The organism is Leucobacter chromiiresistens (assembly GCF_900102345.1).
GTDB classification, from domain to species: Bacteria; Actinomycetota; Actinomycetes; order Actinomycetales; family Microbacteriaceae; genus Leucobacter; species Leucobacter chromiiresistens.
This window is the reverse complement of sequence record NZ_FNKB01000001.1, coordinates 1,299,282-1,356,518: the sequence shown is the minus strand read 5'-3', so window position 1 is coordinate 1,356,518 and position 57,237 is coordinate 1,299,282. Positions and strand designations below refer to the sequence as shown.

The following is a 57,237-nucleotide window of genomic DNA, read 5'->3' as shown; positions in this document are numbered from 1 at the left end:
TCGGGTGCACCTGCAACGACAGCGGCGCGCCGATCGCGAGCACCTTCAGCAGGAACGGGAGCGGGCCGCCATCGACGCCGTAGCGCTCGGGATCGCTCTCGACGAGGTCGATGAGCGTGTGCTGCACCGGGGTCGCCTTCGCCACCTGGGCCGGGCTGCCCGGATGCGTGCCGAGCCAGAGCTCCGCCTGCGGCTCGCCCGTCGGGGCCGTGCCGAGCATGTCGGGGAGCGCCTCGGTCGACCCCCAGGCGTACGCGCGCGGGGTGTTCTCGATGAAGATCAGCACGTCACTCCTCCGCCTCCGCCTCTCGGCCGCCGCACATCGACCGACTCGGGGCCGCCTGCGCGCACCGACCGTCGCGGGGCATGAACTACCATACCGACTATGTCGGAGAGCAAGACCAGACTCGGTGTGAGCGCGTTCGCGATCTGCGTCTTCATCCTGGCGCTGGGCAGCAACGGTGTGCGCAATCTCGTCGGATGGGCCGGTTTCCTGGGCCTCGCCGCCGCGCTCGTCGTGTGGGGGATCGTCATCTTCGTGCGCGAGCGACCGGAGCGGTTCCGCTGGTATCGCCTGCCCGCGCCGCTCTACTGGTTCCTCGGCCTCGCGATCCTCTCGATCCTCTGGTCGCAGTACCGCTTCGAGAGCGTGCTCGGCGTGCTCGGGCAGCTCGCCACCACGCTGCTCGCCGTCGTCATCGCCTTCGTGCTGTCGTGGCACGAGGTGCTGCGCACGCTCGGCACCGCGCTGCGGTACCTCATCGGGCTCTCGCTCGTCTTCGAGCTGATCGTCGCGGTCTTCGTGCAGCGCCCCGTCTTCCAGAACTTCATCGACGGCTTCGTCGACGTGCCCGAATCGGGGAAGGTGCCGAAGCTCCTCTACTGGAGCCGCGACCTGCTCTTCGCCGGCGGCCCCATCCAGGGCCTCGTCGCGAGCTCGGTGCTGCTCGGGTTCATCGCCCTGCTCGGGCTCATCATCTTCGGCATCCAGCTGCGCGCCGGTCTCGTGCGCCCCGTACGGGGATGGTTCTGGGTGGTCGTCTCCTTCGGCACGATCCTGCTCACCCGCGGGGCGACCGTCTGGGTCGCGCTCGCCGCGGTGGTGGTCGGGCTGGTCCTCGCCCTGTGGGCCCGCAGGCTCGGGCCCGAGCGCCGCGTGCCGCTCTACGCCACCGGCGGGGCCGTGCTGGTCGCCGCCATCGGGCTCGTGCTGTTCGCGCGCGACTTCGTCTTCGGGCTGCTCGGCAAGAGCGGAGACCTCACCGGCCGCGTCGAGACCTGGCAGAAGGTCATCGACCTGGCGGAGCAGCGCCCCTGGTTCGGCTGGGGCTGGGTGAGCTACTGGGCGCCGTGGGCCGAGCCGTTCGCCTCGCTCGACGAGAAGGCCGGCATCCAGGTGATGAGCGCCCACAACGCGTGGCTCGACGTCTGGTTCCAGCTCGGCATCGTGGGGCTGCTCGCGTTCGCCCCGCTGGTCGTGCTCACCACGTGGCGCGTCTGGTTCCGCGCCGTCGACCCGCCGCGGCGCGGCTACGGGCCGCCGCTGACCTACGCGACCAGTGCGCTCTGGCCGTTCCTCGTGATGATCGCCCTGCTCGTGCAGTCGCTCACGGAGAGCCGCCTCATCATCGAGGGGAACTGGCTGCTCCTCGTGCTGCTGGCCGTGAAATCGCGCTTCGACTTCCAGCTGCCCTCGCTCGAGGCCGAACCCACGCAGCTGCCCTGGCGGCGCGTGCCCATCACGTCGGAGACCGGCGCCGTCGGGGTGCAGCGATGACCGCGCTGCACCTCACCACCGAGCGGCTCGTGCAGCTGCGCTCCGATGCGCGCCTCGAACGCGAGACCATCTTGGAGCACCTCGTGCGCGACGGCGAAGACCCCGCCACCGCATACGCCGAGACTCCGGAGGTCGACGATTTCGTGGTGCGCGCCCTCCGCGACGAGATGCTCGAAGACCGCGGGCTGCTCGCCGAATTCGGGCTCGCGCGCCTCGCCGCACGGGCGGGCGGCACCGACGCCGCGGTGCACCGGCGCAACGCGGATCGCGTGGAGTTCGAACTGCTGCGCGAGATCGCGGCGAGCGCGCCGCCGCTCACCGTCGCCGTGTGGCGCGCCGGTCAGGAGCTGCAGGTCCACGACGACTGAGGCCGCCGGCATTCGGGCGCCGCGCTCGGGCAGCGCTCAGGCCGCCGCGCTCTGCTCGTGCTGCGAGACCTCCGCGCCGCCACCGGCGTCTGCGACGGGGCCGAACATCACCCGGGATGGCGGCCGCTCCCGTTTTCGGCGCCCCAGCGGCGTCGCCCAGTCGATCGAACCGTCGGGGTGCTGCGTCATCTCGATGCCCGCGTGGTGCTTCATCGTGTGGTGGCGTCGGCACAGCACCGCCAGATTGACGACTGAGGTCGCTCCTCCCCGGGCCGCGTCGTGCGTGTGGTCGACGTCTGCGCGGAACGGCACGATCTGGCAACCCGGGAACCGGCAGTGCTGATCCCGCGCACGGAGGTAGCGGAGCAGCTCCTCGGAGGGCCGGTAGCGATCCACGGCGAGCACCTCGCCCGTCGCGTGGTCGACGGCGACTCGGTCCCAGCTCCGGGAGAGACCCGCGAGCAGCCGCGCGCGGTCCGCGCCGATCGCACCGTACCCGCTGAGCATCGCCGGCGCCGGGAGGCCGGTATGCGTGGCGGGGGCGCCCACCGCGGGGGCATCCTCGGTCAGAGCGCTCACCGGCACGATCACCTGCACCCGCGCATCGATCCGCTCGCCACTCACCCCGCCGTGCGCGCGCCACGCCTGCGACGGGTCGCCGTTCAGCAGCAGCTCCGTGCAGAGGTCGGCCCGCGCCTGATCGAGCGTGCGCGGCACGACCCCGCCGACGTCACGCTCACCGCTCTCGCCTGTAGCAGCCGCCGCCGCATCGGCGTCTACCTGCACCCGCGCGATCCGCGTCAGACGGTCGTGCAGGGCCGCGGCGAGCGCCGCGTCGACGACCGCGTGCAGCTCCGCCATCCCGTCGTCGAGCGGCGTCACCCACACCCGTCGCGCTTCGGCGGCACGCGCGCATCGTTCGTCGAGCGTTCGCTCGGCGAACCGCTCCGCGAGCACCTTCGCGGCCCGACGCGCCCGGTTCGGCGTCTCGGCCTCCGCGACCTCCACGGCTGCCCGCGTGTACGCCTCACGAGCGACCGGGCGCGCGATGATCAGCCCGGCGTCGGCGATGGCGGAGGCGTGCGCGACCGAGATGCGCCCTGACGCGAGTGCGGCGTGGGCCCCCGCGAACCGCGTGCACAGATCGTGCGACCGCTCGATCAGGGCCTCCGCGCTGCGATCGGCGATGCCGAGCGCGAACCCCACCTCGGCCGAGGCCGCGCGGTGCACCAGTTCGGCGGCTCGCCCGGTGCGGCCCTCAGCTGCGCACACCGCATCGGAGACCTGCCGCACCCGCGCGAGCAGCGCCCGCTTGCGACCCTCGAGACCGCGGATCTCCCGTTCGACCGCGGCGATCGCCGTCACGACCGCATCGAGCTCGGCGCCCTGCGGGTCGGGAAAGAACGGTTCGGCCTCCATGGAACAAGCCTGGTCGGCACCACCGACACTCACGAGGTCGAGACCGCGGGTTCGATTCCAAGATTTCGGGGCATCCGTTGTTGAGCACCCGACAACGCTCAAGCGGGCAGGCGCCCGGCCGACGACACTCGAGCGATCAGGCGCCCGCCTCCGCACGCCGGGCGGAAGCACACCCCGCTCAGTACCCGGACGAACCCGTTCCGCCCGAGAGCACGGCCCGGCTCGACGAGAGGCCGAGCCGGCTCGCACCGGCGCGCAGCATCGCCTCCGCGTCCTCGCGGCTGCGGATGCCGCCCGACGCCTTGATGGCGAGGCGATCCCCCACGGCCCGCCGCATCACCTCCACAGCGTGCACCGTGGCTCCTCCCGCGGGGTGGAAGCCGGTCGACGTCTTCACGAAGTCGGCCCCCGCGGCCTCGGCCGCGCCGCACACCGCGACGATCGTGTAGTCGTCGAGCGCGGCCGATTCGATGATCACCTTCAGCACGGTGGGCGCGGGCACCGCGGCGCGCACGGCCCGGATGTCGGCCTCGACCGCCTCGATGCGCCCGTCGAGCGCGGCCCCGACGTCGATCACCATGTCGATCTCGTCGGCGCCCTGCGCCACGGCGAACGCCGCCTCCGCGGCCTTGACGGCGGAGCGGTGCTTGCCGCTCGGAAACCCGCACACGGCCGTGACCTGGAGCGCGCTCCCCGCGGGCAGCTCCAGCGGCAGCTCGCTGGGCGACACGCAGACGCTGTACACGCCGAGCTCCTCGGCCTCGGCGACGGCGCGCTCCACGTCCGCCCGCCGCCCCTCGGGCTTCAAGAAGGTGTGATCGATGGCGCGGGCGAGATCAGCGCGAGCGAGATCGGCGCTGGCGAGATCGGCGCGGGCGAGATCGGCGCCGCGCCCGGCGTCGGCGGCGTGTTCGGGTGCGACCACGGGGGCTCCTGTTCGAGACGGGGATCGGCGGCACGGGATCGGACCGCTCCGCTCCAGCCTAAGCGGCGCCCCCGCTCGGCCCGCACCCCCGCTCGACCCCCAGCCTCCGGGCGCAACCGCGCCGCTAGACTGAATCGGTACTCTGCCCGCCGCACGCCCAGAGAGGCTCGCTCCGATGCCGACCATCCTGCAGAACGTCGTGTTCCCCGTCGCCAAAGACCCGGACATGCTGCCGCTCTACGCGGACGCCGAGACCTGGACCACGGTGCGCAACCGGCCCGTGCGCCTCAGCGAGAACGCGCACATCGACCACGTGCTCTCCCGCGACAGCATGCGCGTGCGCTCGGGGCACCGCGTCTCGTTCGCGAGCTACTTCAACGCGTTCCCGGCGGCGTACTGGCAGCACTGGACGGTCGTCGACCGGGTGCGGCTCGAGCTGACCACGCAGGGCCCCGGCACGATCATCGTGTACCGCTCGAACGCGTCGGGCGTGCAGCAGCGCGTCGACTCGTGCGCGGTGACCGGGGAGGCGACCTCCACGTTCGATCTCCCCCTGCGCTCCTTCAGCGACGGCGGCTGGTACTGGTTCGATCTCATCGCGAGCACCGAGGATCTCGAGCTGCAGGGCGGCCGCTGGTCGACCGACGCTCAGCCGGTGGAGACGGGCAAGCTCAGCCTGGGCATGACCACGTACAACAAGCCCGACTACTGCGTCGGCACGCTCCGCAACGTCGCCGAGAACCCCGGGCTGCTCGACGGGATCGATCGCATCTTCCTGGTCGATCAGGGCACGCAGAAGGTGCGCGACGAGGCCGGGTTCGACGAGGTGGCGGCGGCGCTCGGCGAGAAGCTGCAGGTCATCGAGCAGGGCAACCTGGGCGGCTCGGGCGGGTTCGCGCGCTCGATGGCCGAGACGCTGGAGCGGGAGGACAGCGACTTCCTGCTCCTGCTCGACGACGATGTGGAGTTCGAGGCGGAGAGCGCGCTCCGCGCCCTGCAGTTCGGCCGTTTCAGCCGCACGCCGGTGATCGTGGGCGGCCACATGTTCGATCTGCTCGACAAGCCCGTGCTGCACGCCTGGGCCGAGGTGGTACGGCCAGGCCCCTTCCTCTGGGGTCCCTCGTTCGAGGAGCAGCACCGCCACGACTTCCGCAAGCGCAATCTGCGGCAGACCCCGTGGATGCACGCGCGTCTCGACGCCGACTACAACGGCTGGTGGATGTGCATGATCCCGAAGAAGATCATCGCCGAGATCGGCCTGTCGCTGCCGGTGTTCATCAAGTGGGACGACGCGGAGTACGGCCTGCGCGCCCGCTCCGCCGGCTACCGCACGGTGTCGATGCCCGGCGTGGCCCTCTGGCACGTCTCCTGGATCGACAAGGACGACTCGCAGGACTGGCAGGCGTTCTTCCACACCCGCAACCGCATCATCGCCGGCCTGCTGCACTCCGACCAGCCGGGCAGCGGCAAGCTGCTGCAGAACAGCGGCCGGCAAGACATCAAGAAGCTGCTGAACATGCAGTACTACGCGACGCAGCTCGCGGTCGACGGCATGCGCTCGGTGCTGCGGGGCCCGAGCGGTCTCCATGAGGATCTGCCGAAGGACATGCCCGCGGCCCGGGCCCGGGCGGCCGATTTCCCCGAGACGCACGTGTACCGCTCCGGCGATCCCGATACGCCGTACGCGCGCGGCGGTCGCGCGCTCCCGCTGCTCAAGAAGCCGAAGGACTATCCGACGGGTCTCCGTCTCGGCGCGTTCACCGCGCGCATGATCCCGGTCCACTGGCGGCGCACCGTGAGCGAGCACGACGCGCAGGCGCCCGAGCTGGAGTACGCGAAGGTGGACGCGCTGTGGTGGCGCATTCCGCGCCACTCGAGCGTGCTCATCGGGGCCGCCGACGGCAGCGGCAAGATGTGGTACCGCCACGATCGGGCGAAGTTCCGCCGCCTGCTGAAGGAGTCGCGCGACCTGGTGCGCGAGATCGAGAAGAACTGGGATCGCCTCGCCGCCGAGTATCGCGCGGCACTGCCGCAGATCACCTCGGCCGAGGAGTGGAGGCGCACCTTCGAGGGCCGCTGATCGCGGGCCCCTCGTTTGCTACGCTGGATCCGATGACTTCGCACGGGTTCCCCCAGACCTTCACTCCGGTGGAGTGGATGCTGTCGCACCCGGGCACCAACGGATACGTCTCCTCCTGGGGCGCCATGCTCTCGGGCACCACCCCCACGTTCGCCGCAGCCTAGAACGGCGCCTGCACCGTGGTCTGCTCTGCAGCCACGCCGATGCGCGCTGCCGTTCACGAACTGTTCAGACTGCGAGTGAACCCTGGGAGACGCTGTGGCATCCACGCCCCGAACACCTGATCAGACCGTTCCGCGTTACGGAACCTTCTCGGAAGCGCGCAGGATCAGCACGATCCTGCGCACAGAAGCCGTCGGCGGCATCCTGCTCGTCTGCGCGGCCCTCGTCGCGATCGTCTGGGCGAACTCGCCGGGCGCCGACACGTACTTCGCCCTGCGCGACTGGGAGTTCGGGTACGAGCCCTGGCACCTGCGCCTCAGCCTGGGCGCCTGGGCCGCCGACGGCCTGCTCGCGATCTTCTTCTTCCTCGTCGGCCTGGAGCTGAAGCGCGAATTCGTCGCGGGCGACCTCAAGCACGTGCGCACCGCGATGCTGCCGATCGCGGCCGCGGTCGGCGGCGTGCTCGTGCCGGCCGGCATCTACGCCGCGGTGGTCTGGTCGCATCCCGAACTGCGCGCCGGATGGGCCATCCCCACGGCCACCGATATCGCGTTCGCGGTCGCCGTGCTCGCGATCATCGGCTCGAAGCTGCCCGCCGCGCTCCGCATCTTCCTGCTCACGCTCGCCGTCGTCGACGACCTGCTCGCGATCAGCATCATCGCGATCTTCTACACCGACAGCATCGCGGTGCTCCCGCTCCTGCTCGCGCTCCTCTCCATCGCGGTCTACGGAGCGATCGCCCAGGCCTTCCGCCGGTTCTTCAGCACGCGGCCGCTCGCCGCCTGGATCGTGCTGCTGCCGATCGGCGTCACCGCCTGGGCGTTCATGCACGCATCCGGCATCCACGCGACGATCGCGGGCGTGCTGCTCGGCTTCACCATTCCGGTGCTGCACGCCCGGCGCGACGAGCAGCGCACCGCTCCAGGCCTCGCCGAGGGGTTCGAGCACCGGTTCCGCCCCATCTCGGCGGGCTTCGCCGTGCCGATCTTCGCCTTCTTCGCCGCGGGAGTCTCGGTGGGCGGCTGGGAGGGCCTGCGCGCGGCCGCCGCGAACCCCGTCACGTTCGGAATCGTGGCCGCGCTCGTGCTGGGCAAGCCGGTCGGCATCGTGCTCACGACCTGGCTGGTCACGAAGGCGACGCGCGCACGGCTCGATCCGGCGCTGCGCTGGATCGACATCGTCGGCGTCGGTCTGCTCGCGGGGATCGGATTCACGGTGTCGCTGCTGGTCGCCGAGCTCAGCTTCGCCGCGGGCACCCCGGCGCACGACACCGCGAAGGCGGCGATTCTCGCGGCATCGGTGATCGCCGCCGCACTCGCCGCGATCCTGCTCGGCGTGCGCAACCGCCAGTTCGGGCGCGTGCAGCGCCGAGACCGGGTGGACGCCGACGGCGACGGAGTGCCCGACGTGTATCAGGGCGCTCCGCCGCAGGCGTGAGTCGGGCCGGGCCCGTCTAGAGCAGGTCGGCGAGCTTGTTGTTGTACATCGACAGCGCGGAGCCGATGGCCATGTGCATGTCGAGGTACTGGTAGGTGCCGAGGCGCCCGCCGAACAGCACGCCGTTCTCGCCCTCCGTGAGCTGCCGGTACTTGAGCAGGCGGTCGCGGTCCTCAGGGGTGTTGACCGGGTAGTACGGCTCGTCGTCGCGGGTCGCGAAGCGGGAGAACTCGCGCATGATGACGGTCTTATCGGCCGGGTACTCGCGCTCGGGGTGGAAGTGGCGGAACTCGTGGATGCGGGTGTACGGCACGTCGGCACCGGCGTAGTTCATCACGCTCGTGCCCTGGAAGTCGCCCACGGGCAGCACCTCCTGCTCGAAGTCGAGCGTGCGCCAGCCGAGCTCGCCCTCCGCGTAGTCGAAGTAGCGGTCGACGGGGCCGGTGTAGACGATCGGCACCGTGCCGACGACGGCGCGCTTGTTGAGCGGCTGGCTCTCGTCGAAGAAGTCGGTGTCGAGGCGCACCTCGATGTTCGGGTGGTCGGCCATCCGCTCGAGCCACGCCGTGTACCCGTCGGTGGGCAGCCCCTCGTGCGTGTCGTTGAAGTAGCGGTTGTCGTACGTGTAGCGCACCGGGAGGCGGCTGATGATCTCGGCGGGCAGATCTGTGGTCGGCGTCTGCCACTGCTTCGCGGTGTAGTCGCGGATGAAGGCCTCGTAGAGCGGGCGCCCGATGAGCGAGATGCCCTTCTCCTCCAGGTTCTGCGCCGACTTCGTGTCGAACTCCTCCGCCTGCTCCGCGATGAGCTCTCGCGCCTGCTGCGGGCCGTACGCGGCGCGGAAGAACTGGTTGATCGTGCCGAGGTTGATCGGCAGCGGGTACACCTCGTCCTTGAAGTTCGAGTAGACCTTGTGCACGTAGTTCGTGAAGGTGGTGAAGCGGTTGACGTACTCCCACACGGTCTCGTTGGAGGTGTGGAAGAGGTGGGCGCCGTAGCGGTGCACCTCGATGCCGGTCTCCGGCTCCGCTTCCGAGTAGGCGTTGCCGCCGATGTGCGAGCGGCGATCGATCACCACGACTCGCTTGCCCGCGCTGGCAGCGCGTTCGGCGATGGTGAGTCCGAAGAAACCTGATCCGACGACGAGAAGATCCATGGCATCGAGCATACCGGCGGGGCGCGCCGCCTCCCTGCGCCGTGCCGCGCTCGCGAGCGACCGGCCCGCGGAGCGCGTAAACTTTCAGGGAGCGTCTGATGAACGGCGCAGAAACGAGCAGCTCCTCCGCCCATGCCCTTCATCGCGACTCCGCAGGGTCTCACCCTCCCCGACCTCACCGAGGACGTTCGGTCGGTCGACGTGCACTTCGGCGAGCAACGGGTGTGGTCCATCGACCTGTTGGATCGCGAGGAGGCTCCGACGCAGGCGCTGCCCTGGCCGCCCGCACTGCACCCGCACCTCACGGGATCGGCCGACGTGGTGCTGCGCCGCTCGGGCGACGGCGAGGAGCTCGGCCGATCGCGCGTCGCCTTCACCGACGAGCCGCACCCCACCCGCGTGGTGGACGCCGAGGGCATCCCGCTCGCCATCAACAAGTGGGGGCGGCTCGGGAAGACGCTGGGAGCGGGGAACGCGGGCGTGCAGGAGCGCATCCTCGACCGCACCGAGGAGATCATCGGGCACCTCGTCGGCATGGGGCTGCGGCCGTTCGTCGTCGGCGGCACCCTGCTCGGCGGCGTGCGCGAGGGCGCGCTGCTGCCGCACGACGACGACGCCGATGTGGCGTACCTGTCGGAGCTGCGCAACCCGGCCGACGTGGCGCGCGAGGGCTTCGCCGTGGGGCATCGCCTGCAGCAGCTCGGGTACGAGCTCGTGCGGCACAGCGCGACGCACATGCAGCTCTACTTCCGCACCCCGGCCGGGTCGGTGGACCACTACGTCGACGTCTTCACCGCCTTCTTCACCGACGACGGCATGATCAATCAGCCGTTCCACGTGCGGGGGCCGCTGCGCGCGGACCAGATGCTGCCGTTCGGCTCGGTGCAGATCGCGGGGCGCGCGTTCCCGGCGCCGGCGGATCCCGAGGCCTGGCTCGTCATCAACTACGACGAGAACTGGCGCACGCCCATCCCCGGCTACCATCTCGGCACGCCCCGCAGCACCTCGCGGCGGTTCCAGAGCTGGTTCGGCTCCTACCACTTCAAGCGGGACTTCTGGAACGAGTTCTACGCGACGGGCGGCGACCCGGATCCCGATGCCCAGTGGGCCTCGGGCGCGGAGTGGATTCTGGGCGAGCGCGACGCGCTGCGCGCGCCCGTGCTGCTCGAGCTCGGCGCCGGGAGCGGCGCTCTCGCGGCGCGGTTGAGCAGCGATCCGGGCCCCCACCGCCATCGCACCCGAGTCATCGCCTCCGACTACTCCTCCAGCGCGCTCTCCGCGGCGCGCGCTCGCGCGAACGCGAACGCGCGCACGCCTGCCGAAGGCGGGGCGGGCGCGGGCCCCGGCTTCGAGGTCGACCACCTCAATCTGTACCGCACGCTCTCCCTCGACGTCTTCCGTCGCCTCGGCGTCTCGGGCCCCGTCGACATCGTCGCCAACCATCTGCTCGAGCAGGTCGGTCACATCGCCCGCGCGAACGCGCTGCGCCTGATCCGCATGGCGCTGCGCTCGGGCGGCACCGCCCGAGCGACGGCGTACCGGGAGCACGCCGCAGACGTGTCGTTCGGCGACCCGACGACGTGGCATCTGAGTACGATCGACTTGGCGCGAGAAGCACGAGCGTACGGCCTCGACATCGACGTCGAGCCGATCGACCCGCAGCCCCACGAGCGCGAACGACGACCCTACGGGGTCAGGTTCACCCTCGGCGCCGCCCCGCCCATTCGCAAGGAGATCTCGATGAAGCAACGCCTGAAGCGACTCGTCATGCGCGCTCGCCCCACCGGCGCCCGCGCGCAGATCGAAGCGCTCACGGAGCGCGTCAGCGAGCTCGAGAACGAGCTCGACGAGTACCGCCGCGACAGCCTGCGCGTGGCCGAGCTGCTCGATCTCGCCGAGCAGCGCCTCACCCCGGCGTCGGACGACGGCGGAGCGGGCGACGGATCCGGCGACCCCGGCACCGGCACCGGCGCAGCCCGCCCCGCAGCGACTCCCGAACACCCCCACAGCGAGACCCCGAGAGCGGAAGCATGACCGAATCCGAATCCGAATTCCATCCCGGCACGCACCCCGTGCCCATCGTCGGCGCTGCGCTCTCCGCAGACAGCGACCGCGCCCGCGTCGCCGCCGTCATCGTGACGTTCAACCGTCTGGCGAAACTGCCGCAGACCCTCGCGACCGTGAGTGCGCAGACCCACGAGTGCGACTGGATCGTCGTCGTGAACAACGCGTCGACGGACGGCACGAAGGAGTACCTCGACGGTCTCGACGACCCGCGGCTCGTGGTGCTGCACCTCGACGAGAACCTCGGCGGCGCGGGCGGGTTCGAGCACGGCATGGCGCACGGCGTGAATCTCGGCGCCGACTTCGTCTGGATCATGGACGACGACTGCTACCCCGATCCCGACGCCCTCGCGACGCTGCTCGAACAGCGCGACGCCTCGTCGCGCGCGCTCGGCCGCGAGGTGCCGTTCGCGTGCTCGATGGTGAAGTACATCGACGGATCGCTGTGCGAGATGAACAACCCGATCACCACGTGGGATTGGCCCCGCGCCTACCTCGCGGGCGTCAAGTCGCTGCTCGTGGTCGAGTGCACCTTCGTCTCGGTGCTCGTGCCGCGCTGGGCGATCGAGGAGCAGGGGCTGCCGCTCGGCGAGTACTTCATCTGGTTCGACGACAAGGAGTACACGAAGCGGCTCACCCACGCCTACGGCCCGGGCATCATCGCGCTCGACAGCGAGGTCGTGCACGACATGGGCGTGAACGCCGGCGTGAACTACCGCTTCATCGACGAGAGCAACGTCTGGAAGTTCGAGAAGGGCGCCCGCAATCAGGCCTCCTACCGGCTGCGCCGCGAGGGCCGCGTCTCCTACCTCATGTACTACCGGCGCCTGTTCCTCGAGATGCGCGAGGGCGGGGTGGCGAAGCCGGTGCGCAAGCGCATGTTCCGCGCGCTCAAAGCGGCGCGCTCGTTCGACCCGCAGCCGCGGTTCCCGAACGATCCGCGCTACCGGCGCTGAGCGCCCGACAGACGACGAACGCCGCCGCGAACCGATGGTCGCGGCGGCGTTCGTCGTTCCGTGCGGCTCAGGCGCCGATGACGATGCGCGGCACCCCGGTCCACTTCGCCGGATCGGTGGCGTTGCGCCCATCGGCGAACAGCTTGATCTCGGGGAAGTCGGCGGGCCCGAGCGCCAGGTAGTCGGCGTGGTCGGCCTGCAGGATCGCGACGTCCACCGGGTCGCCGATCGTGTGGGCCGTGAATCCGTACCCCGCCAGCTCCTCGTCGGAGAACAGCGGGTCGTGCACGGTGACCGCGGCGCCCCGCTCGACGAGCGCCTCGACCGTCGGGAACACACCGGAGACCGCGGTCTCCTTGACGCCGCCGCGGTAGGCCGCGCCGAGCACGACGACGCGCTGGCCCGAAAGGTCGCCGATGGTCTGCTGCACGCGATCCACCACGTACTCGGGCATCGTCGCGTTGTAGTTGCGGGCGGTGCGCACGATGTCGGCGTCGGGGTCGGTCGACAGGTAGAGACGCGGGTAGACCGGGATGCAGTGGCCGCCGACGGCGATGCCGGGGCGGTGGATGTGGCTGAACGGCTGCGAGTTGCAGGCCTCGATCACCTTGTACACGTCGATGCCCGCGGTGTCGGCGAAGCGCGCGAACTGGTTCGCGAGGCCGATGTTCACGTCGCGGTACGTCGTCTCGGCCAGCTTCGCCATCTCGGCCGCTTCGGCGGTGCCCATGTCCCAGACGCCGTTGGGCCGGGGCAGATCGGTGCGCTCGTCGAAGGTGAGCACCGACTCGTAGAAGTCGATCGCCTTGCGGGTGCCGGCCTCGTTCAGACCGCCCACGAGCTTCGGGTACTTCTTCAGGTCGGCGTACACACGGCCGGTGAGCACGCGCTCGGGCGAGAACACGAGGTGGAAGTCGGTGCCCTCGGCGAGCCCGGAGACCTCCTCGATGAGCGGCTTCCAGCGGCCGCGCGTCGTGCCGACCGGCAGGGTGGTCTCGTAGGAGACGAGGGTGCCGGGGGTCAGGTGCTCGGCGAGCGAGCGCGTCGCCGCATCCATCCACTTGAAGTCGGGCTCCCAGGTCTCCTCGTCGACGAGGAGCGGCACGACGAGCACGACCGCGTCGGCCCCGGGAATGGCGTCGGCGTAATCGCTCGTCGCGCGCAGCCTGCCCGCGGGCACCTGCTCGGCGAGCTTCTCGGCGAGACCCGCCTCGCCCGGGAAGGGCTCTTCGCCGCGGTTGATGCAGTCGACCAGAGCCTGGTTGACGTCGACCCCCACGACTTCGTGCCCCATCGAGGCGTACTGCGTGGCGAGCGGGAGCCCGATCTTTCCGGTGGCGACGACTGCAATTTTCACGGGATCAGTCTAGCGCCACGGCGCGCCGCCCGGCTGATCCCTCAGCGAACACCCGAATCCGCGGCGGCGCCCGCCTGCTCGCGGGCCTCCGCATACACCGCCGCGTACGCCTCGGATCGCCGCTCCGGGGAGAAGCGCTCACGGGCCTGCGCGGCCGTCGCCGCGCGCTGCTCGACGCTGTCGGCGCGGAGCAGCTCCTGAACCGCGTCCGCGAGATCCGGAGCCGCGCGCTTCGCGAGCCGCGCGGCGGCGAACTCCTCGAGCAGCCCCGTGTGCCCGCCGGTGCCCGAGGCCACGACGGGGAGGCCGCACGCGAGCGCCTCCGCGAGCGCGATCCCGAACGTCTCCCCCGCCGTCGGCAGCACGAAGACGTGCGCTGCGAGCAGCTCCGCCTCCAGATCCGCGCGCTCCAGCTGGCCGAGCAGGTGCACCCGCGACTGGAGCCCCGCCTCGGCGACGGCGGCGTCCACGGCGCCGCGCTCCGGCCCCTGGCCCACCCAGCGCAGCTCCGCGTCGACTCCGCGCCGCACCAGCTCCGCGAGGGTGTCGACGGCGATCCCGGGCCCCTTGTGCGGGGTCAGGCCGCCGACCGCGATCAATCGCACCGCTGCGCCCACCGCGGCGGGCGTGGAGTGGCGGCCGAGCGGCGGCATCGGCACAGCGTTCTCGATCACCCGCGGCTCGGCCCGGCACCACCGGCGGATCGATCGCGCGAGCGACGCGCTCACCGCCACCACCCGGTCGGGGCGGCGCAGCCGGCGGAACACGAGGCGCTTGATCCCACCCTTGACGCCGGTGACGGGCTTCGCGAGCCCCGACCAGTGCTCGCTGTGCACCCACGGCAGACGCACGCGCAGGCCCCAGAACGGGAGCAGTGCGGGGAACGCCATCGTGTGCAGCACGTCGGCTCGCGCGAGCTCGCCGCGAATCGCAGACCGCGCCCCTCGCCAGGTGCGCGGGCGCGTCGCCGAGAAGGGCACTCGGCGCACGCTCAGGTCGGTGCCCGCCTCCTCCGCCTCGAGATACCAGTCGGGGCGGATGAGGTGCAGCACGCGCACGTCGCGCCCGGCTGCGATCATCTCGGCGTCCCTGAGGTTGAACACGCCCGATCCCGTGTGCATGCGGGAGGGGAACCAGGGGGTGACGACCAGAACGCGCATACGCCTACACTACGACCTGCCGCCCGGCCGAAACCGACGCACGAGGCTCGCCGAGCCCACGGGGCCCGCGGGGCTCAGCGAGCGCACGGGGCTCGCCGCACTCACCCCGCGAGGTCGGCGACCACCTGCCGGGCCCGGGACTGCCACGTGTGATCGTGCCGCACCTTGCGCACCCACTCCGTCACCGCCTCCAGCTCCTCCGGCCGTTCGACCAAGCGGTCGAGCGTCTCCGCGAACTCTGCGCTCCCGTAGTCGACCGTCCATCCGACGCTCTGGTCGCGCACGAAGCGCCCCGAGTAGCTGCCCGACGAGGCGAGCACCGGCTTGCCGTTGCCGAGGTATTCGAAGAGCTTCACCGGAACGGCGAACGTCCAGTAGACGATCGGCTCGACCGCGAGCAGGCACGCGTTCGCCTCGTCGTAGAGCTCGCGCAGCTCATCGCCGCTGCGGTGCACGACGCGGATGTTCGGGGCCATCATCTCCCGGTACTCGGGTTCGCGGAGCTTCCACTCCGCCTCGCGCGTGCAGATGGTGAGCGTGACGCCCGGCCGCCCGGCGATGGCGCGCACGCTCTCGTGCATGCGGTAGTTGTCGCTCAGCCCGCCCACGTAGAGCAGGCGCAGCGGCGCGCGCTCGCCCTCCGGTGCGGGGGCGCCGTCGCGGATCTCGCACCCAGGCGGCAGCTCCCGGAACCGGGCGCGGTCGATGGTGGGCACCCACTGGCTCATCTCCATCGACGGGAGGTAGATGTCGATCCCCGCCCGGCGGTAGCCCCGCAGGTCGCGCCGGTGCAGCGCGCGCAGAACCATCGAAAACGGCCACTTCACTATCTTGCGATAGATCGGAAAATTCCAGTAGATGTCGCGATAAAAGAGCCCGACCGGAATGCCGAACCGTTTGCAGAAATGCAGGAAGCGGACGTCCCGACTGAAACTCGTGTGGAGCGTGAGCGGTTCGCCGAGACCTGTTGGAGCCGTTGCCGACTCCGAATACACGAAATCAACACGGAGCCCGCTGCGGATCTCCTTGCGAACTCTCTTCAGACGACCTCGCCTTTCAGAGTGACGACCAGAAATCTCGATAACCCGATACCCGAGGTCCTCGAAAGCGCGGCGCATCTTCAAAGGCCGAATGCCGCTGGCGCTGGTCGCCTCCGGATCGAGCCGGTACGCGACGTGGAAGATCATCACCGGCTGTTCAGACAATACGGTCCCTTCGTTCTGCTCATGACGTGTCAGTACCGGCCGCACCGATAGAACGCTGAGCCACTTAGTCACTGCTGATCGAGCAACCCCGAGGCGAGTCCGATAGCCCGATCGCAAGAGTATCGCACTGTGTTCGTCGCGACGCCGAACTCGAGTGCATTGGCAGTCCAATGCTCAACGCGGCTGACGTCATCCCCGACTGCTGCGGCGCGCCACTCGTACCGGGGGCCGCCGGTGCTCAAACCATACAATGGTTGGGTGAAGATCATGAGTGTTGTCGGAGCCCGACCCCAGTTCGTCAAGCTTGCGCCCATCGCGAATGTCCTGCGCGAGGTTGGTCACGAGCACATCATCGTGCACACGGGCCAGCACTATGACCCTATGCTCTCTGATGTGTTCTTCCGGGATCTCGGGATTCCGGAGCCCGATGCTCATCTTGGTGTCGGGTCCGGCTCCCACGGTGCGCAGACGGGGGCGATGCTCGCCCAGATGGATCAAGTTCTACAGCAGCACGAGCCAGATTGCGTACTCGTTTACGGTGACACGAACTCGACACTAGCTGCTGCGGTCAGCGCCGTTAAGCTTCATTATCCGGTCGCTCATTTGGAAGCTGGCCTTCGTTCCTTCAACCGGTCAATGCCCGAAGAGCACAACAGAGTATTGACCGATCATGCTGCGGATCTATGTCTTGCTCCGACCAAAGTTGCGATGCATCATCTCGAAAGTGAAGGTCTTGCGGCGCGGTCCGAGCTCGTCGGAGACGTCATGACGGATGTCCTCTTGCAGGTACGAGACTCAGTCCTTTCAACGAAGGCAGAAAACCCACTCGCAGACATCGACGCCCCTCTCGGGTACTATGTGGCGACGATTCACCGAGCTGAGAATACGGACGACCCGGAGCGACTGCGCGAAATAGTGGATGCCCTCGCCGCTGCAGACCGACCTGTCGTTCTGCTTGCTCATCCGCGAGTGCGAGCGAAGGCAGCTGATCACGGCATAGTGCTTGAGAAGGGAGCGCTGGCTGTTCATGATCCACTTGCTTACCCTGAACTCATCGCGGCCGTAGTCAATAGCGCGGGAGTGGTCACTGATTCCGGCGGATTGCAGAAGGAAGCATTCTTGCTCCGAGTGCCGTGCACGACTGTTCGGCGAGAAACAGAATGGGTGGAGACCATCGAACTTGGCTGGAACGTTCTCGCGAATACCTCTGCGGAGATCACAAAGGCTCTGACGCGCACAGCACCTCCCGCGACCGATGCCACTCCGTACGGCGATGGACATGCCGCTCAACGAGCGATCGCCGCAATCGAGGCACTCTACGCAAAGCGATAGGAACAAGCGCATCCGGCGTGAGAGCTGGGCTACGTTCTCATGCCGGTGAGCAAAATGCGCGCCGCTTGCACGGCGCGTGCCTCCCAGGTGTGCTCAAGTCGCGCAGCTCTTACGCGCTCGCGAACCTCCTCGAGTTCTTCCGGTCGCGCGGTCAGGCGATTCAGGAGCGTACGCAAAGCGTCCGCTGAGTACGGAATCGCCCAGCCAAGGCCGTTCGCCGTCACGAACTCACCCACAAGGCTGCCTTCGGTGGCAATAATCGGCTTTCCATGCCCGAGATATTCGTAAAGCTTCATGGGCGCAGCAAATTCACGGTAGGTACTCGGCTCCATTAGGAGTGAGCAGATGTCCGATGCCGCGTACAATTCCCGAAGCTCGTCACCAGAGCGGTGCACGACAGTCGTATTCGGACTGAGAACGCTTCGGTACTCGCTTTTGACAACCTCCCAATCGCTTTCACGCGTGCAAATTGTCAACGTCACGTCTGAGCATCCCGCAACAGCTCGCATGGTTTCTTGCATGCGATACTCGCTACCGAGTCCTCCGATGTAAAGCAGATTCATCGCGCGATTTGATTCTGCCTGTACTGGACGCTCAAGATCGATGGCGTCGCTCCCTGGAGGGAGCTCATAAAAACGATCCTGCGGCACTATAGGCACCCATTCAGCCATGCGCATCGACGGTAGAAACAGCCGAAGCCGCGCACGCCGGTACCCGCGCAGGTCCATTCGATAGAAGCGTCTCATGAGCGTTGCCATCGGTCTTCCGACAAGCGCATCGTACAGGGGGAAGCGCCAATAGATGTCTCTGTAGAACAACCCGACCGGAATGTCAGCACGCTGGCAGAAGCGCAAGAACGCTATGTCACGCAGGTAACTCGTCGCTCTCGTCACCGGTTCCCCGAATCCCGTCGGCTGCGTAGAAGATTCCGAATAGACAAAATCAACACTCAGGCCGGCAGAGATACGACCCTTCACGTCGCGAATCAGTGCACGCCGTTCTGCATGGCTTCCCGTGACTTCAATGACCTCGTAACCGATATTGGAAAAGGCTTCGCGCATGCGAACGGGTCGAATTCCGCTCGCACTCTTCGCGTTTGGATTCAATCGATACGCGGCGTGGAAAATCATTATGGGGCGGCGCGTCATTGTTCGTCCTCCCCGTTGTGAACGATAGTGTCGACTGCCGCTGCCCATCCCTCGTTCTGCCGCTCCGAAGAAAGCTGTTCGGCCGCATCGTGCGACCGACCTTTGAAGTTGCGGACCTTCTCGACGTCCAGGGCATTCACGGATCTCGAAATGTCTTCGGCCTCGAAGCCATCAGTAACAATGCCGAGCCCGAACTCGTTCAGCAAATCCACCATCGAGTCTGTCGGACCGATAAGTAGCGCTAGGCGCGCCTGCACGTAATCGAAGAATTTGTTGGGTAACGCGAGCGAATTATTGGTGTTGGTGGGCGGCAAAACATGGATTCCGACGTCGTAAGTATTCAAAGTACCGAGCAACTGCGAGTGAGGCACTGGAGGATGCAACGTAACACGTGGGCCTAGTTCTTCCGCCAACTGCTGCAAACTAACGTGGTAAGGAGTGCCCTCGCCTACAAGGTAAAGATCGAGGGTTGCTCCGTTGCTCGCGGCAGCTACACCTCGCATGATGTTCTCTACGCGCCGATTGGACAGGCTCGCGCCCGAATGAACGATGCGTAGCGGATCCGAAACCGTCCTGGGAGAAAGATGCCGAAGAGGACTCGCGTTCGTCACCACACCTGCCGAGATACCGAATTCATCTGCATACCGAGCCGCGATCGTCGAGCTGACGGTCGTCACCGAGCGAGCTCGCGTCGCTTTCCGGCGAAGCTGCCAGAGATAGTAGGGCAGCCGAACCTTCACCCACGCCGGATTCTGATCTTCACGTCCGGGCCAGTACTCATGCAGATCAACGTGCACGCGGTTCTGCGGTGCAACCGTGAGTGCTACGCCGACAGTGTCGAGGTCGTTTGCAAGAACGACATCGAAGTCGCGCTTTCGAAGACCCCGCTTCGCCTGTCGCACCGCCGGCGTAATCCAGTAGGCGAGGGCGAAGAGATGGAGCCTTATGAACGCCGCCCGGAGGAGTACGACGAGACGTGGCTCGGCGGAATCCACCTCGATGTGCGCGACCGTACCCTCGGGCCGAGCGCCGTAACCGCACGTCGTGATCGCGAAGTCGTCGGCGAATAGTCGGATCTGCTTCAGGATCCGCGCATCCGACTCGATTCTCGAGAACGACAGGATCAACATGTTCGGTCTCACAGTCATAGCAACCCCGCCAATTCTGCCTGAAGTCGAAACTCGGGCACCTGATCAACGACGTCCTCGAACGAGCCGCGTCCGAGGATTCTGCCCTTATCCAGGTAGCAGACCTGGTCATAGTCGCGAATAGTCGAGAGGCGGTGCGCAACCGTGACGAATGTGACTTCGCCCTTCAGATCCCGCATCGACTCGGTGACTCTGTTTTCCGTGGCTGTATCCAGCGAGCTCGTGGCCTCATCCATCACCATCACCCGTGGGTTCGAGTACAAGGCTCGAGCGATGCCCAGTCTCTGCTGCTGACCACCCGATATCGATGTGCCGCGCTCACCGATATGCTCCTCGATGCCGCGACCCCTGAGCGCCAACTCGCCGAGATGCGCGCGCTCGAGCGCTGAACGCACCTTGTCGGGGTCGTAATCGTCGCGCCAAGTCAGAGCCACATTTTGAGCGATAGACGCGTCGAACAGCGCCACCCGCTGCGGCACGTAACCAACTTGCGTGCGCCACTGCTTCATCACGTGCGCGATCGGCACCCCGTCCACGAGGAGTTCACCCGCCGTGGGCAAGCTCAGTCCAAGCAATATGTCGATCAGAGTGGATTTTCCGGCACCCGAGGGCCCCACGACTGCGAGGCTGCTGCCGAATGGCACAGTTAATGTCAGACCATCGAGAACATTCTTCTCGGCACCCGGATAACGGAAACCAACGTCGCGCAGCTCGACAGCCTTCGCAACCGGGGGCAAGATGGCACGATCCTCGGCCTGCGAACTCACCACGTCCTCACGCGTTGAGGCTGCGAGTTCACGGATCACGTCACGTGCATAGACTTCATTGGCACCAGCTGTCGTGAACGCCGACTGCACCGTGGTCATCGCGGGAATCATCCGGAAACCAGTCGCCGCGAAGAGGGCGACCGCAGTCATCGCTGCGGCCATTCCGCCCATCAGGTAGGCACTGCCCCCGATCACCACGAAACCGCCGATAAGCGCGCTTTCGAACGCGTATTTGGGAACGATCCCGAGAAAGGAAATGTTGGCTCGGGCGCGCGTCGCTATGCGACGGTTGTCGGACACGACCTGACCGATGTCATCGAGCTTGCCGCGCAGCACCACTTCCTTAAGCGCTTCCACCATCTCCGTCATGATCGTCGCAACTCGATAGGCGTACTTTCTGTTGTTCTGCCCAGCCTTGCGAGCGCGCCGAGAGATTACCAGGAGCATGAGCGCGGAGAACGCGAGAAGATAGATCAACGCGATGATCGCAGTACTCGGCTGCGCGATGACAAGTACCGTCAGCACAGAAACGAAAGTCAGCACGTTGCCGGGAACCTGCGAAAGCGGGAGGATGAAGCCCATATTCGCGTTCGCCATTGAGCTGTCGACGATACGCGTGACTTCGGCCGTGCTGATTTGAGACCGCTTTTCCCAGCTCGAATGGGTGTACGCCCGAAATAGTGCGTTCCCAACCTCCAGTTCGTATTTGGCGAACCGTCGCGTTGCGAACCAGTGCAAGACAATCGCGAGGACCCCCTTGAGCAGAAAGAGCGCACAGATCACCAAAACGATCCAGACGGTCGCCTCTGTGGGAATCTCACCAATAAGCGGCAGCGTGATCGGCGCGCCGCTCGCTACCGGAGTCACTACGGCGACGATGAGAGCAAGGGCCAGCGTATCGAGGATCGCGAGCGCTCCCGTGAGGATCGAGTACGCAATGTAGAAGGGCTTCGCACCCTTCGGCAACACGTCAAACAGCTCGACCAGCGTGCGCCATAACTGCTTCATCGTTCCGTCTCCTTCATCGTCGAGCTGCTCCGCGAGCCGTCCGCGGCGTCGCCCCCGCCCGTCTGCGTCGAGTACCGGCGGGTCACCGGCGGACCGCTTCGGTGAGCACGCCGACCGCGCGGCCGGCGACCGCCTCCAGGCCGACGTGCTGCGTCGCCCAACGCGATACCGCGCCGCGCCGCTCCCAATTCGCCTGGGGCTCGTCGGCCTCGAGGGCGCGGGCGGCCGACACCATCGCCGCCGCCACCTCCGTCGCGTCGTGCGTCACCGATGCTCCCAGCGGCGCGCCGTCGACGCGGGTGCGCACGAACTCCTCCGCGGGTCCGGCTCCGGCGTAGATCAGGGGCGCGCCGCACACGGCCGCGCTGTAGAGCTTGGTGGGGAACGCGAAATCGTATCCCGCTCCCGGGCGCACGCTCGCGATCGCCGCGGTCGCCGAGGCCAGCACGGGAGCGATGCGCTCCGCGTTCATCACGGGCTCGAACGAGACCGCGCCCGCCACGCCGAGCTCCTCCGCGCGGCGCTGCAGGTGCTCCAGCTCCGCGCCGCCGCCGATGAATCGGAGGCGCGCTCGCGGCACGTCGCGCAGCACCGCGGGCAGGGCGTCCACGAAGACGTCGGCGCCGTGCCATTCGGAGGCGGTGCCCGCGTAGACGTACTCGGCGTCGCGGCCGCGCAGATCCTCCGCGCCCCTCCGCGCGGCGGCTAGCGCCCCCGAGAAGCGCGAGGCGTCGACGCCGTTGCCGACGGTCGCCACGGTGTCGATCGCGAACTCCGACAACCGACTCGTGACGCCGGAGGAGACGGAGAGCACGCTGCGAGCGCCGCGGAGCGAGAACGCCTCGAGCGCGCGCACGACGCGCAGCATCCATGCGGGCGCGCCGGTCTGCGAGGCCGCGTCGGACCAGATGTCTGCGGCGTAGTACGCGTACGGCGTGCGCCGCAGCCGGGTCGCGAGGCGCACGAAGAACCCCGTCGTCGGCGGCGGTTCGGAGACGACGAGGTCGCGCTTGCGCCCGAGCAGCAGCCTGAAGAACAGCGGCACGTCGAAGCTCAGGTACGGCAGGTACCCGCGCACGTACCCCGTCGCATCGCGGAGCACGGGGAACCGCTTGACGCGGCAGCCGCGGATCATCTCGCCCGTGCCGCGCAACCGCGACGGAGCCCGCACCGTCAGCACCTCGACCTCGTGCCCGGCCTCGACGAGGGCGCGGGCGAGCGCGGCCAGCCGGAACGACGCCGCACTCGGCTCGGGCTCGAAGATGCGGCTTGCGATTGCGATCCTCAAGCTGACGCGGCCTCCGCGATCACGCGCCCGCCCCGGCGACGGCGGTCACCGCGGCGATGATGCGGTCGAGATCGGCCTCGCTCAGCGACGGGTGCACCGGCAGCGACAGCACCTCGGCGGCGGCGCGCTCTGTCTCGGGCAGGTCGAGCCCCGGCGCGTACTTCTCGAGCGACGGCAGGCGATGGTTCGGGATCGGGTAGTAGACGCCCGATCCGACGTTGTGCTCCTGCTTCAGCGCTTCGCGGATGCGGTCGCGCTCGCCCGCATCGAGGCGCACCGTGTACTGGTGGTAGACGTGCACCGCGCTGTCGTGCACCTTCGGGGTCTGCACGCCCGCGACTCCCGCGAGCCCGGCGTCGAGCGCCGCGGCGTTGCGCTGGCGCTGCGCCGTCCACGCGTCCACCTTCGTGAGCTGCACGCGGCCGATCGCCGCGTGCACGTCGGTCATGCGGGCGTTGAACCCGATGACCTCGTTGGCGTACTGCGTCTCCATGCCCTGGTTGCGGAGCAGTCGCACGTTGCGGGCGATCGTCTCGGAGGCGCAGGTGACCATGCCGCCCTCGCCCGACGTCATGTTCTTCGTCGGGTAGAGGCTGAACATGGCGAAGTCGCCGATGGTGCCGACCTGCCGGCCGTTCCAGCTCGCGCCGTGCGCCTGAGCGGCGTCCTCGTAGATGGCGACGCCGTGCTCGCGCGCGATCGCCTCGATCTGGTCGACGAGGAACGGGTGGCCGTACAGGTGCACCGGCATGATGCCCTTGGTGCGGGGCGTGATCGCCGCGCGCACGGCCTCGGGATCGAGCGTGAAGTACTCGGGCTCGATGTCGACGAAGACGGGGGTCGCACCGGTCAGCGCGACGGAGTTGCCGGTCGCGGCGAAGGTGAAGGAGGGCACGATGACCTCGTCGCCGGGGCCGACGCCGGCGGCGAGCAGGCCGAGATGCTGCCCGCTCGTTCCCGAGTTGACGGCGACGGTCTCGCGGCCATCGGCGAAGTGCGCGCCGAACTCCTGCTCGAAGGCGGCCACCTCGGGCCCCTGGGCGATCATGCCGGAGCGGAGCACCCGGTCGACGGCCTCCCGCTCCTCCTGGCCGATGATCGGCTTGGCCGGAGGAATAAATTCGATTGCCATATGATCTCGGCCTCTCAATTTAAATTCGCCCTGTTGCCGGAGCGAGTATGGTCCAAGGTTAGCCGAAGCGCTCATGCGCCCGCGCGATCGAGGTCCTGGTTCGACCGAGAATGTTACGGCAGAAGCCTTAAGAGGGTAGACGGGAATCAAGCCACTGCGAAAGCACGTGGCCGCTCTCTCGCCCATCGTGCCAGTGCGAAATAAAACCTGGCCCTTGGTTTGCCCTCTTCAATGCATCGCCCGGATCGGCGACAATGGAGGCGACCACGTCCTCAAGCTCCGCAGCTGTCGACTGGACGATGGGGAGCTCTAGACCGGAAAGTTCATGGGTGAGTTTTCGAACATGAACTGGAACATGGGACACGACGATTCGACCGGCAGCAAGCGCCTCACAAGCCGCAACGCCATAGGGTCCCCCACGGAACTGATCGAGGACGATGTCCGCACTGCGATAGACGTCAAGCATTTCACGATGGCGCATTCCGGCTAGTCTGCGGTACTCAATGAGACCCAGTCTGTGCAGGCGGTGCATGGTCTTATCAATGAGGTCCGTCCCCTTGATGTGGGAACTCGATGGCGCATGCACCACACAAGGACGTCGGCTCGTCTGGAAGGGAAGGTCCGTTGTCGCCCAAACTTTTGGATCGACAACAATCGGCAGCAGCTTAGCCCCCTCAACCTCACGCAGAAGATCCGGAGTCGATACAAGAACTGGCAGCCCTGATTCCTCGATCAGCGCCCTGCTGCGACGAGTCTTCTGCCGCATCGATTCTGTGAAGTTTGAATCGACAGAGAAATATGAGTCCGGTTCGGTTGCCAAGTGCATATCGGGATCTCTCAGATCGCTCCCGTGGAACAAGAGTCCGAGTTGAACGTTCCGGCGTTGCAGTGCATCTATCTGGGCAAGGACATCCCCACGATAAGCGCCTCCCAGGACAGGGGAAGCGGACTCGATGAGCACCGCTCGATAACCTTCGAGCGCGGATGTCTGATTCCTCTGCCACTTACGCGAGTAGGCGGAGTATCCGCTGTTCACAGTTAAGTCAGCGGGATAATTGAACTTGTCTGACCCGGAAGACACCTTGAGATTGATCGGCAGAAGATCTGGTCTCGCTCGTTCTAAAGCTCGCGCCCAGAGATAGCCTTGTCCTGCGCTATTCACTGGTCCGATAAGCACACGTTCAGCGGCATGATCCGCCGGACAGGAATCAGGGAATGGCACACCGTCCCTTCTGAGGCGGCGGAGCGCTAGTATTCCCCAAATTTGGGCTCGAATCGAGTTAACCCATCGGAATGGCCGAGTTCTACGCTGCATCAGTACACATTCGCATCTCAGAGTGCGCAATTCCTGGCTCGCGTCACCTCGTCAGTCAATACTCCGGTTCCGCCGAGGATCATGATCTTATCGCGAGCGACCCAGGCCGTAGCTTCGTAGACGCTAACGGGAACACAGCTCGCCCTCGACAGCAAGAGAGGTGCCCCCAGCGAACCCGCAATCGCATTGCCCGCAAGAGCATCAGCGAAGTCCAGGCCGTTCGCCCAGTAGGGGTTGCTTCCGTTCTCTTGAAAGAAGGCTTTCGCAATAAGAGCGGATGTATCGAAGCGGTCTCTGCCCGCAAAACGCTGCACGGTTCGTCCGGACGCGATTGAGGCCTCTGCGCCCGCAGAAACTGCTCCGACGCCGCCAGCAATTGTGACTTGTTTCACCCCGAGTCGCGAGAGTTCCGACTTCACCGCGCCCGGCATTTCGTTAGCGTTTCCGGGAACGAGCAGAACTGGCGCACCTCTACTACCTGCTGCGGCTCCGGCGGAAAGCGCGTCGGCAAAGTCTGTACCAGTTGCGAGAAACACCTCAGCAGAGGCTCCTGTCGGCCATCCAGCTTGTGAGATGGCAAGTGAAGTCTGATAGCGATCTGATCCATAGATACGGTCGACTCGAGGAGCCAACTTCTTCAATTGTGCCAAGGCGTTGTCGCTGACGGCCCCCGGTCCTCCAGCAACGACGATCCGTTCAGGCTTCAGCCGTACTATCTCGGAGCGCGTAACCTCCGGCACGCCCAACTGACTCGTCAGCAGCAAAGGCGCCTTCCACTTCGCCCCCAGCGCTCCCGCACTCAGCGCATCCGGGTAGTCGGCGCCACTCGCGATAATCACAGTAGACGCAGCGTTCGGGTATCCACTCTTCGCGATCTGCGCAGCAGTGGAATAGCGGTCGGCTCCACTCAGTCGTTCCTTCGGAAAATCCTGAAGGTTCCGAGAGAATGTCAGGGTGCCATCGCCCTTTGCGATCGCAATACCGTTCACGAAAGACATGACGCATTTCGAGCCGTCTGCATCGCAAGACATGTCGCTTGACGGCCACCCCCACTTGCCAGTCGGTCCCCCCGCCGATTGATAAGCGTTTCTCAAAGTCCCATCCGGGAGCGCAAACGTGCCGAGCTTCGACTGATAGATGTCGCCGCTCGCGAAACGATGAACCGTTCCCGCGTTTGAACCGGTCCCTACCGCCTTCGCGGTCGTCTTTGGATAACCAAGTTCAGACGCGTGCTTCCCCCAGCTCTCATAGGCTTCAGGAGAGAGCTTCACGATCCCAGTTGCGCCACTCCACAGGCCAACCCCGCGCTGGAATGACATGGCACATCCGCCGTCAAGCAGACCGCATTCAGCAGGCGAAGCAGGCCACCCGAAGGCCCCAGTGTGCCCTCCTGACGCACGGTACGCGTCTCCGAATGGTCCCGTCCCGATTGCGTAAACTCCAGCAGGGCTCTTGTACATCGTCCCTCGAAGCATCGCGTAGGTCTTCCCGCCGCCGTTAGCCGCGCTTGTGGTCGGGGTTCCGATCGGCACGCCAACGGAGCCACCTCCCGGCCCTAGTGCGCGCCAAGCGGGGAGAAACTCGGGATCGACTTTCAGCGCGCCGCCGCTCGGGCTGTACACAAGTTCCCCGGACTTGAAGGTCTGAGAGACGATGTCCCCTGGTTTGACAAGCGCCTCCGCTACAGGGAAACCGAGCTTTCCAGCAAATCCACCTTCTTTTTCCCAAAGCGTTTGTATCTTTGCCGGAACAAGGTACACGCCGTACCCCTTGGCTTCCGCGGCTATGCCTCCCTGAAAGCGCATGCTGTTGTTCCCCGAGGAGCCTTGATTGGTCGCGGGCGCCACAGGCCAACCCCAGGAGCCGGCAATACCCCCGGCACGTGAGTAAGCCACATAGATCGGGCTCGTCCTTTGCATACCCGACACCTGGCCAGCCTTAGGCTCAAAGACTATTCCTCCGGAGAACTGCTGAGTACGACCACCGCCGTTCGCTCCATTGGAAACCGCCGCAGCCTTCGGATTGCCGAGCCACGCGCGATTACTCTGCCAATAGTTCAGAATCGCGCCGTCTACAGGGAACGCCAGATGTGGGTTGCCGAACCACGACTTGTAGAAGTTGTAGAAGTTGCGGTTGCCGTAGCTCGAGCAGGCGTCGCCGGTGCCCCAGCCCGCGTTCAGCGCGGCCTGGTTCGGGCGGTACGGCGTGTAGATGTAGAGCGCTGCGGTCGCCCAGTTCGAGATGTAGACGGTCGACGCCCCGCAGCCCGCGTTCGGGTGCCACTGGATGCGGTTGTTCTGGAACGGCTTGTAGTTGTAGCTGTTCGGGTTGGCGCGATACACCTCGAGCTGCCACGCGGCGCGGTAGACCTGTTGGAAGAACCCCGTCTGCGTGGGGTCGCAGTTCGCGCTGTTGCCCGGGCCGGAGTCGGGGCACGCGTACCCCATCGCGACGTCGAACTGCCGAACTGTGGGCCAGGTATCGGTGACGAGGCTCTGCTCCTTCTCGAGCATGATGAGCAGCACGCGCTGGCTGATGCCGCAGGCCTGGCCCACTTTGGCGATGATCTGCGCGGCGCTCTCACCGCTTCGTCCCCGGTACGCGGCGCAGTACGCATTGGAAGCGCGGCTCTGCGAATTCATCGAGAAGTTGCGCAAGCACTTCGAAGCGATTTTGGTCTCGCCCCACTTCATGCCGGCAGTGCGACCCGGATCTCCAATGGTGCACCGGGGGACGCGCTGATTGAGAAACGTCTGAATCTCATTCACACCCATCGCTCGGCCGTCGTAGAAGTTCGCGTCGGAGACGATATTCCCCGGGTTGAACCCGTCGGTGATGTTCGCGGCCTGGGCCGGGCTCGCGCCCAGGCCCGGCACGAGCATCGACACCGTCATGACGACGGCGGCGAACGCCCCCACCAGGGCGGCTCGGGCGCCGCCGCTCCTGCTGCTGCTCGAGCGCACTCAGACTCCCCCGTTGTGAAGCCTGAGCTTCGACGTATCTCTTGATGGTAAAGAATAAGCGCATCTGCGCTCGTCTGCCAGAATAGAGGTCATGGACTCTGCCCCCGTCGCCTCGAAGCGTCACGATCTCGACGTATGGGTGGTGATCCCCCTCTACAACGAGGCATCGGTGATCGGCGGCGTACTCGCGGACCTGCTGCGCGTGTTCCCCCAGGTCGTGTGCATCGACGACGGATCGCGAGACGGCTCGGGGGCGATCGCCCGCGCCGCGGGCGCGCGCGTGGTCAACCACCCCATCAACCTCGGGCAGGGCGCCGCGCTGCAGACCGGCTTCGCGTACGCGCTCGAGCGGGGGGCGAAGTACGTCGTCACGTTCGACGCCGACGGCCAGCACCGCGTCGTCGATGCGCAGGCGATGCTGCAGCGCGCACGCGACGAGAACCTCGCGATCGTGTTCGGATCCCGCTTCCTCGACGACCGCACGCAGGCCGGCTTCATGAAGAAGGTCGTGCTGAAGACCGCCGTCCTCGTGACGAACTGGACGACGCGCACGCGACTCACCGACGCCCACAACGGCCTCCGGGTCATTCGCGCAGACGCGGTGCGGGGCATCCACCTGCGGCAGGATCGCATGGCGCACGGCACCGAGATCGTCGTGCAGCTCGGCCGCACGGGCCTCCCGTACGCCGAAGAGCCCGTCGAGGTGATCTACAGCGAGTACTCGAAGGCGAAGGGCCAGTCGCTGCTCAACTCGGTCAACATCCTCATCGACCTCATCATCAGGTAGGCCACCATGTCGATCTTCCAGCTCCTGCTCATCCTCGGGATGGTCGCGCTCGCCGCGCTCGCCGTGCGCTTCCTGCCCGGCGAGCGCTCGCTGGCGCTGAAGCGCATCTTCGCCATCCTCTTCGTCATCGCCGCCGCGCTCGCGATCCTGTTCCCGAACGCCCTCACCGCCGTCGCGAACCTGCTCGGCATCGGGCGCGGCACCGACCTGCTGCTCTACGTCTTCATCGTCGCCGTGCTCGCGTTCGCCGTGGCCGTAATCCGCGCCAAGGCCCGCAGCGATGCGCGGGTGACGCAGCTCGCGCGGGCCGTCGCGCTGATGGAGGCGCGCATCTCCGAGCGGCTGGACGACTCGGGCCCGGGCGAAGGCACCGCCTCATGACGGCCTGGCTGCCGCTCGCCCTCCCGGCGCTGATCGCCCTCGGGGTCGTCGCCCTCCTCGGGCTGCCGAGCGCCTACGCGCTGCGCCTGCGCGGCGCGGCGGCGGCCGTCGTCGCCGTGCCCGCCGCCTTCGCCGTGCTGGCGCTCGCGCCGATCTTCTCGGGCGCGCTCGGCATCCGCTGGACGCTCCTCTCGCCGTTCGTCGTCGCGATCCTGCTCGCCCTCGTGCTGCTCGTGCTCCGCAGGTGGCTCGGCGCCCCCCGCGAGGCCGCCGCCCGCCGGATCGCACCGTCGCAGCGGTTCTGGGTGCTCGTCGGCGCGGCCGCGATCGGCGGGGTCGCGACCGCGACGATCCTCATGCTCAGCATGAAGTCGGCCGATGCGATCTCGCAGACCTACGACGCGATCTTCCACCTCAACGCCACCCGCCTGATCCTCGACAGCGGCAACGCCTCGCCGTTCGCGATGGATCTCGCCTCCCCCGGCGACCCGGCGTTCTACCCGACCCTGTGGCACGGGTTCGTCGCGCTCGTCGCCCAGCTGAGCGGCGCCTCGATCCCGCTCGCCACCAACGCCGTGCTCTTCGTCGTCTGCTGCGTGGTCTGGCCGATCGGCGCCGTCGCGCTGGGGCGCGCCCTCGCCGGCCCGTCGACGCGCGTCACGGTCGTCTCGGGCGTCGTCGCCGCCGCGTTCCCCAACTTCCCGCTGTCGCTCGCCGGGTTCGGCGTACTGTACCCGAACCTCCTCTCCCTGGCGCTGCTGCCCTACGTGCTCGTGGCCGCCCTCCAGCTGCTCGGCCTCGGCTGGGCGCGCCGATCGCTGCCGCTGCCGATCGGCACGAGCTGGACCCTGTTCATCGGCTCGCTCGGCGCGGCGGTGCTCGCGCACCCCAACGCCGTCCACGTGCTCATCCTGTGGCTCGCCGTGCCCATCATCGCCGCGGCCGTGCGGGCGTTCCGGGGCGGCCGGATCGCCGCCGCCGACGGCTCGCTGGTGCAGCCCTCGCGGAGCCGGGCGCTGCGCGCCTCGCTCGCCGCGGTCGGGCTGGCCGCCTTCGCCGCCCTCACCGTGCTGGCCTGGTACTTCGGCCGCACCACCACCAACCCGTGGGAGGGCGGCCACCCCTCGCCGTTCGGCGCGATCCTCGACGCCGTCGGCGCGACGCCGAAGATGGAGGGCCACAACTGGCCGGTCACGCTGCTGGTGCTGCTCGGCGCCGCACTGCTCCTCCGGCGCCGCCGCCTGCGGTGGGTGCTCGGCCTCTCGCTCGTGCTGATCGCGTTCTACGTGATCGCCGACGGCTTCCCCACCTCCGACTGGCGCACGTTCTTCCTCTCCCCCTGGTACAACGACCCGTGGCGGCTCGCCGCGCTGGTGCCGCTGGGCGCACTGCCGCTCGCCGTGCACGGCGCCTCCGCCGCCGCGGCGGTGGCCAGCACGGCGATGCGGCGCACGGCCCGCATGTTCCCCGCGGGCGGCGAGCGGTCGCGCCACGCGTTCTGGGTGGCGTTCGCCACGCTCTTCCTGCTCGCCGCGACGCAGGGTGCGGGCGCCTTCGCCGCCGTCAACTACGTCAGCTCGAAGTACGAGTTCGACCGGTGGTCGCCGCTGCTGAGCCCCGACGAGCGCGCCATCATCGAGCGCCTCCCCCAGCACGTGCCCGACGACGCGGTCATCATCGACAACCCCTGGAACGGCGGCGCGCTCGCCTACGCCCTGACCGGGCTCGAAGTGCTCGTGCCGCACACGAGCGGCACGTACGACCCCGACGTCGCCGACCTCACCTCCGGCATCGACCGCGGCACACCGGAGGCCTGCGCCGCCGCAGCCGACCTGGGCGCCGAGTTCGTGCTCGACTTCGGGCGCGAGTACGTGTTCCCCGGCACCCCGCGCGCGATCCCGTACCTCGGCATCTCCGGCGTCGAGGAATCCGCTACGCTCACCGAGGTGGATCGCGAGGGCGGAGCGGTGCTCTACCGCATCACCGGGTGCGACCTGAACTAGATATGCTCGCCGCCGACACGGCATGCGAACCGATAGGAGAGAACGTGACGATCAAGTACGGCCTGATCGGCCTCGGAATGATGGGCCGACACCACGCGCGCGTGATCCGCGAAGTCGACGGCATCGATCTCATCGCCGTCGCGGACGCGATGGGCGACCCCCACGGCGTCGCCGGCAAGACCCCCATGCACGACTCCGTGCAGGGGCTCATCGACGCCGGTGTCGAGGCGGCCGTCGTCGCCGTGCCGACGAAGTTCCACGAGGAGGTCGGGCTCGCCCTCGCCGAGGCCGGCATCCACGCGCTCATCGAGAAGCCCGTCGCGCACGCCCTCCCCGCCGCCGAGCGCCTCGTCGAGGCGTTCGAGGCCGCCGGCAGGATCGCGGCCGTCGGGCACGTCGAGCGCTTCAACCCGGCGCTCATCAGCCTGCGCGAGCGCATCGCGAACGGCGACCTCGGCGACGTCTACCAGATCCAGACGCGCCGCCAGGGGCCGTTCCCCGCGCGCATCGCCGACGTGGGGGTCGTGAAGGATCTCGGCAGCCACGACATCGACCTCACCTCCTGGCTCGCGCAGTCGCCCTACGCGACGCTGGCCGCGCAGACCACGCACCGCTCGGGCCGCGCGCACGAGGACATGGTCTCGATCACGGGCAAGCTCGAGAACGGCATCATGATCAATCACCTCGTGAACTGGCTCACGCCGTTCAAGGAGCGGCTCACCGTCGTCACCGGCGAGCACGGGGCGTTCGTCGCCGACACCATCACGGCCGATCTGACGTTCTTCGAGAACGGCACGCACGCGGGGTCGTGGGACACCGTGGCGGCGTTCCGGGGGGTGAGCGAGGGGACCGTCACCCGGTTCTCCCTCGAGAAGCGCGAACCCCTGCGCAGCGAGCACGAGGCCTTCCGCGACGCCATTCTCGGCACCCGCGCCGACGCCGTCACCCTGCGCGAGGGCACGGAGACGCTGCGCGTGGCCGAGGCGGCCATCGAGTCGGCGCGCACCGGCGCCGTCGTGAGCCTGAGGGCGGGCGCGTGAGCCGTACCGATTCGCCGGTCAGCGCCACCGCGTTCATCGGCGACGGCGTCGAGATCGGCGAGGGCGTCGCGATCGGCCCGGGCGCCGTGATCCTCGGCCCCGCGGTGATCGAGGACGGGGTCTGGATCGGGGCCGGGGCGCTCATCGGCGCTCCCCCCGAGATGAGCAACCTGCCGCAGAACACGGCGTGGACGGGCGAGCTGCTGCATGCCGGCGTGCGCATCTGCGCGGGCGCCGTGATCCGCGAGGGCGCCGTCATCCATCAGGGCAGCTACCGCGAGACGACCGTCGGCCCCCGCAGCTGGGTGCTGAACCGCGCCTACCTCGCGCACGACGTGCTGCTCGGCGCCGACTCGACCGTCTCGGCCGGCGTGAGCGTCGGCGGGCACTGCGTCATCGGCGACCGCGTCAACATCGGCATGAACGCGGTCGTGCACCAGCGCCGCGTCATCGCGCACGGCGCGATGGTCGGCATGGGCACGCCGGTGGCGCGCGACGTGCCGCCGTTCGCCAAGGTGTACGGCACACCCCCGCGCATCGCCGGGGTCAACGCCGTCGGCCTGCAGCGCGCGGGCTTCTCGGCGGAGCTCGCCGAGGCCCTCCTGCACTCCTACCGCACGGGCGACCTCCTCACCGAGGGAGCCCCGGCGCCCGAGCTCGAGCCGCTCGCCGACGCGGTCGCCTGGTGGCGGTCGCACGGCGCGCTCGAACCCTCAGGCGTCGCCGATAGGATCGCGTTGTGAGCGATGCTTCCCTGCTGAACGACCCCGACTTCCGCGTGCCCGGCGCGAGTCGCGGGCTGTTCGACGTATTCCGGCACCGGTACCTGCTCACGCTGCTGCTGAAGAAGGGCGTCGCCACCCGGTACCACGGCTCCGTGCTCGGCTGGGTGTGGTCGTACGTGCGCCCCGGCGCGCAGTTCCTGATGTACTACCTGGTCATCGGCGTCATCCTGCAGGCCGACCACGGCATGCAGTTCTTCCCGGTGTACCTCTTCGCCGGCATCGTCGCGGTCAACCTCTTCAGCGAGACGCTCCGCAACACCACGAACGCCGTCGTCGACAACGCGTCGCTCATCAAGAAGATCTATCTGCCCCGCGAGCTCTTCCCGGTCGCCGCGACCGGCGTCGCCCTCGTCCACTTCCTGCCCCAGGCGGCCCTGCTGCTCATCGTCGCGCTGCTCTGCGGCTGGACGATCGGGTGGCTGCAGATCGTCGCCTTCGTCGCGGGCACCATCATCATCGTGCTCTTCGCCCTCGGGCTCGGGCTCTTCTTCGGAGCCATCAACGTCGCCTACCGCGACGCCCGCAACTTCGTCGACCTGATCCTCATGTTCTCGACCTGGGCGTCGCCCGTGCTCTACGTGTGGAACCTGGTCTACGATCGCGCGCCGCTGTGGCTCTACCACGTCTACATGTCGAACCCGATCACCGGGGCCGTCGAACTGTTCCACGACGCGTTCTGGCTGCCGCTCGAACCGTCGATGCCCCGCCCCGACAACTTCCTCACGTACGTACTGATCGGGCTCGCGGTCTCGCTCGTCACCCTCGTGATCGGTCAGCTCGTCTTCCGCAAGATGGAGGGGTCCTTTGCCCAGAGCCTCTGAGCCCGAAACCAAGCCGGCGATCGTGCTCGACGAGGTGCGCAAGACGTTCCAGATCAAGCACACGCACTCGTTCAAGGAGACCTTCATCGCGGCGATGCGCCGCAAGCCGCTCTCCAGCTCGTTCAACGCGCTCGACGGCATCTCCTTCACCGTCGCCGAGGGCGAGTCGGTCGCACTGCTCGGCCGCAACGGCTCGGGCAAGTCGACGACCCTGAAGCTGCTCTCGGGCGTCATGGCCCCCGACCAGGGCTGGGTGCGCACCCGCGGCCGCGTCGCCGGCCTGCTCGAGGTGGGCGCCGGGTTCCACCCCGACCTCACGGGGCGCGAGAACGTGTACCTGAACGCCGCGATCCTCGGCATGGACAAGCAGGAGACCGATGCGCGCTTCGAGTCGATCCTGGAGTTCTCCGAGATCGGCGACTTCATCGACACCGAGGTCAAGCACTACTCGTCGGGCATGTACTCGAGACTCGGCTTCTCCGTCGCCATCCACACCGAGCTCGACGTGCTGCTCGTCGACGAGATCCTCTCCGTCGGCGACGCGCAGTTCCGGCAGAAGTGCACGGCGCGCATGCTCGAACTGCAGCACGCCGGGAAGACGATGTTCGTCGTGAGCCACAACGCCAGCCAGGTGCAGGAGCTCTGCGAGCGCGGCATCGTGCTCGAGCACGGGCGCATGATCTTCGACGGCCCGATCGACGAGGCCGTCGAGTTCGTCAAGCCTCGCGACGACAACGAGCGCAACGCCCACCCCGTCGTCGGCGAGATCTACGACCTGTACCAGCGCGATCCGCGCCGGTGGGGGCGCCCGAAGGGGCCGCAGATCGAGGTCGCGGAGAACGGCGGCGGCGCGTACCAGGAGTTCGACCACGGCATGATCACGCACTCGAACGCCCTGGCCTCCCGGCTCGGCGACGAGCACGCGACGGTGGGTCTGGGCAACGGCGTCTTCCTCGCCGCCTACCGCAAGGCCGGTGGGCCGGCGGGGCCGTGGGGCTTCATGGCCGGTGCGCCGAAGGGCATCATCGAGAACTTCGAGACCCGCACCATGCAGTTCCAGAACGGTACGGCGGGCTTCGCCATCGAGGGAGGGCTGCGGTTCACCCGCGACTGACCGGCTCGCGCCCGGCGGCGCCGACACCGACCGTCGCCCGCTCGCCGGGCTATCGCCACGACATCGACGGCCTCCGCGCCGTCGCGGTGCTGCTCGTCGTCGTCTACCACGTGTGGCTCGGCCGCGTCTCGGGCGGCGTCGACGCCTTCCTCATGATCTCGGCGTTCCTGCTGACCGGCGCGCTCATGCGGCGCTGGGAGGCGACCGGGCGCGTGGGCGTCGCCGGGCAGTGGATCCGCAACTTCAAGCGGATGCTGCCCGCCGCCGCCATCGTCATCGCCGCGACCGTGGTCATCGGCATGCGGGTGCTGCCCGCCTCCACGCACGACGAGCTGTGGCGGCACGCGTGGGCGTCGCTCACGTACACGGAGAACTGGCTGCTCGCCGCCGAGGCAGCCGACTACTACGCCGACCAGTCGCAGGCGAGCCCGCTGCAGCACTTCTGGTCGCTGTCGGTGCAGGGGCAGGTCTTCATCCTCTGGCCCCTGCTGTTCCTGCTGATCGGGCTGATCGCGCGCTGCAGCCGCGGCCGCATCCCCGCGCGCCGCATCGCGATCGCCGTGTTCGGCGCGGTGCTCGCCGTGTCGCTCGCCTACTCGATCGTCGCGACCCGCGCCGACCAGACCCTGGCGTACTTCGACACGAGGGCTCGGCTGTGGGAGTTCGCGGCCGGATCGATCCTCGCCCTCGTCGTGCACCGCCTGCGCCTGCCCGTGATCCCGCGCGCCGTCATCGGGTGGACGGGGCTCGGCGCCCTCGTCGCGTGCGGGCTCGTACTCGACGTGCAGGGCGGCTTTCCGGGCTACCTCGCGTTGTGGCCCGTGCTGAGCGTCGCCGCCGTCATCGTCTCGGGCAACGACGCGGATCGCCGCTACGGCCCCGCGATGCTCCTCGAGCAGCCGCGCGTGCTCGCCCTCGGCCGAAGCTCCTATGCGCTGTACCTTGTGCACTGGCCGGCGCTCGTCTGCATTCTGGTCGCGCGCGACGGGCAGCCGCTGAACCTCGTCGAGGGTCTCATCGTGATCCTCGGATCCATCGTCGTCGCACGCCTGCTCACGGGCGCCGTCGACGCCCCGCTGCGCCGCCTCGACTGGATCGAGCGCTCCCGGTGGCGCGGCCTCGGCGTCATCGCGCTCTCCGCAGCACTCGTCGCGGGCGTCGTGGTGCCGGCCCAGGTCACGGCGCAGCGGCAGCTCGAAGCCGAGCAGCGCGCCATCGCGGAGGCCGAGGCGCAGCGCGTGTACCGCAACCCCGGCGCCCGCGTGCTGTTCGACGACTGGACCGGCCGCGACGTGCCCGGAGCGCCCCTGCGCCCCCTGCCCGCCGAACTCGACGACCAATGGGGCACACTGTCGCGCAACTGCGGCGACGGGAGCGTCGTCGATATCCCGGCGACCGTGCCCGCGTGCCTCGACAACGAGGTCGGCGCCGATGAGGCCGAGCGCACCGTCGTCGTCGTCGGCGACTCCCACGCCCAGCAGATGCTCGCCCCGATCGGCGCCGTCGCCGAGCGGGAGAACTGGCGGGTGGTGTCGTTCCTCCTCGGCGCGTGCGCGTTCGGGCTCCGCGACATCGACGAGGATCGGGGCGGGTACTACCGTCAGGAGTGCCGGGACTGGAACGTCGACGTGATCCGCCTCATCGAGGAGATCGAGCCCGACGCCGTGGTGACGATCGGCACGCGCACCGAGGCGGCCGACGCCGAGAGCCCGCGCGATGCGGGCGAGCGCGAGACCGTGCCCGAGGGGCTCGAGCGCACCGTCGATCGGCTCGCGCGGGCCGGGATACCGACCGTGCTGATCCGCGACAACCCGCGGTTCACGTACGACGCGTACCGGTGCGTCGAGGAGTCGCCTCCGGGAGACGGCGTCGACGCCGCGAACGCCCGAGGCGCCGGAGAGGCCGGAGAGGCCGGCGACGCCGGCTCGGCGTGCGGCGTCGACGCGCACCAGGCGCTCGCGGCCTCCAGCCCGCTCGACGCCCTCGCATCGCCGCACGTCGCAGCGCTCGACTTCAGCGACTACTACTGCCCGAAGCGGTGCCCTGCGGTGATCGGCAACGTCGCCGTGTACATCGACAAGAACCATCTGAGCACGTTCTACCTCGGCACCCTCGAACCCGTGATCGGCCGCGAGCTCGACGGGGCGCTCGCCCGGCTCGACGAGTTCTCGGCTACCGCGGCGGCAGGGTGAGGATCTCGGCGCCCGTCTCAGTGATCGCGACCGTGTGCTCGGTGTGCGCCGTGCGGCTGCCCGTGGCGCTTCGCAGCGTCCACCCGTCGGCGTCGAACACGAGCTTGTCGGTATCGGCCATGACCCACGGCTCGATCGCGAGGAGCAGCCCCGGCCGCAGCCGGTAGCCGCGGCCGGCACGGCCGTTGTTCGCCACGTGGGGCTCCTGGTGCATCGTCGTTCCGATGCCGTGACCGCCGAACTCCATGTTGATCGAGTAGCCGGCCGCCTTCAGCACCCCGCCGATCGCGTGCGAGATGTCGCCCAGGCGCCCGTCGGGCCGGGCCGCGGCGATGCCCGCGCGCAGCGCCTCCTCCGTCGCCTCGATGAGCGCGACATCGGCCGGATCGCGCCGCTCGCCGACGATGAAACTGATCGCCGCGTCGGCCGCGATCCCGTCGACCGTGAGGGCGAGATCGAGCGTCAGCAGGTCTCCGTCGGCCAGCGCGTAGTCGTGCGGCATGCCGTGCAGCACCGCATCGTTCACGGCGGTGCACACGTAGTGCCCGAACGGGCCGTTGCCGAACGAGGGCGCGTAGTCGATGTAGCACGACACTCCCCCGCCCTCGCGGATCATCTCGCCCGTCCAGCGGTCGAGCTCGAGCAGGTTCGTGCCGACGCGCGCACGCTCCCTCAAGGTCTGCAGAATGGTGCCGACGAGCGCCCCGGCCCGTCGTGCGCGGCTCAGCTGGTCGTCGTTCAGAATCTCGATCATCGGTATTCATGTTAGTCGCGCCGCGCCGTCGCCGCCCCGATCCGCCATTCATCCGATGAAGCTGGAGAACGTGCCCGCCACGGGGGTACGGTAAGGGGGTGAACGAAACCTCTCGCCCCCGCCGGGGCGGCCCCGCGCGAGTCCTGACCGTCGAACGCACCGAGCGCATCAGCCCGCACCTCGTGCGCGTGCACCTCGGCGGCGAGGACTTCGCCGCGTTCATGGGCGAGGCCGATCCCGCACGGCTCGCCAAGACCGACAAGTACGTGAAGCTGCTCTTCGCCAAACCCGAACTCGGCCTCGAACCGCCGTACGACCTCGAGCAGCTGCGCGAGCGCCTGCCGCTCGAAGACCTTCCGGTGCGCCGCACCTACACGATCCGCTCGATCGACACCGCGACCGATACGCTCGCCATCGACTTCGTCGTGCACGGCGACGAGGGCGTCGCGGGCCCGTGGGCGGCCGCGGCGACCCCGGGTGAGCGCCTCTGCTTCTCGGGCCCCGGCGGCATGTTCGAGCCGTCCATCGACGCGCAGGTGCCACGCCTCTACCTCGGCGACGAGTCGGCGCTCCCCGCCATCGCGGCCGCCCTCGAAGCCACCCCGGCGAGCGCCACCGGGCTCGTGCTCGTCGAGGTCGGCGACGCGGCCGACGAGATCGAGCTCGCGCACCCCGCCGGCATCGAGGTGCGGTGGCTGCACCGCACCCGTGCCGACGGCAGCGCGGCCGAGCACGGCACGGTGCTCGTCGAGGCCGTGCGCGCCCTGCCGCAGCCCGACCGCCACCCCGAGGTATTCGCGCACGGAGAGCGCGGCGCGATGCAGCAGCTCCGCGTGCTGCTGCACGACACCTGGGGCATCGAGCGGCGGGCGCTCTCGCTCTCCGCGTACTGGGCGCTCGGCCGCGCCGAAGACGGCTTCCAGGCCGAGAAGCGGAGCGCCGCGGGTCAGATCTTCGCGGGCGAGTGAACTCCCGGGCTACGCCCGGTCGCCGGGCAGCCCACGGCTGATCAGCCCCCTGAAGAGCCGCCGCTTCACCCCCGCGGGCAGCAGGCGGTACGCGCCCTTCATCACCACATTACGCGCGTACTGCGGGGCCGACACGAACCCCATGCGCAGCAGTTCGCGCTGCAACCGCCACTCGGTGCGCGCCTCGGCCCAACCGCCGCGCCGGGCGAACGCTCCCGCGCCCACCCGGTACCGCAGCAGCGGCTCGGCGATGTTCTCCACCCGGGCTCCGGCGTCGATGAGGCGCACGCCGAGCCAGTAGTCCTCCATCCTGCCGAACGGCTCGTAGCGGCCGACGCGGTCGAGCGCGGCGACGCGGTACATCATCGTCGGATGGTTGAACGGGTTGTGCGTGCGGGCATGCGCGCGAATGCGCTCCGCCCCGACCGGCGGGGTGCGCACCGAGACCGGGCGATCCGGATCCGACTCGAACTCCGCCATTCCCGTGCCCACGAGGTCGAAGCCCGCGTCGATCAGCTCCCACTGGCGGGCGAAGCGCTCGGGCACTGAGACGTCGTCGGCGTCCATGCGGGCGACCACCGGATGCCGCGCGGCATCGAGACCCCGGTTGAGGGCCTCCGCCAGCCCGAGATTCTCGGGGAGTCGCACGAGCCGCACCGGAACGGGACTCTCGGCGACGAGGCGGTCGAGCTCGGCGGCGAGCGCGGCGGGCACCGGCCCGTCCTGCACGATCACCGCCTCGGCCGGGCGCAGCGTCTGGGCGTCGACCGAGCTCTCGAACGCGGCCCGCACGAATGCGGCGTCGTCGCCGGCGTACACCGGCAGGAGCAGGGAGAAGTCGGCGGTCGGCACGCCCTCCAGCCTAGCGGCCGCGCTCCGCGCCCCACGCTCTGCGCCCCCGCGCTCCGCCCGCCCGCCCGGCCCCGCCCGCCCCGCCCGGCCCCGCCCGCCCCGCCACCGGTGAGCGGTCAGTATCATGCGCTTCGGGCCGGAATAGCGCACCGAACTGACCGGTCACGCCGGAGAACCAGACGCGGCCCGGCAGAAGCACCGCTCACAGAGCTGGCGCGGCGCTCGGCGCGCACACTTATCCACGAACCGCGACTCCGCACGCACCGCGTGCGCGAGAGGTGTCAGGCTCGGCGTATGCCCCGAGCACGCGTGCCCCTTCCCGACGCCCTGAGCGCTGCGTTCACCGCGGCCGAAGCGCGAGCCGCGGGCCTCTCCTCACGCCGCCTGGCCGCCCCTGATGTCGCGCGGGTGACGCGCGGCGTGTACCGCCGCGTCGGCGTCGCGAGCCCCGACGAGGCGGGCGAGCACCGTGCAGTGCGCTGGCGCCGGCAGCAGATCGCGAACGCCCGCGCGATATCAAGAACGCTCTCCCGCGGCCAGTTCTTCAGCCACGCCACCGCGGCCGTGATCCTCGGTCTCCCCGTGCCTCCCCGATCCGACGACGACGTCGACATCTCGTGCTGCTCGGACCGGTGGGTGTCGCGCGCACCCGGGGTGCGCAGCCACCGTCTCGCGCCCGCATCGGTGCGCGTGGGCACCTCGCGCGGCCTGCCGACCGCGGCACCCGCGAGCATGTGGGCGATGCTCGGCGGCGTCCTGTCGTTACCCGACCTCGTAGCGCTCGGCGACGCGGTGATCCGCCGTCCGCGCATCCCGGGAACGCAGCGGCTCGAACGCGCACCGCACGCGACGTGCGATGAGCTCGCGGCGATCATCTGCGCGACGCGTCGGCGCGGCAACACGGCGCTGCGTGCCGCGCTTCCCCTCCTGGCTACCGGGAGCGCATCGGCGCCCGAGAGTCACCTGCGCGTCAGGCTGCACACCTGGGGGCTTCCGCCCCCTCAGCTCGATGTCGACGTGTACGACGCGAACGGCCGGCTGCTCGGGGCGAGCGAGCTCGCGTATCCCGAGTACCGGGTCGCGCTCGAGTACGAGGGATCGCATCACCGGCTGCTCGCGGCCCAGTGGAACCGCGACATCGACAAGTACCACGCCTACGCGAGCGCGGGCTGGTGGCCGATTCGCGTCACAGCGGACCTGCAGTACGTGCGCACCCACGAACTGCGCGCGCGGATCGAAAGCGCACTGCGCGATCGGGGGTGGCACCCTTCGGCGGCGTGAGCGTGGGTGGGCGCCTTCGGCGGCGTGAGCGGTCAGAAATGTGCGCCACTCGCCGGAGTACTGCACCGAACTGACCGCTCGCCGTAGGCGCGGCGGCGGGAGCGGGCCGCGCAGCTGCGGCCGCGCGCCCGCGGCCGGGGCCGCTCAACGCCCCCGGCTCAGCGCTCCCCGCGCTCCGCCCGCAGGCGCGCGATCTCGTAGAGCGACACGCTCGCCGCGATGCCCGCATTCAGCGACTCGGTCGCCGACGAGATCGGAATCGACACCACCGCGTCGCAGGTCTCGGTGACGAGGCGTGAGAGACCCTTGCCCTCGCTGCCGACCACCACGACGACCGGGCGATCCGCCAGCTCGAGACCGGGCAGCGAGACGTCGCCGTCGCCGTCGAGCCCGACCACGAAGACGCCCTGCTTCTTGAACTCCTTGAGCGTCTGAGTCAGGTTCGAGGCCATCGCGACCGGCACCCGGGCGGCGGCCCCCGCCGACGTCTTCCACGCCGCCGAGTTGAGGCTGGCCGAGCGGCGCTGCGGCACGATGACCGCCTGCCCGCCGAACGCGGCGACGGAGCGGATGATCGCTCCGAGATTGCGCGGGTCGGTGACGCCGTCGAGCGCGACGAACAGCGGCATCTCGCCGCGGCCGATCACCTCGTCGAGCACCTCCATGGGGTGCGCGTGCTCGAGCGGCGGCACCTTCAGCACGACGCCCTGATGCACGGTGTCGCGCTCGACCATGCGATCCATCTCGGGCCGCATGATCTCGAGCACGGCGAGCCCCCGGTTGGTCGCGATGCGGAGGATCTCGCGCATGCGATCGTCCATCTCGACGCGGGCCGCGATGTACAGCGTGGTCGCCGGAATCTTCGCGCGCAGCGCCTCGAGCACGGCGTTGCGGCCCGTGACGAGCTCGCTCTCGTCCTTCTTGGAGCGTCCGCCGCGCTCGGCGGGGCGGCCCGTGCGCTCGGTGTAGCGCGCCTTCGCCGCCTCGTACCGCTCGCGGGCCTTCTTCTCCTTGTACTTCGCGTGGTACTCGCGATCCTCGGCGCGCGGCGTGGGGCCGCGGCCCTCGAGCGCCTGGCGCCCCTGCCCGCCCGATCCGACGGCCTTGCCGAGGCCCTTCTTGCGGACAGCGCCGGTACGGCTCTTCTTATTACTCATGTCAGGCTCCAGCGGGGTCCGTTCGGGGTGTCTTCGAGCACGATGCCGGCCGACAGCAGGCGGTCGCGGATCGCGTCGCTCGTGGCGAAGTCTTTGTCTGCGCGCGCCCGGGTGCGCTGTGCGAGGAGGTCATCGACCAGGGCGCCGAGTGCGGACTCGGCGTTGCTCGTATCGGCGCTGCCCGCGGCCCAGTGCGGGTCGCGCGGATTCAAGCCGAGAACGTCAAGCATACGCGACACTGCGACGCCGTGCCGGGCGGCGAGCTGCGCATCCCCGTCGGCCAGTGCCGAGTTGCCGGCCCGCACCGCCTCGTGCAGCGCGGCGAGGGCCTGCGGGATCGCGAAATCGTCGAGCATCGCGGCGACGAACGCCTCGGGCAGCCGGTCGGCGGCAGGCGCGGCGAGCGGCGCGGCGAGCGGTGCGGCGAAGCCCGGCAGCTCGGCGGCCCGCGCCAGGAACCCCTCGATCCGCGAGAACGCGGCCTCGGCCTCGGCGAGCGAGGTCTCGGAGTACTCGAGCACCGAGCGGTAGTGCGCCGATCCGAGGAAGTAGCGCAGCACGATCGGCCGCGCCCGGGCCAGCAGGTCCTCGGCGAACAGCGAGTTGCCGAGCGACTTCGACATCTTCTGCCCGCCGGTGTTCACGAGCCCGTTGTGGATCCAGTGCCGCGCGAACGCGTGGCCCGCCGCCTGCGACTGCGCGAGCTCGTTCTCGTGGTGCGGGAAGCGGAGGTCGAGCCCGCCGCCGTGGATGTCGAACTCCTCGCCGAGATACCGGGTCGCCATCGCCGAGCACTCGATGTGCCATCCGGGGCGGCCGAGCCCCCACGGCGACGGCCATGCGGCGGTGAGCGGTTCGCCGTCGCGGTGCGCCTTCCAGAGCGCGAAGTCGCGGGGGTCGCGCTTGCCGACCGGCTCGGAGTCCGCCGCGTCCTCCATCTGGTCGCGCTGCTGACGGGTGAGCGCCCCGTACTCGGACCAACTGGCGGTGTCGAAGTAGACGCTCGCCGATCCGTCAGCGGCCGGGTACGCGTGCCCGCGCTCGATCAGCAGCTCGATGAGCTCGACCATCTCGCGGATGTTCGCGGTCGCCCGGGGCTCGTACGTGGGGGCGAGCACGCCGATCGCGTCGTACGCGGCGGTGAACACGCGCTCGACGCGGTACGCGAGCGCCCACCACTCCTCGCGGGAGCCGCGCTCCGCCCGGGCGGTGCGCGCGTTGTCGAGGATCTTGTCGTCGATATCGGTGACGTTGCGGATCAGCGTGACGTCGTGCCCCGTGGCGGCGAACCACCGGCGCATCTGGTCGTAGACGAGGGCGCTCCGCAGGTGGCCGATGTGGGGTGCCGACTGCACGGTCGGGCCGCACACGTAGAGGCCGACCCTGCCCGCTTCGAGCGGGGCGAAGTCGACGACCGCCTGGGCGCGCGAGTCGTAGATGCGTTGATTCACGGGTATCAGCCTACCGTCGCGCCCTCGGCGCGCTCCGGGAGCGCGCGCCACCCGCAGCCGCCGGCGCCACCCGCGCCACACCCGCAGCCGCCCGCGTCACGCCCGCGTACGACGGCGCCCCGCCCGGCACGGGGCCGAACGGGGCGCGGAGCAGCGAGCCGCGAGCGCTCTCAGTCGAGCGAGCCGCTGATGAAGTACTGGATCTGGCGCGCGATGCCGACCGCGTGATCGCCGAAGCGCTCGTGGTACCGGCTGGCGAGGGTCGAGTCGACCACGTTCGCGGGCGTCTCGGCGAGGTTGTCGCTGAGCACCTTCTCGAACACCTTGGCGTGCAGCTCGTCGAGGTCGTCGTCGAGGTCGCGCACCTCGGCGATGAGCCGCGGATCCTGCGTGCGCAGCAGATCCACGATCTTGCGCGCCATCTCGACGTCGAGCGCGCCCATGCGGGCGAACGTCTTGGTGAGCCCGGCCGGGATCGCGCTCTCGGGGTAGCGGTATCGGGCGAGCTGGGCGATGTGCTGCGCCAGGTCGGCCATGCGCTCGAGCGATGCGCTCATGCGCAGCGACCCGACCATGAGGCGCAGGTCGGAGGCGACGGGCTGCTGACGGGCCAGGATGTCGATGGTCAGCTGATCGAGCTCGGCGGCCAGGATCTCGATCTCCTCGACGCGGTCGATCACCTTCTCGGCGATCCCGACGTCGGAGCTACCGAAGGCGGTGGTCGCCTCGGTGATGGCCTGCTCGACGAGCTCGGCGATCAGTACCAGGCGATCCTGCACATCGCGGAGCGACTGCTGAAAGACCTCACGCATGGGGTTTCCTCTCTTGTCTGCGCAGACGCGCAACCTCAACCAGTTTGGGCGGAACCGATGAACCGCGGCGCACCAACAGGTAAACAACAGTTGAACTCTGGGGTCTCGGGTCTGTGCGCACATCTACGATGAGAGGCATGGACCCGACCCTGCTCGTACTCGCGGCGACGGCACTGGGCATCGTCGTGGGTGCAGGCACCACCCTAGCAATCGTGGGCGCCCGCGCGGCGGGCGTTCGACGGTCGAAGGAGATGCGGCCCGAGCTGCCCGAGGTGGCCACCGCGATCCTCGACGAGGTCGACACGTTCGCCGTCGTGCTCGATTCGTCGCTCGCGCCGGTGTACGTCAATCCGGTGGCCCGCCAGGAACGGCACCTGAGCGACGAGGAGCTCCTGGACACCGAGTTCCTCAGTCGTGTGCGCCGGGTGATGACGTCGGGCGTTCCCGATACGCACGACCCGGATCCGAGCAACCCGGCCGACACGGTGCGCATCCACATCGTGCGCCTGCAGCAGCGGTTCGTCGTGATCCTGGCGGAGGACATGGGCGAGGAGCAGCGCGTGAATGCGATGCGCCGCGACTTCATCGCGAACGTGAGTCACGAGCTGAAGACGCCCATCGCGGCGATCGGGCTCCTCGCGGAGGCGGTGCAGGAGGCGGCCGACGATCCCGTGCTCGTGCGCGACTTCGCGAAGAGCCTCGTGAAGGAGTCGCGCCGCCTCGGCGAGCTCTCGCGCGACATCATCCAGCTCTCGGAGGCGCAGTCGACGCTGCGTCCCGAGGATCGCGAATCCGTGTCGCTGATCGACCTCGTGCGCGCCGAGGTCGAGACGCACCGCGCGTTCGCCGAGCAGCATCACGTCGACCTGGTCGTCACGGCCGACGATGCCCGGGAGCGGGACGCGGTGATCCTGGGACGCCCCACCTCGCTCAGCTCGGCCGTCGCCAACCTGCTCAGCAACGCGATCCGCCACTCCCCGGAGGGCGGCCGCGTGGGCGTGGGCATGGCGCGGGAGAAGAATCGTTTCGTCGTGACCGTCACCGATCAGGGCGAGGGCATCCCCCCCGAGCACCTGCCGCGCATCTTCGAGCGCTTCTACCGGGTCGACGGCGCCCGCACGCGGGTGGACGGCGGCACCGGGCTCGGGCTGAGCATCGCCCGGCACACGATGCGCGCGCACGGCGGCGACGTCGACGTGTGGTCGCAGCAGGGCGTGGGATCGAGCTTCACGCTCACCTTCCCGCTCCACCCGGAGAACGACTCGTCGAAGAGCGCGAAGCGCGTGAAGAAGGCGAAGCGCGCGATGAAGTCGGCGGGGCTCGCGAACCAGGCGGCACGCATGAACGCCCCGGCTCCGGCGGAGTCGGGTCACGAGAAAGGACCACAGTAGTGGCACAGCACATCCTGCTCGTCGAAGACGAGGAGTCGATCTCCCGGCCGCTCTCGTACCTGCTCGAGCGCGAGGGCTACCGGGTCACCGTGGTCGACGACGGGGCGGAGGCGGTGACCGCGTTCGCGGCTGCGCAGCCCGACCTGGTGCTGCTCGACCTGATGCTGCCGAGTCTGCCCGGCACGGAGGTCTGCCGAGCGATCCGCCAGACCTCGCAGGTGCCGGTCATCATGCTCACCGCGAAGGACAGCGAGATCGACATCGTCGTGGGCCTCGAGCTCGGGGCGGACGACTACATCACGAAGCCCTACTCCACGCGCGAGCTGCTCGCCCGCGTGCGCGCCGCACTGCGGAGGTCGGGATCCGTCGAGGAGGAACGGGCCGACGACTTCGACGCGCTGGTGCTCGACGAGCTCGGGATCCGCCTCGACTCCGAGCGGCACGCGGTCGCCGTGCGCGGCGAGGAGATCTCCATGCCGCTGCGCGAGTTCGAGCTGCTCGAGATGCTGATGCGGCATGCGGGCCGCGTGCTGACCCGGGGTCAGCTCATCGACCGGGTGTGGGGCAGCAACTACTACGGCGACACGAAGACCCTCGACGTGCACATCAAGCGCATCCGGGCCCGCATCGAGGAGGAGCCGTCGAAGCCGAAGCTGATCTCGACGGTGCGCGGGGTGGGCTACCGCTTCGGGTAGCGGGTGGTGCGGCGTCGCGCCGGCCTCAGTGCGGCGTCACGCCGGCCTCGGTGCGGCGCCGCGCCGGCCTCGGTGAGAGATTCGACTTCCGTGAGCTCCTCTCCGAGGCACCCGGCTCACCGACGCCGAATCTCTCACGGACGCGCGCACACGGCAGACGGGGCCGAGCGGGCCGCAGCACGCCGCGCATGAGAAAGCCCCCGCGATCCTCTCGGATGCGGGGGCCGTCGAGCGAGCCTACTCGGCCTGCGCCGCCTCTTCGTCGGTCACATCGTCGCCGACCTTCGACTGATCCGCGACCTCGTCGGCCTCGGTGATCTCGTCGCCGACCGTGCTGTCGCCGTTCTCGTCGGCGCTGAAGTTCTCGGGGAGCACGTACTGGCGGTACTCCTCGAGCGTGCCGTCGAGCACGGGCACCTGGTAGGGCACCTCCGGCGATCCGGCGATCTGGAAGTACGCCTCGATGGTCGACCCGACCTCGAGCCCGTCGAGCGTCACGAGCACGGGCGTCTGCTCGCCCTCGGGATCGCCGAATAGCGTGTTGCCCGTGGGCACCTCGAACTCGGCGCTCGCCTGCTGCGATCCCGACCCGATGAACGTGATGGTGAGATCCTGCGGCTCGCCCGACTGGTTGACCGCGCCGAACACGACGTTGAAGTTCTCGCCCGACTCGTCGGCCACGAGCATGATGTTGCGCACGTCGACCGCTCCGACGTCGACGTTGACTCCGTCGCTCGGGCCGTACGGGGTGGCGGTGGCGATCGGAGCGACGAGGCTGCAGCCGGTCGCGCCGAGCACGATGGCCGCCGCAACAGCGACGGTCGAGGCGATCCGAGTCTTCAAGGTGGTCCTCCGAGCCGTATGGTGATCCGCGAATTGCGCACCGAAACACGAGCGCACAGTTGAGATCATCTTATCGGTGGCGCCCGTGAGGTGCAGCTTAGGCTCTCCTAACTTCTCCGTGCGCTGTGATATTCTGAGCGCGGATCGTGAAGGAGCCGTTCGATGCAGTTCGAGGTCGGAGAGACGGTGGTGTATCCCCACCATGGTGCAGCGAAGATCGTGGCGGTCAAGCAGCGCAGGCTCGGCGGCCGGGAGCAGACCTTCCTCACGCTGCAGGTCGACGAGGACAACCTGACGATCGAGGTTCCGGCCGAGAACTGCGAGCTCGTCGGCGTGCGCGACGTGATCGATCAGCAGGGCCTCGAGCGCGTCTTCGACGTGCTGCGCGCGCCCTTCACGGAGGAGCCGACGAACTGGTCGCGGCGCTACAAGGCCAATCTCGAGAAGCTCGCCTCGGGCGACGTGTTCAAGGTCTCCGAGGTGGTGCGCGACCTGTGGCGCCGCGACCGCGACATCCGCGCCCTCTCCGCCGGCGAGAAGCGCATGCTCGCCAAGGCCCGGCAGATCCTCGTCTCGGAGGTCGCCCTCGCCGAGCGGACCGACGAGGCGAGCGCCGGTTCGCTCGTCGACGAGGTGCTGGCCTCGTGACGAGCGCCGGATCGCGTATCGCCGATCCGGCCCGATCCCGCCCCGCCCGGCGGCGCCCCACCGAGTAGCCTGGGCGCATGAGCAGCTCAGCCTTTCTCACCGAAGCGGACGACGCCGTTCCGCACCCGCTCGCCGCGCTCGGCGTCGTGCTCGTCGGCGCCGGCAGCGGGCGGCGACTCGGCGCCGCGCAGCCGAAAGCGTTCACCGAGTTGCACGGGCGCCCGCTCATCGAATTCGGCGTCGGCGTCGTCACGTCGCTCCCCCACGCGGGCCACCTCGTCGTGGTCGTGCCCGAGTCGCACGCGGCGCGCGCACTCGAACTCGTCGAGCAGGTGCTGCCCGAGCGCACCCGCTGGGAGGTGTCGGTCGTCGCCGGCGGACGCGAGCGCTACGAGTCCGTGCGATTCGGCCTCGACGCGCTGCCCGAGTCCATCGACACCGTGCTCGTGCACGACGCCGCGCGCCCCTTCGCGAGCGCCGCGCTCTTCGAGCGGGTGATCGCCGAGGTGCGGGCGACGGGCGACGGTGTCGTACCCGCGCTGCGCGTCACCGACACGCTGAAGCGCGTGGACGCCGACGGACTCGTGCACGAGACGGTGGATCGCGACGCGCTCGTCGGCGTGCAGACTCCGCAGGGGTTTCCGCGCGAACTCCTCGCCGCGGCGTACGCCGACGCCGAGCTGCAGAGCGCCGCCCCGACCGACGACGCCGACGTGGTGCAGCGCGGCGGCGGACGCGTGCGGACCGTGCCCGGCGAGATGCGCGCCCACAAGCTGACGACGCCCGACGACATCGCGATCCTCGAGCACTTCCTCGCGGCGAACGCGGCCGGGCTGGAGCCCGAGCAGTGATCCGCGTCGGCATCGGCGTCGACGTGCACGCCTACGCGGATGCCGGGAGCGGGGGCGGCGGCGGCCCCGCTGAGGGCGGCGGCCTGCGGCTAGCCGGGCTGGACTGGCCGGGCGAGCCCGCGCTCGCCGGGCACAGCGACGGCGACGCGGTGTGCCACGCGGTGGTCGACGCGCTGCTCTCGGCCGCCGGCCTCGGCGATATCGGGGAGCTGGTCGGGGTCGATGATCCGGCCGCGGCCGGGGCCGCGAGCACCGGGTTCGTGACGGCGGCGCTCGCCCGCCTCGCCGCAGACGGCTGGGCGCCCGTCAACGTGTCCGTGCAGATCGTGGGCGAGCGTCCGCGCTTCGCGGCCCGCCGCACCGAGGCTCAGCGCGCGATGTCGGCGCTCGTCGGCGCCCCTGTCTCACTCGCCGCGACCACCACGGACCGCCTCGGGTTCACCGGGCGCGGGGAGGGCCTCGCCGTGATCGCGACGGCACTGATCGAGCGCGCCGACGCCTGACCCGCCCCCTCCTGTGGTGAGGCTCTGGCATCGCTGGCACGCCTCACCATCAGGCTGCAGGATCGCCCAAAGCGCGATTCTGCACCGGGCAGGCTCTTGCGCGAGCACGAACTGAGCTTTCGCGGGCTCTCGAGCGAGCAGGATCCGCGCGAGCAGGATCCGGGCGAGGCACACTCGAGCGAGCAGGATCCGCGCGAGCAGGATCCGGTCCCCGAGCCCGCCGCACCGATCAGGCCGCGTACGACCCCACGAGGCGCACCGCGCCTCCATGCACGCCCTTCGCGCCCTGCTCGAACCCGTCGAGATCGCGCGCCGACGCGGAGACCTCGCCCACGACCCACACGTCGAGCCCCTCGGCGGTCAGCGCGGCGGCGACGTGCTGCGCCGATGCGGCGTCCACGACGGCGAACATGCCGACGCCGAGATTCCAGGCACCCTCGACCGACTCGAGCGTGTGCCCGCCGAGATCGGCGAGGTGGCGGAAGACGGGGAGCGGCGACCACGCGCCGCGATCCAGCTCCGTCCAGGTGCCGACCGGCAGCACGCGGGCGAGGTTCGCCGCGATGCCCCCGCCGGTGACGTGCGAGAGGGCGTGGACGGCGCCGTCGAGCGCCGGGTCGTCGAGCACGCGCAGCAGGGGCGACGTGTAGAGCGCAGTCGGCACGAGCAGCGCCTCGCCGTAGCTCGCGCCGAGCTCGGCGCTGCGGTCCGTGTACGAGACGCCCCGCTCGGCCAGGATGTGCCGCACGAGCGAGAATCCGTTCGAGTGCAGCCCGGAGGCGCCGAGGGCGAGGATCACGTCGCCGTCGGCGACGCGCTCCGGCCCGAGCACGCGGTCGGCCTCGACGACGCCGACCGCGGCGCCGGCGACGTCGTAGTCGTCGACGCCGAGCAGACCGGGGTGCTCCGCGGTCTCGCCGCCGACGAGCGCCGTGCCCGTGGCCTCGCAGGCCTGCGCGATCCCGCGCACGATGTCGGCGATGCGCTGCGGCACGACCTTGCCGCAGGCGATGTAGTCGGTCATGGCGAGCGGCTTGGCGCCGACGACGACGATGTCGTCGACGATCATCGCGACGAGATCCTGGCCGATGGTGTCGTGGATGTCCATGGCCTGGGCGATCGCGACCTTCGTACCCACGCCGTCGGTGGCGCTGGCGAGCAGCGGGCGGCGGTACTCCTTCAGAGCGGATGCGTCGAAGAGCCCGGCGAACCCGCCGACGCCGCCGACCACCTCGGGGCCGTGCGTGCGCGCCACTGCGGATTTCATCAGCTCGACGGCCAGATCACCGGCAGCGGTATCGACTCCGGACTGGGCATAGATCGACGCGTTTTCGCTCACCCGAACAGCGTACCCTGCGGTGCACCGCCCTGCGATTGCGGGCGCCGACCGTTCGTGCGGCCTCGTGTGGGAGACTAGGCGGTGCGTCACCTCGACTCGACGCATCACCCACCTCGCAGGGAGCATTCACAACAGCATGTGCGGCATCGTCGGTATCGTTTCACCCGAACCCGTCAACCAGCAGATCTACGACAGCCTCCTGCTGCTGCAGCACCGCGGCCAGGATTCGACGGGCATCGCCACGCTCGACGGCGACTTCTTCCACATGGTGAAGGCCAAGGGCCAGGTGCGCGAGGCCTACCGCACCCGCGACATGCGGAGTCTCACCGGCAACGTCGGCCTGGGCCACGTGCGGTACGCGACGCGCGGCTCCGCGGCCGCCGAGGACGAGGCGCAGCCGTTCTACGTGGGCGCCCCGTACGGCATCATCCTCGTGCACAACGGCAACCTCACCAACACCCGCGAGCTGACCGCCGACCTCTACAACGTCGACCGCCGCCACCTCAACACCCACTCCGACACCGAGCTGCTGCTCAACGTGCTCGCCAACGAGCTGCAGTCGACCATCAGCGGCCTCTCGCTCGACGCCGAGCAGGTGTTCGCGGCGGTCTCGCGCGTGCACGAGCGCGTGGAAGGGTCGTACGCCGCGATCGCGCTCATCGCCGGCTACGGCCTGCTCGCCTTCCGCGACCCGTTCGGGATCCGGCCGCTCGTGCTGGGGCGTCGCACGGGGGCGAACGGCAGCGACGAATGGGTCGTCGCCTCGGAGTCGCTGGTGCTCGAGTCGGGCGGATACGAGCGCGTGCGCGACGTGGAGCCCGGCGAGGCGATCCTCATCTCCCCCGACGGCAAGATGACCTCGCAGCAGTGCGCCGCCGAGACCCGGCTGGTGCCGTGCGCGTTCGAGTACATCTATCTCGCCCGCCCCGACTCCGTGCTCAGCGGGATCTCGGTGTACGAGGCGCGGCTCCGTCTCGGCGACGTGCTCGCCGAGCAGGTGCAGGCGGAGCTGCCCGACGTCGACATCGATGTCGTCATGCCGATCCCCGATTCGGGTCGACCGAGCGCGATGCAGCTCGCGCAGCGCCTGGGCGTGCCGTATCGCGAGGGGTTCTTCAAGAACCACTACGTCGGCCGCACGTTCATCATGCCGGGGCAGGCCGTGCGCAAGCGCAGCGTGCGCCAGAAGCTCAACGCGATGAGCTCGGAGTTCGCCGGCAAGAACGTTCTGCTCGTCGACGACTCGATCGTGCGCGGCACCACCTCGCGCGAGATCGTCGAGATGGCGCGCGCCGCGGGTGCGAAGTCGGTCATCTTCGCGTCGGCCGCGCCGCCGGTCGTCTTCCCGCACGTCTACGGCATCAACATGCCGTCGCGCAGCGAGCTGATCGCGCACGAGCGCACCCCGGCGGAGATCGCCGCCGAGCTGAACGCCGACCATCTCGTGTACATGAGCGTCGAGGGCATGAACCGCGCGATTCTCGCGGGTCAGGATCGCGTCACCGAGCTCGAGCAGAGCTGCTTCACGGGCGAGTACATCACGGGCAGCGTCGACGAGGAGTACCTCTCCTGGGTCGAGGCGACGCAGGAGAGCTGACCGCGGGCGGCGCGCGCGTCGCCCGCGCGCGCCCGCGCATACGACGAACCCCTCCGGCCGGATGCGGCGGGAGGGGTTCGTCGTTCGTTCGTCGGTCTAGCGATTCGGGTCTTCGGGATCGACCGGGCGCTGCGGGGCGTGCGGCGCGTCGGCGGGGCCGCCCTGACCGGCACCGGTCGCGGGCGGCTGCTCGGGAGCGGCCGGCGGGGCCGGGGGAACGACGGGCGGAGCCACCGGCGTCGTCGGGTCGCTCGGGGCGGCCGGAGCAGTCGGGGCCGCCGGCGGTGCGGCGGGATCGGCGGGCGTCGTCGGGGATGCGGGCGCGGCGTCGCTGCCGGAGCCGTCGCGATCCGAGCTGACTTCCTTGCGCAGGATCTTCATCGACTGCCCCAGGCTCTTCGCCAGTGCGGGGAGCTTCGGCGCACCGAACAGCAGCAGCACGATGAACAGGATGACGATCAACGTCGGCCCTGAGAGGTTACCGATCATGGAAAGCAGTCTCCGATCGTTGCGACGGGACGGTCAGGAGGCGTCCGTCTGGGTGGTGGAGGGGGTCGTCTCCGCGGTCTTCTCGGCGTCGCTCCCGACCTCCTTCCGGAGGATCTTCATCGACTGGCCGAGGCTCTTCGCCAGTGCGGGAAGCTTCGGAGCGCCGAACATCAGCAGGATGATGAAGAGGATGGCGACGAGGTGCATCCCTGTGAGGTTACCGAGCATGGCAGTTTCTCCGAATCGTTGTTGAGGGGATTATCGCACGTCGGACTGTATGGCGATACCGGTGCCGCGCTGCCGCCGCACCGCTGCCCCGAGCAGGATCGCGAAGAGCCCGGCGAGGCCCGCGCCGATGGCCGCTCCGATGAGCGCCATGAACCCGACGATCTGGCCGAGCGTATACTCGGCGCCCTCCTCGATCGGGAAGAACAGGCACGCGAGCATCGCGACGACCGCCCCGGCGACGATCCCGCCGATGACGATGCGGCCGACCCGCACCGAGCGCTCGATGGCGACCTCGCGCTGCGCGACCTCGACGATCGGCTCGCGGTCGACCGGCGTATCGCCGGGCTCCGCCGCGGGCGACTCGGGTGCGGGTGCGGGTGCTGCGGGCGCATCCGCTGAGGGTGCTGCGGGCGCCTCCGCTGCGGGTGCGGCGTCGGCGGGCTCCCGCGCAGGGAGGCCCGTCGGAGGATCGGACTGACTCATGCCTCTAGTGTCTCAGCTTCGACTGGGTACTCGCGCACGAGCGGGAGCAGCCCCGTCAGCACGGCGCGCGATCCCGAGGCGACGACGCGGGAGTCGCCGATCGCCGTGCTCCAGCCGACGTCGCCGCATGCCAGCGCGATCCAGGTCTCGGCATCGGTCTCGATCACGTTCGGGGGCGTGCCCCGGGTGTGCCTCGGGCCGCTCACGCACTGGGTCGCCCCGTAGGGCGGCACCCGCACCTCGACCGTGTTGCCGGGAGCGCGCTCGGCGAGCTCCTCGAGCAGGTAGCGCACGGCGGTCGCCACCTCGGTGCGCGCGGTGCTGCCGGCCCGCACGGCCGAGAGGGCCGCACGTCCGTCGTCGATCGGTATCCTGCGCTTCGCCACGATTCCAGCCTATCCGCGCTTCGGTAGTCTGGAGCGCGTGAAGATCCTCGTCCTGGGCCCCGGCGCCCGCGAACACGCCATCGTCCTCGCTCTCCTCGCGGAGGGCGCCGATCACGAGATCGTCTGCGCACCGGGCAACGCGGGCATCGCTGCGAGCGGTGTCGAGACCCCGGAGCTCGCGTACACCGACCCGCAGGCGGTCGCCTCGTTCGTGCAGGATCGCGGCTTCGACCTCGTCGTGATCGGCCCCGAAGCGCCGCTCGTCGCGGGGGTGGCGGATCCGCTGCGCGCCGCCGGGGTTCCGGTCTTCGGGCCGGATCGCGCCGCCGCCCAGCTGGAGGGCTCGAAGGCGTTCGCGAAGCGCATCATGGACGAGGCGCAGGTGCCCACCGGGCGGGCTTCCCGCGTCGCCTCTGCGGAGGCCGCCGGGGCGGTGCTCGACGAGTTCGGCGCACCGTACGTGGTGAAGGCCGACGGGCTCGCCGCCGGCAAGGGCGTGCTCGTGACCGAGGATCGCGACGCAGCGCTCGCGCACGTCGCCACCTGGGCCCCGCACGGGGAGGTCCTCATCGAGGAGTTCCTGGACGGGCAGGAGGTGTCGCTCTTCTTCTTCGCCGACGGGCACGACGTGCTGCCGCTGAGCCCCGCGCAGGACTACAAGCGCATCTTCGACGGCGACCAGGGGCCGAACACCGGCGGCATGGGCGCGTACTCCCCGCTCCCCTGGGTCGACGACGACTTCGTCGACGAGATCACCCGCACGGTGGCGCTGCCGACTGTGCGGCAGCTCGAAGCCGAGGGCACGCCGTTCGTCGGTCTGCTGTACTGCGGCCTCATCGTGACGGCGCAGGGCGTGCGCGTGATCGAGTTCAACGCGCGGTTCGGCGACCCCGAGACGCAGGTGGTGCTTGCGCGGCTCGAGTCGCCGCTCAGCCGGTATCTGCTGGCGGCGGCGAACGGCGCACTGGCGGCGGAGCCCGAGCCCGCCTTCTCCGCGGACCCGGCTGTCATCGTGGTGGTGGCCAGCGAGGGCTACCCGGGCGAGGCGGCGACGGGTCGGGAGATCACCGGCATCGAGGCCGCCGCGGCGCTTCCCGGCGTGCACGTAGTGCATGCCGCGACGGCGCGCACGGCGGATGGCGGGTGGATCGCGACGGGCGGCCGCGTGCTCGGCGTCGTCGCGCGCGGCGCCGATTTCGCCGAGGCGCGCGAGCGCGCGTACGCGGGGGTCGCGGAGATCTCGCTCGAGGGCGGCCAGTCGCGAACGGATATCGCGGCGCGCGTCGCCTGACGCGGCGCTACTCGCCGCGGATCAGCGTGTCGAAGTCGGGTTCCTCCGGGTCGCTCGGCGCTTCGGTCTCGCCGCGGCCCGCGTCCGACTCCCGCCGGGACTCGGGGCTCTGCGCCGTCGGCAGCTCGGAGCGGTCGATCTGGATGGTCTCGTCGAGGTCGTGGCCGCGCTCGGATTCCGCGTCGGCGCCGTCTGCTTCGCGCGGGGAATCGGCCTCGTCGCCCGAGATCACGGTGACGGGATTCGTCTCGAGCTCGGGGTGGTCGCCGACCGCCAGCTCGGCGTCGATCTCGATCGCCGGGGCGTCGTCGGCCGACCCCGACGCCGCGACCGTGTCGTCGATCTCGCCGTCGACCTCGGGCTCGAGCACCTCCAGCTCGCCACCGGCACCGGCGCTCGCGTCGGCCGCGTCGCTCGCCTCGGCCTCCGCATCGCCCGCGTCCGCGACCGCGTCAGCATCAGCATCAGCATCAGCATCAGCATCAGCATTCTCCTCGCCGGCCGCGGCACCAGCGGCAGTCGCAGAACCGGCAGCCGCCGAACCGGCAGCCACGGCCGACCCCGCGCCCGCATCCGGCTGCTCCCGGTCGCCGAAGGCGCCCGCCGCCTGCGCCGCCTCGAGCGCCGACTTCAGGTCGCGCAGCAGCACCTGCCAGCCCTCCTGAGAGGCCGCCGCCCGCTCGCCTGCCGAGGGAAGGGCGTCGAAGCCCGTCTCCGTCACGGTGATGCCCGTGTCGACCCCCTGGGTGCGCAGCGTGATCAGCACCGCCGTGTCGCGCTCGTCGCCGGCCTCACGCCAGGTGAAGCCCACCGCGTGGCCCTCGACCCACACGTCAACCGTTCCCGAGGCGTCGCGGCTGACCATCGCGTCGCCCTCGCCCTCGGACCACTGCTCGGCGACGACGCCGCCCACGCGGGCGTCGAGCTGCAGCTCGGGCCACCACTCGGCGCGGCGATCGGGCTCCACGAGATACGTCCAGGCAGCGGCTCGCGCGACGCCCACTCGACTCCGCGCCACCACAGGCCCCAGCGGGATCATACTTCTCCTCAGATCTCTCGCGCCGGCCTCAGCGACCGGCCTCCGGAAGCTCGGCCCAGGCGCGAGTTCCCGACTTGGTACCGAGCGTAACGTCACCCCCTGACAACCGGGTTCCAATCGGCCGCCTGTCGGAGTATTGCCGCCGAAACCGGGGCGGTGGCGCCCGTCACGCGATCCCGCGCCCGCACCCGGCGCGATGCGCAGTGCGAGAATGGAGGGGTGACCACACTCCCCGCACCCACGCAGCTCGCCGGTTGGCGCCACATCTACTCGGGCAAGGTTCGCGACCTCTACACGCCCGCCGATGGATCGGACGCGCACCTGCTCGTCGTCGCGAGCAACCGCGTGAGCGCGTTCGACCACGTGCTCGAACCGCCCATTCCGGGCAAGGGCGCACTGCTCACCGCGCTGTCGAACTGGTGGTTCGCGCGCATCGACCTCCCGAACCATCTCGTCGGCGACCGCGCGGCCGCTCCGGAGGTGCCCGCCGAGGTCGCCGATCGCGCGATGCTGACGCGTCGGCTCGAGATGCACCCGATCGAGTGCGTCGTGCGCGGCGCGCTCACCGGATCGGGCTACGCCGAGTACGAGCGCACGGGCGCGGTCTGCGGCATCGAGCTGCCCGCCGGGCTGCGCGACGGCGATCTGCTCGACACCCCGATCTACACGCCCGCGTACAAGGCCCCCCTCGGGGAGCACGACGAGAACATCACCTTCGAGCGCAGCGTCGAGCTGGTGGGCGCAGAGGCGGCGACCGCGCTGCGCGACGCGTCGCTGCGCATCTTCACCGCCGCTCGCGATCTCGCGGCCGCCCGCGGCGTCGTGCTCGCCGACACCAAGTTCGAGTTCGGGCGCGACCCGCGCACCGGCGAGCTCGTGCTCGCCGACG

General features: G+C 69.3%; 52 protein-coding genes (2 of these 52 running past the window's edge). 26 read left to right on the top strand and 26 right to left on the bottom strand.

What is annotated here, in order from left to right:
- Positions 1-286: the beginning of a mannose-6-phosphate isomerase, class I gene (gene manA, locus BLT44_RS06265; protein ID WP_010154901.1), read on the bottom strand. Its footprint begins 1,022 nt before the window's first position; 286 of the gene's 1,308 nt are visible here — the first part of the coding sequence; it begins with the start codon at positions 284-286; its stop codon lies off the left edge, out of view.
- Positions 287-385: 99 nt separating this feature from the next.
- On the opposite strand from manA, the gene BLT44_RS06260 reads away from it, so the two are divergent.
- Together BLT44_RS06260 and BLT44_RS06255 are read left to right on the top strand one after the other, a co-directional pair.
- On the top strand, positions 386-1,777 hold the full coding sequence (locus tag BLT44_RS06260; RefSeq protein ID WP_010154902.1) for an O-antigen ligase family protein: 1,392 nt from the start codon (positions 386-388) through the stop codon (positions 1,775-1,777).
- Complete coding sequence (locus BLT44_RS06255; protein WP_010154903.1) at positions 1,774-2,145, top strand: hypothetical protein; 372 nt, start codon at positions 1,774-1,776, stop codon at positions 2,143-2,145. Before BLT44_RS06260 ends, BLT44_RS06255 begins: the two co-directional genes overlap by 4 nt.
- A gap of 36 nt (positions 2,146-2,181) precedes the next feature.
- Here BLT44_RS06255 and BLT44_RS06250 read toward each other — a convergent pair whose 3' ends face one another.
- Positions 2,182-3,564 carry an HNH endonuclease signature motif containing protein gene (locus BLT44_RS06250; RefSeq protein WP_010154904.1) on the bottom strand — a complete coding sequence of 461 codons (1,383 nt, stop codon included), beginning with the start codon at positions 3,562-3,564 and terminating at the stop codon, positions 2,182-2,184.
- 178 nt (positions 3,565-3,742) lie between these two features.
- On the bottom strand, positions 3,743-4,387 hold the full coding sequence (gene deoC / locus BLT44_RS06245) for a deoxyribose-phosphate aldolase (protein WP_050803153.1): 645 nt from the start codon (positions 4,385-4,387) through the stop codon (positions 3,743-3,745).
- 277 nt (positions 4,388-4,664) lie between these two features.
- On the opposite strand from deoC, the gene BLT44_RS06240 reads away from it, so the two are divergent.
- The 3 genes from BLT44_RS06240 to nhaA all read left to right on the top strand — a co-directional run bounded on the left by BLT44_RS06240 (position 4,665) and on the right by nhaA (position 8,168).
- Complete coding sequence (locus BLT44_RS06240) at positions 4,665-6,569, top strand: glycosyltransferase (RefSeq protein ID WP_010154906.1); 1,905 nt, start codon at positions 4,665-4,667, stop codon at positions 6,567-6,569.
- A gap of 32 nt (positions 6,570-6,601) precedes the next feature.
- Positions 6,602-6,733 carry a hypothetical protein gene (locus BLT44_RS16040; protein WP_269208759.1) on the top strand — a complete coding sequence of 44 codons (132 nt, stop codon included), beginning with the start codon at positions 6,602-6,604 and terminating at the stop codon, positions 6,731-6,733.
- 94 nt (positions 6,734-6,827) lie between these two features.
- Positions 6,828-8,168, top strand: a complete 1,341-nt coding sequence (gene nhaA, locus BLT44_RS06235) for a Na+/H+ antiporter NhaA (RefSeq protein WP_010154907.1) — start codon at positions 6,828-6,830, stop codon at positions 8,166-8,168.
- 16 nt (positions 8,169-8,184) lie between these two features.
- Here the strand turns inward: nhaA and glf are convergent, their stop codons facing one another.
- Positions 8,185-9,324 carry a UDP-galactopyranose mutase gene (gene glf / locus BLT44_RS06230; RefSeq protein ID WP_029608038.1) on the bottom strand — a complete coding sequence of 380 codons (1,140 nt, stop codon included), beginning with the start codon at positions 9,322-9,324 and terminating at the stop codon, positions 8,185-8,187.
- 132 nt (positions 9,325-9,456) lie between these two features.
- On the opposite strand from glf, the gene BLT44_RS06225 reads away from it, so the two are divergent.
- Positions 9,457-11,358 carry a DUF6752 domain-containing protein gene (locus BLT44_RS06225; RefSeq protein WP_010154910.1) on the top strand — a complete coding sequence of 634 codons (1,902 nt, stop codon included), beginning with the start codon at positions 9,457-9,459 and terminating at the stop codon, positions 11,356-11,358.
- Positions 11,355-12,344, top strand: coding sequence for a glycosyltransferase family 2 protein (locus BLT44_RS06220; RefSeq protein WP_010154911.1), 990 nt, complete (start codon positions 11,355-11,357; stop codon positions 12,342-12,344). Before BLT44_RS06225 ends, BLT44_RS06220 begins: the two co-directional genes overlap by 4 nt.
- Before the next feature lie 67 nt (positions 12,345-12,411).
- Here BLT44_RS06220 and BLT44_RS06215 read toward each other — a convergent pair whose 3' ends face one another.
- The 3 genes from BLT44_RS06215 to BLT44_RS06205 form a co-directional block, all read right to left on the bottom strand.
- Positions 12,412-13,701 (bottom strand): nucleotide sugar dehydrogenase, encoded by a 1,290-nt coding sequence (locus BLT44_RS06215; protein WP_010154912.1) that lies wholly within the window; start codon positions 13,699-13,701, stop codon positions 12,412-12,414.
- Between the two features lie 41 nt (positions 13,702-13,742).
- Positions 13,743-14,861 (bottom strand): glycosyltransferase family 4 protein, encoded by a 1,119-nt coding sequence (locus BLT44_RS06210; RefSeq protein WP_010154913.1) that lies wholly within the window; start codon positions 14,859-14,861, stop codon positions 13,743-13,745.
- 101 nt (positions 14,862-14,962) lie between these two features.
- On the bottom strand, positions 14,963-16,111 hold the full coding sequence (locus BLT44_RS06205) for a glycosyltransferase family protein (RefSeq protein ID WP_143026007.1): 1,149 nt from the start codon (positions 16,109-16,111) through the stop codon (positions 14,963-14,965).
- A 213-nt stretch (positions 16,112-16,324) separates the two neighbouring features.
- Between BLT44_RS06205 and wecB the strand changes: the two genes are divergently transcribed.
- The gene (gene wecB / locus BLT44_RS06200; RefSeq protein WP_074690030.1) at positions 16,325-17,398 is read left to right on the top strand and encodes a non-hydrolyzing UDP-N-acetylglucosamine 2-epimerase; all 1,074 of its coding nucleotides are present in this window, start codon (positions 16,325-16,327) and stop codon (positions 17,396-17,398) included.
- A 29-nt stretch (positions 17,399-17,427) separates the two neighbouring features.
- Here wecB and BLT44_RS06195 read toward each other — a convergent pair whose 3' ends face one another.
- The 7 genes from BLT44_RS06195 to BLT44_RS14925 form a co-directional block, all read right to left on the bottom strand.
- Positions 17,428-18,459, bottom strand: a complete 1,032-nt coding sequence (locus BLT44_RS06195) for a glycosyltransferase (protein ID WP_176783273.1) — start codon at positions 18,457-18,459, stop codon at positions 17,428-17,430.
- An 83-nt stretch (positions 18,460-18,542) separates the two neighbouring features.
- Positions 18,543-19,676: a glycosyltransferase gene (locus tag BLT44_RS15235; protein ID WP_040504917.1), complete on the bottom strand. Its 1,134-nt coding sequence runs from the start codon at positions 19,674-19,676 to the stop codon at positions 18,543-18,545.
- Between the two features lie 14 nt (positions 19,677-19,690).
- Complete coding sequence (locus BLT44_RS06185; protein ID WP_010154919.1) at positions 19,691-21,469, bottom strand: ABC transporter ATP-binding protein; 1,779 nt, start codon at positions 21,467-21,469, stop codon at positions 19,691-19,693.
- An 82-nt stretch (positions 21,470-21,551) separates the two neighbouring features.
- The gene (locus BLT44_RS06180; RefSeq protein ID WP_010154920.1) at positions 21,552-22,757 is read right to left on the bottom strand and encodes a glycosyltransferase family 4 protein; all 1,206 of its coding nucleotides are present in this window, start codon (positions 22,755-22,757) and stop codon (positions 21,552-21,554) included.
- 19 nt (positions 22,758-22,776) lie between these two features.
- Positions 22,777-23,889, bottom strand: a complete 1,113-nt coding sequence (locus tag BLT44_RS06175) for a DegT/DnrJ/EryC1/StrS family aminotransferase (RefSeq protein ID WP_010154921.1) — start codon at positions 23,887-23,889, stop codon at positions 22,777-22,779.
- Positions 23,890-24,016: 127 nt separating this feature from the next.
- Positions 24,017-24,715: a glycosyltransferase family protein gene (locus BLT44_RS15230; protein ID WP_143026005.1), complete on the bottom strand. Its 699-nt coding sequence runs from the start codon at positions 24,713-24,715 to the stop codon at positions 24,017-24,019.
- Positions 24,716-25,221: 506 nt separating this feature from the next.
- Complete coding sequence (locus BLT44_RS14925) at positions 25,222-28,122, bottom strand: cell wall-binding repeat-containing protein (RefSeq protein WP_081473277.1); 2,901 nt, start codon at positions 28,120-28,122, stop codon at positions 25,222-25,224.
- Between the two features lie 136 nt (positions 28,123-28,258).
- Between BLT44_RS14925 and BLT44_RS06160 the strand changes: the two genes are divergently transcribed.
- The 8 genes from BLT44_RS06160 to BLT44_RS06125 are packed head-to-tail and all read left to right on the top strand — an operon-like array spanning position 28,259 to position 37,290.
- Positions 28,259-28,954: a glycosyltransferase family 2 protein gene (locus BLT44_RS06160; protein WP_010154924.1), complete on the top strand. Its 696-nt coding sequence runs from the start codon at positions 28,259-28,261 to the stop codon at positions 28,952-28,954.
- Between the two features lie 6 nt (positions 28,955-28,960).
- Positions 28,961-29,335, top strand: coding sequence for a DUF2304 domain-containing protein (locus BLT44_RS06155; protein ID WP_010154925.1), 375 nt, complete (start codon positions 28,961-28,963; stop codon positions 29,333-29,335).
- The gene (locus tag BLT44_RS06150) at positions 29,332-31,338 is read left to right on the top strand and encodes a DUF6541 family protein (protein ID WP_010154926.1); all 2,007 of its coding nucleotides are present in this window, start codon (positions 29,332-29,334) and stop codon (positions 31,336-31,338) included. Before BLT44_RS06155 ends, BLT44_RS06150 begins: the two co-directional genes overlap by 4 nt.
- 2 nt (positions 31,339-31,340) lie before the next feature.
- Positions 31,341-32,378, top strand: a complete 1,038-nt coding sequence (locus tag BLT44_RS06145) for a Gfo/Idh/MocA family protein (protein ID WP_050803078.1) — start codon at positions 31,341-31,343, stop codon at positions 32,376-32,378.
- Positions 32,375-33,121: an acyl-ACP--UDP-N-acetylglucosamine O-acyltransferase family protein gene (locus BLT44_RS06140; RefSeq protein WP_010154928.1), complete on the top strand. Its 747-nt coding sequence runs from the start codon at positions 32,375-32,377 to the stop codon at positions 33,119-33,121. The genes BLT44_RS06145 and BLT44_RS06140 overlap by 4 nt, the downstream gene beginning before the upstream one ends.
- Positions 33,118-33,984, top strand: coding sequence for an ABC transporter permease (locus tag BLT44_RS06135; RefSeq protein WP_010154929.1), 867 nt, complete (start codon positions 33,118-33,120; stop codon positions 33,982-33,984). Before BLT44_RS06140 ends, BLT44_RS06135 begins: the two co-directional genes overlap by 4 nt.
- On the top strand, positions 33,968-35,098 hold the full coding sequence (locus BLT44_RS06130; protein WP_010154930.1) for an ABC transporter ATP-binding protein: 1,131 nt from the start codon (positions 33,968-33,970) through the stop codon (positions 35,096-35,098). Before BLT44_RS06135 ends, BLT44_RS06130 begins: the two co-directional genes overlap by 17 nt.
- Positions 35,095-37,290, top strand: coding sequence for an acyltransferase family protein (locus tag BLT44_RS06125; protein WP_074690324.1), 2,196 nt, complete (start codon positions 35,095-35,097; stop codon positions 37,288-37,290). The genes BLT44_RS06130 and BLT44_RS06125 overlap by 4 nt, the downstream gene beginning before the upstream one ends.
- On the opposite strand, the gene map is transcribed toward BLT44_RS06125, so the two are convergent.
- Complete coding sequence (map, locus tag BLT44_RS06120; RefSeq protein WP_010154933.1) at positions 37,271-38,044, bottom strand: type I methionyl aminopeptidase; 774 nt, start codon at positions 38,042-38,044, stop codon at positions 37,271-37,273. The genes BLT44_RS06125 and map overlap by 20 nt on opposite strands.
- A gap of 98 nt (positions 38,045-38,142) precedes the next feature.
- Between map and BLT44_RS06115 the strand changes: the two genes are divergently transcribed.
- A complete protein-coding gene (locus BLT44_RS06115; protein WP_010154934.1) occupies positions 38,143-39,012 on the top strand; it encodes a siderophore-interacting protein in 870 nt (289 codons plus the stop codon).
- 9 nt (positions 39,013-39,021) lie between these two features.
- Here the strand turns inward: BLT44_RS06115 and BLT44_RS06110 are convergent, their stop codons facing one another.
- Complete coding sequence (locus tag BLT44_RS06110; protein WP_010154935.1) at positions 39,022-39,864, bottom strand: glycosyltransferase; 843 nt, start codon at positions 39,862-39,864, stop codon at positions 39,022-39,024.
- A 294-nt stretch (positions 39,865-40,158) separates the two neighbouring features.
- Between BLT44_RS06110 and BLT44_RS06105 the strand changes: the two genes are divergently transcribed.
- Positions 40,159-41,145: a hypothetical protein gene (locus BLT44_RS06105; RefSeq protein ID WP_010154936.1), complete on the top strand. Its 987-nt coding sequence runs from the start codon at positions 40,159-40,161 to the stop codon at positions 41,143-41,145.
- 158 nt (positions 41,146-41,303) lie between these two features.
- Here BLT44_RS06105 and rlmB read toward each other — a convergent pair whose 3' ends face one another.
- The 3 genes from rlmB to phoU all read right to left on the bottom strand — a co-directional run bounded on the left by rlmB (position 41,304) and on the right by phoU (position 44,565).
- Positions 41,304-42,302 carry a 23S rRNA (guanosine(2251)-2'-O)-methyltransferase RlmB gene (rlmB, locus tag BLT44_RS06100; RefSeq protein ID WP_010154937.1) on the bottom strand — a complete coding sequence of 333 codons (999 nt, stop codon included), beginning with the start codon at positions 42,300-42,302 and terminating at the stop codon, positions 41,304-41,306.
- Entirely contained in the window at positions 42,299-43,753 is a 1,455-nt protein-coding gene (cysS, locus tag BLT44_RS06095; RefSeq protein WP_010154938.1) for a cysteine--tRNA ligase, read from the bottom strand. The genes rlmB and cysS overlap by 4 nt, the downstream gene beginning before the upstream one ends.
- Positions 43,754-43,923: 170 nt before the next feature.
- Complete coding sequence (phoU, locus tag BLT44_RS06090; RefSeq protein ID WP_010154939.1) at positions 43,924-44,565, bottom strand: phosphate signaling complex protein PhoU; 642 nt, start codon at positions 44,563-44,565, stop codon at positions 43,924-43,926.
- Between the two features lie 137 nt (positions 44,566-44,702).
- Between phoU and BLT44_RS06085 the strand changes: the two genes are divergently transcribed.
- On the top strand, positions 44,703-45,956 hold the full coding sequence (locus tag BLT44_RS06085) for a sensor histidine kinase (RefSeq protein ID WP_010154940.1): 1,254 nt from the start codon (positions 44,703-44,705) through the stop codon (positions 45,954-45,956).
- Positions 45,956-46,651, top strand: a complete 696-nt coding sequence (locus tag BLT44_RS06080) for a response regulator transcription factor (protein WP_010154941.1) — start codon at positions 45,956-45,958, stop codon at positions 46,649-46,651. Before BLT44_RS06085 ends, BLT44_RS06080 begins: the two co-directional genes overlap by 1 nt.
- 237 nt (positions 46,652-46,888) lie before the next feature.
- On the opposite strand, the gene BLT44_RS06075 is transcribed toward BLT44_RS06080, so the two are convergent.
- Positions 46,889-47,494: a hypothetical protein gene (locus BLT44_RS06075; protein WP_010154943.1), complete on the bottom strand. Its 606-nt coding sequence runs from the start codon at positions 47,492-47,494 to the stop codon at positions 46,889-46,891.
- Positions 47,495-47,656: 162 nt separating this feature from the next.
- On the opposite strand from BLT44_RS06075, the gene BLT44_RS06070 reads away from it, so the two are divergent.
- The 3 genes from BLT44_RS06070 to ispF all read left to right on the top strand — a co-directional run bounded on the left by BLT44_RS06070 (position 47,657) and on the right by ispF (position 49,496).
- Positions 47,657-48,142 (top strand): CarD family transcriptional regulator, encoded by a 486-nt coding sequence (locus BLT44_RS06070; RefSeq protein ID WP_010154944.1) that lies wholly within the window; start codon positions 47,657-47,659, stop codon positions 48,140-48,142.
- Positions 48,143-48,219: 77 nt separating this feature from the next.
- Entirely contained in the window at positions 48,220-48,993 is a 774-nt protein-coding gene (gene ispD / locus BLT44_RS15885) for a 2-C-methyl-D-erythritol 4-phosphate cytidylyltransferase (protein ID WP_010154945.1), read from the top strand.
- On the top strand, positions 48,990-49,496 hold the full coding sequence (gene ispF / locus BLT44_RS15880) for a 2-C-methyl-D-erythritol 2,4-cyclodiphosphate synthase (RefSeq protein WP_083351977.1): 507 nt from the start codon (positions 48,990-48,992) through the stop codon (positions 49,494-49,496). The genes ispD and ispF overlap by 4 nt, the downstream gene beginning before the upstream one ends.
- 229 nt (positions 49,497-49,725) lie before the next feature.
- Here ispF and purM read toward each other — a convergent pair whose 3' ends face one another.
- Complete coding sequence (gene purM / locus BLT44_RS06060; RefSeq protein ID WP_029608043.1) at positions 49,726-50,835, bottom strand: phosphoribosylformylglycinamidine cyclo-ligase; 1,110 nt, start codon at positions 50,833-50,835, stop codon at positions 49,726-49,728.
- 136 nt (positions 50,836-50,971) lie between these two features.
- Between purM and purF the strand changes: the two genes are divergently transcribed.
- Positions 50,972-52,432 (top strand): amidophosphoribosyltransferase, encoded by a 1,461-nt coding sequence (purF, locus tag BLT44_RS06055; RefSeq protein WP_010154949.1) that lies wholly within the window; start codon positions 50,972-50,974, stop codon positions 52,430-52,432.
- A 96-nt stretch (positions 52,433-52,528) separates the two neighbouring features.
- Here the strand turns inward: purF and BLT44_RS16035 are convergent, their stop codons facing one another.
- Genes BLT44_RS16035 through BLT44_RS06035 form a run of 4 tightly spaced genes read right to left on the bottom strand, consistent with a single transcriptional unit; the run spans position 52,529 to position 54,018 of the window.
- Positions 52,529-52,921 carry a Sec-independent protein translocase subunit TatA/TatB gene (locus BLT44_RS16035; protein WP_083351976.1) on the bottom strand — a complete coding sequence of 131 codons (393 nt, stop codon included), beginning with the start codon at positions 52,919-52,921 and terminating at the stop codon, positions 52,529-52,531.
- Between the two features lie 33 nt (positions 52,922-52,954).
- The gene (locus BLT44_RS06045; RefSeq protein WP_010154951.1) at positions 52,955-53,149 is read right to left on the bottom strand and encodes a twin-arginine translocase TatA/TatE family subunit; all 195 of its coding nucleotides are present in this window, start codon (positions 53,147-53,149) and stop codon (positions 52,955-52,957) included.
- Positions 53,150-53,179: 30 nt separating this feature from the next.
- Complete coding sequence (locus tag BLT44_RS06040; protein ID WP_010154952.1) at positions 53,180-53,632, bottom strand: hypothetical protein; 453 nt, start codon at positions 53,630-53,632, stop codon at positions 53,180-53,182.
- Entirely contained in the window at positions 53,629-54,018 is a 390-nt protein-coding gene (locus tag BLT44_RS06035) for a sterol carrier family protein (RefSeq protein WP_010154953.1), read from the bottom strand. The genes BLT44_RS06040 and BLT44_RS06035 overlap by 4 nt, the downstream gene beginning before the upstream one ends.
- A 37-nt stretch (positions 54,019-54,055) precedes the next feature.
- Between BLT44_RS06035 and purD the strand changes: the two genes are divergently transcribed.
- On the top strand, positions 54,056-55,309 hold the full coding sequence (purD, locus tag BLT44_RS06030; protein ID WP_010154954.1) for a phosphoribosylamine--glycine ligase: 1,254 nt from the start codon (positions 54,056-54,058) through the stop codon (positions 55,307-55,309).
- A gap of 7 nt (positions 55,310-55,316) precedes the next feature.
- Here the strand turns inward: purD and BLT44_RS06025 are convergent, their stop codons facing one another.
- Positions 55,317-56,348, bottom strand: coding sequence for an SRPBCC family protein (locus BLT44_RS06025; protein ID WP_081473279.1), 1,032 nt, complete (start codon positions 56,346-56,348; stop codon positions 55,317-55,319).
- A gap of 219 nt (positions 56,349-56,567) precedes the next feature.
- Between BLT44_RS06025 and BLT44_RS06020 the strand changes: the two genes are divergently transcribed.
- Positions 56,568-57,237, top strand: partial view of a phosphoribosylaminoimidazolesuccinocarboxamide synthase gene (locus tag BLT44_RS06020; RefSeq protein ID WP_010154956.1) — the 5' portion only. It continues 251 nt past the right edge of the window; the window shows 670 of its 921 coding nt (coding positions 1-670); its start codon is at positions 56,568-56,570; its stop codon lies off the right edge, out of view.

Excerpts from the sequence above, each read along its gene's own strand:
- BLT44_RS06250 (WP_010154904.1), bottom strand. The coding sequence starts at position 3,564 with ATGGAGGCCGAACCGTTCTTTCCCGACCCGCAGGGCGCCGAGCTCGAT.
- BLT44_RS06225 (WP_010154910.1), top strand. The coding sequence starts at position 9,457 with ATGCCCTTCATCGCGACTCCGCAGGGTCTCACCCTCCCCGACCTCACC.
- BLT44_RS06105 (WP_010154936.1), top strand. The coding sequence starts at position 40,159 with ATGCCCCGAGCACGCGTGCCCCTTCCCGACGCCCTGAGCGCTGCGTTC.
- phoU (WP_010154939.1), bottom strand. The coding sequence starts at position 44,565 with ATGCGTGAGGTCTTTCAGCAGTCGCTCCGCGATGTGCAGGATCGCCTG.
- BLT44_RS06260 (WP_010154902.1), top strand. The coding sequence starts at position 386 with ATGTCGGAGAGCAAGACCAGACTCGGTGTGAGCGCGTTCGCGATCTGC.
- BLT44_RS06195 (WP_176783273.1), bottom strand. The coding sequence starts at position 18,459 with ATGCGCGAAGCCTTTTCCAATATCGGTTACGAGGTCATTGAAGTCACG.
- map (WP_010154933.1), bottom strand. The coding sequence starts at position 38,044 with ATGATCGAGATTCTGAACGACGACCAGCTGAGCCGCGCACGACGGGCC.
- BLT44_RS06160 (WP_010154924.1), top strand. The coding sequence starts at position 28,259 with ATGGACTCTGCCCCCGTCGCCTCGAAGCGTCACGATCTCGACGTATGG.
- BLT44_RS06185 (WP_010154919.1), bottom strand. The coding sequence starts at position 21,469 with ATGAAGCAGTTATGGCGCACGCTGGTCGAGCTGTTTGACGTGTTGCCG.
- BLT44_RS06045 (WP_010154951.1), bottom strand. The coding sequence starts at position 53,149 with ATGCTCGGTAACCTCACAGGGATGCACCTCGTCGCCATCCTCTTCATC.
- BLT44_RS06240 (WP_010154906.1), top strand. The coding sequence starts at position 4,665 with ATGCCGACCATCCTGCAGAACGTCGTGTTCCCCGTCGCCAAAGACCCG.
- BLT44_RS16040 (WP_269208759.1), top strand. The coding sequence starts at position 6,602 with ATGACTTCGCACGGGTTCCCCCAGACCTTCACTCCGGTGGAGTGGATG.
- rlmB (WP_010154937.1), bottom strand. The coding sequence starts at position 42,302 with ATGAGTAATAAGAAGAGCCGTACCGGCGCTGTCCGCAAGAAGGGCCTC.
- BLT44_RS15235 (WP_040504917.1), bottom strand. The coding sequence starts at position 19,676 with ATGTTGATCCTGTCGTTCTCGAGAATCGAGTCGGATGCGCGGATCCTG.
- BLT44_RS06145 (WP_050803078.1), top strand. The coding sequence starts at position 31,341 with ATGCTCGCCGCCGACACGGCATGCGAACCGATAGGAGAGAACGTGACG.
- BLT44_RS15230 (WP_143026005.1), bottom strand. The coding sequence starts at position 24,715 with ATGCACTTGGCAACCGAACCGGACTCATATTTCTCTGTCGATTCAAAC.
- BLT44_RS06070 (WP_010154944.1), top strand. The coding sequence starts at position 47,657 with ATGCAGTTCGAGGTCGGAGAGACGGTGGTGTATCCCCACCATGGTGCA.
- BLT44_RS06220 (WP_010154911.1), top strand. The coding sequence starts at position 11,355 with ATGACCGAATCCGAATCCGAATTCCATCCCGGCACGCACCCCGTGCCC.
- BLT44_RS06025 (WP_081473279.1), bottom strand. The coding sequence starts at position 56,348 with ATGATCCCGCTGGGGCCTGTGGTGGCGCGGAGTCGAGTGGGCGTCGCG.
- BLT44_RS06175 (WP_010154921.1), bottom strand. The coding sequence starts at position 23,889 with ATGGCAATCGAATTTATTCCTCCGGCCAAGCCGATCATCGGCCAGGAG.
- purF (WP_010154949.1), top strand. The coding sequence starts at position 50,972 with ATGTGCGGCATCGTCGGTATCGTTTCACCCGAACCCGTCAACCAGCAG.
- BLT44_RS06155 (WP_010154925.1), top strand. The coding sequence starts at position 28,961 with ATGTCGATCTTCCAGCTCCTGCTCATCCTCGGGATGGTCGCGCTCGCC.
- BLT44_RS06040 (WP_010154952.1), bottom strand. The coding sequence starts at position 53,632 with ATGAGTCAGTCCGATCCTCCGACGGGCCTCCCTGCGCGGGAGCCCGCC.
- ispD (WP_010154945.1), top strand. The coding sequence starts at position 48,220 with ATGAGCAGCTCAGCCTTTCTCACCGAAGCGGACGACGCCGTTCCGCAC.
- BLT44_RS06255 (WP_010154903.1), top strand. The coding sequence starts at position 1,774 with ATGACCGCGCTGCACCTCACCACCGAGCGGCTCGTGCAGCTGCGCTCC.
- BLT44_RS06085 (WP_010154940.1), top strand. The coding sequence starts at position 44,703 with ATGGACCCGACCCTGCTCGTACTCGCGGCGACGGCACTGGGCATCGTC.
- BLT44_RS06210 (WP_010154913.1), bottom strand. The coding sequence starts at position 14,861 with ATGCGCGTTCTGGTCGTCACCCCCTGGTTCCCCTCCCGCATGCACACG.
- glf (WP_029608038.1), bottom strand. The coding sequence starts at position 9,324 with ATGGATCTTCTCGTCGTCGGATCAGGTTTCTTCGGACTCACCATCGCC.
- BLT44_RS06150 (WP_010154926.1), top strand. The coding sequence starts at position 29,332 with ATGACGGCCTGGCTGCCGCTCGCCCTCCCGGCGCTGATCGCCCTCGGG.
- BLT44_RS16035 (WP_083351976.1), bottom strand. The coding sequence starts at position 52,921 with ATGATCGGTAACCTCTCAGGGCCGACGTTGATCGTCATCCTGTTCATC.